Below are 56,619 nucleotides of genomic sequence, written 5' to 3' on the forward strand. Positions count from 1 at the left end.
CGCTTCGCCGATCAGCCGGTGTGGCGCGATCCGCAGAGCCACTATCTGCGCCGCCACGTCTCGCCGAAATCTGATCTGCCGCTGGATATGGTTCAGGTGGAGCTGCCTGCCGGCAGCGATATCCCGATGCCCGCCTCGGCTTATGCCTTTGCCCGCCAGCTTATCTGGGTGCAGCAGGGCGAGCTGGTGTTTCGCGAAGGCGAAGCCCGCCATCTGATGCGCGAGGGCGACTGCCTGGAGCTTGGCCCGCCGAACGAATGCCATTTTATCAATCAGAGCGACGCGCCCTGCGTCTATCTGATCGTGCGTCTGAATAACGTCGCCAGTTGACGTGTATGCACTACGCTTTCTGGATGCCCTGAAAACTAAGGAGAACATCATGACCCAACCATCGTCCCGTAATCGCCGCTGGGTGCTGGCCTCCCGTCCGCATGGTAAACCGGTGGCGGAGAATTTTCGCCTTGAGGAAGACGCCATCGCCGAGCCGGGAGAAGGCCAGGTACTGGTGCGCACGGTCTATCTGTCGCTCGACCCGTATATGCGCGGGCGCATGAGCGACGAGCCGTCCTATTCGCCGCCGGTGCAAATCGGCGAAGTCATGGTCGGCGGTACCGTTGGCGTGGTGGAAAAATCGAGCCACCCCGATTTCCATCCCGGCGACTGGGTGGTCGGCTATAGCGGCTGGCAGGATTACGCGATCTGCGATCCAAAACAGCTGACGCCGCTCGGCAAATCGCCTGAGCATCCGTCGTGGTTTCTCGGCGTGCTGGGCATGCCAGGATTTACCGCCTATATGGGCCTGCTGGATATCGGCGCGCCGAAAGCGGGCGAAACGCTGGTGGTCGCCGCTGCGACCGGCCCGGTGGGCGCAAGCGTCGGGCAGATCGGCAAAATCAAAGGCTGTCGCGTCGTCGGCGTGGCGGGCGGCGAAGAGAAATGCCGCTACGCGGTGGAGCATCTGGGCTTTGACGAGTGTATCGATCACCGCGCGCCGGATTTCGCTGAGAAACTCGCCGCTGCCTGCCCGCAGGGCATCGATGTTTACTATGAAAACGTCGGCGGTAAAGTTTTCGACGCCGTAATGCCGCTGCTCAATACCGGCGCGCGGGTGCCGCTGTGCGGTCTGGTCTCCGGCTATAACGCCACCGACCTGCCGCCTGGCCCGGATCGCCTGCCGCTGCTGATGGGCACGCTTCTGAAAAAACGCATCCGCATGCAGGGCTTTATCATCAACCAGGATTATGGTCACCGCATCGAAGAGTTCCAGCGCGAAATGGGCCAGTGGGTTTCCGAAGGGCGCATTCACTACCGCGAGCACATTGTGGATGGCCTTGAGAACGCGCCAGAGGCGTTTATCGGCCTGCTGGAAGGGAAAAACTTCGGCAAGCTCGTTATCCGCGTCGGCCAGGACGATGCATAAACCAGCTGAATAACAACTTGTTAACCACGGCGGCTGCCGATATGCTCGACCAAAGCCTGTTGTCGGGAGCCGCCTGTGCCGCTGTTAACCCTCTCTCATCTTAGCCTGCAAAGTCGCCAGGCAACCCTGTTGCGTGATGTCAGTCTGACCGTCGAACGCCGCGAAATGGTCGCGCTGGTCGGCGAATCCGGCTGCGGTAAAACGCTCACCTCGCTTGCCGTTACGGGCCTTTTGCCGCGCGGCGTCTGGCAGAGCGGCGGCGAGATCTGCTTTGACGATACCACGCCCATTCTCCCCGATGCGCCATACCCGGCGGGCCTGCGCGGCCGCCACATCGCCATGATTTTCCAGGAGCCGATGAGCAGCATGAACCCGGTGCTGAAAGTGGGCGAGCAGATAGCCGAAGTGCTGGTGCGCCATCGCGGGCTCGGCTGGAAAGCGGCCTCGCGCGAGGCGGTGGCGCTGCTGGGCCATGTCGGCATCGGCGAGCCGGAAAAGCGGGCGCGCCAGTATATTCACCAGCTCTCCGGCGGCATGCGCCAGCGCGTCATGATAGCGAGCGCCATTAGCGGCAAACCGGATCTGCTGATCGCCGATGAACCCACCACGGCACTGGACGTCACGCTCCAGGCCCAAATTCTCGGCCTGCTGAAAGATCTCCAGCAGGAGATGGGGATGGGCGTGCTGCTGGTGACGCACGATCTCAGCGTGGTGGCGCGCTATGCCGATCGCGCCTGCGTGATGAACGGCGGCGAAATTGTCGAACAGGGGCCGGTGGAGCCGCTCTTTACCTCGCCTCAGGCTGACTGGACGCGACGGCTGATTGCGGCTTCAACACCGCAGGAGCCGCCGGCGCGTGTGGTGGCGCGCGATGAAACGCCGCTGTTACAGGTGACGGGCATCGTGAAAAGCTTTGCGCGCCGCGCGCGGCTGCCGTTTATGCCGGCGGAGCGCCAGCAGGTGCTGCACCCGACCACCTTTAGCGTGGCGCGCGGCGAAATCGTCGGGCTTATCGGCGAATCCGGCTCCGGCAAAACCACGCTCGGGCGCGCCGCTATCGGGCTTATCGAGGCAGACAGCGGGGCTATCTTCTTTGACGGCATCGAGATGGCGCAGGCGAGCCGCGCGGAACAGAAACGCGTGCGCCGCCGCGCGCAGATGATTTTTCAGGATCCTTACGCGAGCCTCGATCCGCGCATGAGCATCGGCGATCAGCTCGCCGAGCCGCTGCGGGTGCACGGGCTGCGCCACGGCCCGGCGGTTGCCGAACGGGTGAGCGAACTGATGACGCTGGTGGGGCTGAAGCCGGAATGGGCGCAGCGGCGTCCGGCGGCGTTCTCCGGCGGACAGCGCCAGCGAATCGCCATCGCCCGCGCGCTGGCGCTGGAGCCGGAACTGCTGGTGGCGGATGAAGCGGTGGCGGCGCTCGATTTGCCGGTGAGAGGCCAGATCCTGCGCCTGCTGGCGGAACTTCGCGACAAGCTTGGGCTGTCGGTGCTGTTTATCAGCCACGATCTCCAGGCCGTACGCCAGCTCTGCGATCGCGTTTTAGTGCTCTACCTCGGGAATGTGGTGGAAGAGGGACCGACGCGCCAGGTGCTGCAAACGCCTGCCCATGCGTATACCCGGCGGCTTATCGACAGCGCGCCGGATATTCATCAGGCGCTGCGCCTGCGCGAAAGCGCTTAAGAAAGGCCAAAGAGCGGTAGCGCGGCGCCGGCGTTCTCCTGCTCCGCGCGCTGCAAAACGCGGGCGGCGAGCGCGATATCAAACACGTTCAGCCCGAACGACGAAAAGTAAACGCAGTCGTCCGGCATCGGGCGCCACGCGCCGGTTAAGAGCGCGGCGAGATCCGCCGCCCAGCCGTCATCGGCAAATTCGCCCGCGCGGTACATCTGGAAGAGGCTTTTGGCGCTGGTGTGGCGAAACTCCCCCCAGGCGTCCACCACCACCTGCGTGGCGCGTTGTATCGCCGCGAAACTCACTTCGTGATAGCCAATCTGCATGATAAGCCGCCCCGGACGGAACCATTCCGGGCCGAGAAAGGGCTGCTGCGCGCCGGTGCAGGTGATAACGGCATCCCACGGCTGTTTCTGCGCCTCACGCAGATCGCGGTAGATGTCACACGGAAACGGCGGCGTCGCAGTGGGCATCTCCTCCAGCCGCGCGGGCGTGCGGTTCCATAACCCCAAACATGAGAGCGCCGGAAAGTGCGCGCGTAGCATCTCCACATGCGCGCGCGCCTGTACGCCCGCGCCCAGCAGCAGCACGCGTTTTACCTCGCGCGGCGCGGCGTGGCGCAGGGCGAGCGCCGAGACCGCGGCAGTGCGCACCGCCGTCAGTCCGCCGCTCTCCAGCAGCCCCACCGGCACGCCGCTGTCGGCGCGGTTAATGAGGGTCACCGTGAGCGCCATCGGAAGCGCGTCCTGCGGCTGCGGGCGGTGCGCCGTCCATTTCACGCCGGTGGCGTTAAACCGCCCGCCGACGCGCGCGGGCAGGGCGTAAACCTTACCCGGCGCGGTATCGAGCGGAACGTGCGTTTCGGCGGGCATGACGGCGTCGCCGCTGGCCATCAGCAGCGTAGCGTCGGTGACATCACTGAGTGCGGCGTGCGGGTCAAGCCCGCCGAGCGCCGCCACCTGCTGGCCGGTGAGAAATCGCATGGTTATCTCCTGAAACCGTCAGAATGAGAGCAGCCAGTCGCGCAGCGACCGGGTATAGCGCGACAGCCCGCGCAGGGTGACAAACTCGTTCACGCCGTGCGCGTTGCCGCCATAGCCGAGCCCGCCGATAAGAAACGCGGGCGCGACGGGCGCAAAGGCGTAAGCTGGCGCGCAGCCAGGCGCCCAGGGCCAGATCTGCGGGCGCGCCTGCTGCTGGTGATAGCTATTGATAAGTTCCATTACGCCTGCGTCGTCAGCCGAAAAGCGCCTGCCGGGGTAGCTGTCATCCACGACCAACTCCACGCCTGTTATCTCCTGATGAGAGAGCGACGCGCGCATAGCGTCCAGCAAGATCTCGGGTGAGCTGCCCGGCGGCGTGCGCAGCGCGAATTCGGCGCAGGCGAGCGGGGGAATAATGCCGCGGCCCGGCAGCGGCGTGGTGCGGATTTCGCTTAAGTTCAGCACCGCGCTGCCAAGTAAAAACGCCAGCGCCTCGCGGGTGTCGCCTGAAATCGTCAGCCGCTGGCTTTTGCGCATCGTCAGTTCATCGGCAATGCTGAACTGCGGGGCCAGCTCGTCCAGGATACTCAGCGCGGCGTCATCCAACGGCAGCGTTTCCAGCACGCCGTTGCGCCCGGCGGGCGCGATGGCGGCGAGCGCCTGCACCAGCCGCCACGCGGGGTTGGCTATCCACGCCGCGTTGCTCGCATGAATGGCGGCCTGCGGGCCGCCCCAGTCGCCGCCCGCGACACGCAGACGCCCTGCGGTCATGCCGGTAAAGCCGAGATAGAGCCGCGGCGCGCCGCCGCCATATTCGCACAGCGACGGGAACAGCACGGCGAGCGCGGGCGAGACCGGGCACGGCGTGCGGGCGAGATAGCGTCGGAGCGTGCCGCTGCCGCACTCTTCTTCGCCCTCGAGCAGGATCTCCAGATTGGTGGCCAGCCTGCCGCTCTCCCACAGATCGCGCACCACGGTGAGCATGCCGGCGAGCGGGCCTTTGTTGTTTTCCGCGCCGCGCGAAATAAACACGTCGCCCTTCTCGGCCCAGCGGCGAATGCCGCCGGTGAACGGGTCGACCTGCCAGCCCTCGGCATCGGCGGGCATGACGTCATACATGTTGTAGAGCACCAGCGTGTCGGGCGCGCCGATGTCCACGCGGACATGCACCAGCGGCGGGCTGTCGGCGGGCTGCTGCGCCACCGGCAGGATCACCCTGGCGTCCAGTTCGTCGATTAGCCAGGCTTCGAGCCAGGCGGCGAGAGAGCGCTGCTCATCCGGCTCATCCGCCACGCTTTGCCAGGCGGTAAGAGAAGAGAGCAGCTCCAGGGTCGCATCCAGGCTGGCATGCGGCTGAACGGTCATAAACGTATCCTTGGGTTCAGTACCAGGTAAAGCAAATCAATCAGCAGGTTCACCACCACGAACGTCAGCGCGGCGAGCAGCACCACGCCCTGCACCAGCGGAAAATCGCGGTTCTGAATAGCCTGCACCGCCAGGCGGCCGATGCCCGGCCAGGCGAAGATAATCTCGGTGACCAGCGCGCCGCCAAGCAGCGCGGCCAGCGAAATCCCCTGTACGGTCACTACAGGGATCAGCGCGTTGCGAAGCCCGTGACGCACCAGCACCCGCCAGGCGCTGAGGCCTTTGGCGCGCGCGGTGCGGATGTAATCCTGATCCAGTACGTCAATCAGGCTCGCGCGCACCAGACGCGCCATCGCGCTCATGTAGTAAGCGCCCAGGCAGACCGCGGGCATAATGAGCTGTAACGGCTCGCCGTAGCCGCCGGAGGGCAGCAGGCGCAGTTGCAGGCTGAAGAACAATATCATCAGCAGTCCCAGCCAGAACACCGGCACCGCCTGACCGCTGAAGGCCACCAGACGCGCCAGCAAGTCCCAGATAGTGTCGCGCCACAGCGCGCTCACCAGCCCGAGCGCCAGACCCGCGAGGGTGCTCCAGGCGAGCGCCGTCAGCGCCAGCAGCGCGGTGGCGGGCAGACGCTCGGCAATCAGCGTTGAGACCGGCTGGCCAAAGCGCAGGGAGTCGCCCAGATCGCCGCGCAGCAGGTGGCCCGCGTAGTCGGCGTATTGCGTCAGCAGCGGCCTGTCAAAGCCCATCGCGTGGCGGAAATCGGCAATCTCCTGCGCGGTGGCGCCGGGCGGCATCATGACCGCCGCCGGATCGCCCGTCAGGTGCAGGCTGAAGAATATCAGCAGCGAGACGCCGAACATGACCAGCAGCGCCTGGAAAAAGCGGGAAATCAGATAGCGCGCCATTATTCGACCCTCGCCTGCGTGGTGCGCAGCCAGTAGTCGCCGAGCAGGTTACAGCCCACCACCAGCATCGCGATGGCGCAGCCGGGCCAGACCACCAGCCACGGCGCGAGCAGCATATAGGCGCGGCCTTCGCCGATAAGATTGCCAAGCGTCGGCGTCGGCGGCTGGATGCCCATGCCGAGAAAGCCGACGGAGGCTTCCAGCACAATGAGGCGCGGGATATCGAGCGTCAGCAGCACCAGCAGCGGTGTCGCGAGCGCCGGTAAAATATGGCGCAGCATGATGCGCAGGTGCGAAAAGCCCATGGTTTTCGCGGCGTCGATATACTCCAGTTCGCGAATTTCCAGCGTCCGGGCACGCGCCACGCGGGCGTATATCGCCCAGCTGGTCACGCCCATAATCACAATAATGTTGGTAAGCGAGGTGCCGAACAGCGCCATCACCAGCAGGATCAGCAGAATAAACGGCACCGCCAGCTGAATGTCGATAAGCCGCATGATGAGCGCGTCGACCCAGCCGCCGAAGTAACCGGCCACCATGCCCATCAGCGTGCCCATCGTGGCGGCGATGAGCGCGGCGATAATCACCACGAACAGCGAAAGGCGGGCGCCCGCGAGAATACGCGCGAGCACGTCGCGGCCCAGCTGATCGGCGCCCAGCCAGTGCTGCGGGCCGGGAGCCTGAAAGACCGCGGCGAGATCGCTTTGCAGCGGATCGGGTAACGGAAGCCAGGGAGAGAGAAGCGCGGCCAGGATGAGTACAGCCAACAGCGCGCCGCCGAGAAGGCCGTCCCCCGGCAGGGGACGGCGGCGTGAACGGGATGCGTAACGGCCAGGGAAGATCATTTCATCCTCATATCGAACAACGACACGCGGGCGTCTTCACGGCCTGTAAACGTGACGTTGTCACTGGAAGCGTAAATCGCGTCCTCCCGGTAGAGCGGGATGAGCGGCTGTTCTGCGGCGACGCGATCCTGGATCAGCTCCAGCAATGCTTTGCGCTTCGTGGCATCCACCGTGGCGCGGCTCTCGTTTAAGAGCTTATCAAGCGCCGGGTCGCTCACCGTTGAGTACGGCTCGCCTGCGTGCAGCACCGGGTAGAGCGCGGCGTCGGCGTCCAGCGTCTGGGTGGAGCCCCAGCCCAGCATATAGAGCGGGGCCTGTTTGCCGGACGCCACCTGCTGGGTGTAGACCGACCACTCCGGCACCTCGAGCTGCGCCTTCACGCCGATGGCGGCGAGATCGGCCACTATCGCCTGGCCTACGTCAGCGCTGGCGATATAACGGCGCGGCGCCTGGAATTTCACGGTGAAGCCCTGCGGGTAGCCCGCCTCTTTCAGCAGCGCTTTGGCTTTTTCGCGGTTCTGTTTCGGCGCGGCGATGGCTTTATAGCCGTAATCTTTCGGGCCCGCCAGCGTGCCGGTCGGCGTGCCGAAACCGTGCAGCAGCGACTGCGTATAGGCGTCGCGGTTCAGCGCCAGCGACAGCGCCTGACGCACGCGCGCGTCGTTCAGCGGCGGCTCGCTGTTTTTAATGCCGAGGTAAATCGTCAGCCCGCCGCCTTTCACCTGCTCAAGCTTCACGCCGGGTTTGCTTTTCACCAGCGGGGCGAGATCCGCCGGCACGCCTTCCACCAGCTGCGCTTCGCCGGTCAGCAGCGCGGTGATGCGCGCGGTCGCTTCCGGGATCGGGCGCCAGATGACTTCGTCAATGGACGGCTTGCCGCGCCAGTAGTTGGGGTTGGCCTCCATCACAACACGTTCATCGGGAATGAAAGTTTTGACGATATAAGCGCCACTTCCGACAGGTTTTCGTGCAAATTCCGCAGCACCGACTTTACTTACATAACCAGGCGGCACGATATAAGCCGGATAACGACTCATGCGGGTGGGCAGGAGCGGATCGGGGCCATTGGTGTGAATACGCACCTGATAGTCGCCGGTGACCTCGACCGATTTAATCGTTCGGATATAAGAGATGGTGGGGGCGTGGTTGGCCGGGTCGAGGATGCGGTCGATGGAAAACTTGACTGCCGCGGCATTGACTGGCTCGCCGTTGGTAAATTTGACATCCTTACGCAGATCGAACTGCCATGTGGTGTCGTTGATGGCTTCCCAGTGGGTGGCGAGGCCGGGTTTCAGTTGCATCTGCGCGTCGCGCAGCACCAGCGTATCGAATACGTTATCCACCAGGGTCGCGGCTTCTTTCAGAAAGCCGGGATCCATGGCGGTAGCGGAAGTGGGCTGCGCAATGGTCAGCGTACTGGCCTGACTGAGCGGAGCGAGTAAAGAAAGCGCCACAGAAAGTGAGAGAAGCTTACGGGACAGTCGTTTCATTAGGTCAATACCTTAATGGTTGTCGTACTGGTCAGTGAACGTTTTGGTTATTTTAGGTTTTCCTGACCATAAAAACCGTGTTATCAAAGATATAGAATATATCCTCTGGTCAGGATGACGAGACGTCAGTTAAGCGCCTGCTAATACAAAGTAAATTTTTTACGACAGGAAATAAACATGTTGGATCTGGAAAAAGCGCAACGCCTGAGTTTAACCATGCAAGTGGAAGTGAGATTGAAAAACGCCCTTATCGTTGGCAGCCTGCGTCCGGGCGCTCGTCTGGTCACGAAGGAGATCGCCGATCAACTGGGGATCAGCATCACGCCGGTACGCGAAGCGCTGCTGCGTCTGGTCTCTTCCGGCGCGCTCAACGCCACCCCGGCGCAGGCGTTTCTGGTGCCGGAAATCAGCGAGGCGCGCTACGACGAAGTGACGAAGATCCGCAAAAATCTTGAAGGGATGGCGGCGGAAGCGGCGGCGCAGAATATCACCCCGGCGCGTATGGCCCATCTGCGTGAGCTGTGCGACGCGTTTCGCGAAGCCAAAATGTCCGGCAATGTTGAGCAGGCGTTGCAGGCCAACCGCGCGTTTCGTTTTCAGCTCTACAGCTGGGCCGATATGCCGACCGCTGATTGAACAGCTCTGGATGCGTATCGGCCCGTGCTTTAACTATCTCTACCCACAGTCGGAAGATTTTGTGCGCGGACATCATAATTATGATGATTTGCTGGAAGCGCTTGAGGCGGGCGATGGCGAAGCGGCCGCACGCGCGATACATAAAGCGATTAACGACGGCGCGCTTATCCTGAAAAAACAGTATTTCGGCTAATCCGCACACCGGCAAAACATTGCCGGAATGCGTATTTCCCTTTTCGTCTCCCCGGCGCTTTACTGACAGGGCAGCACAACGCCTGCGCACCGCCGAGGAGGCGATCATCATGCACATCTCCGTACGTCGTCATGCGTCGCGCTCACGTATCCGCCGCATACTCCGCGCCTGGCTCACGCCGCAGCCGCCCGAGACGCGCGCGCTGATGCTGGAATCCTTTATCCCTTACGGACATCTCTATGGTCTTGATTTCGGCAATATCGATCCGGGCCTGCACCGCACGCGCTAACCGGTACCGTCGCGGTATCCGGCTGCGTTACTGGAATGAGCTGTGCACGCTGCAGATGGCCTTTGTCACGACAGCTTCCCGCGAGGCTGTCGGGTAAAAGGCCATTTTTATTGCGTGTGAGTTTATGCCAGACGCTTACGCGACGCCGCTATCTTGCGTCAGACGCCCATGATGGCGCGCCAGGCGATAAACGCGCACAGCGCAGAGGCAATGAGATCGGTAAAAAACCACAGGTCGTCGTAATTTTCCTGATTAGCGCTGCCGTGTAACCAGCGCGCGAACGCGTTAGCCGTATCCAGGCTGATAAAGCGTACGCGTCAATCACACGCGCAAAGACGCCGAAAAGCGCCACAAACAGCAGCGTCTTAGCTGCGCGTCGGGCAAGCGTCGCCATATAAATTTTGTAGTTGCTTAACAACGCCATAATGCTCCCTGGTTAGCGTTATTGATGGAAGAGAAAGGATAACGGTTACCCGTCGATGACGGCGTTACAGAAAACGCCATGAAGCCCAATCATGAGCGAATCAGAATCTCTCCGGTATAACATTCCTGGCGTTTCCCCCGAAATTCTTAAGCGTCGCCGAGCGGCCTATTTTTATTGCCGCTTTTTTCCACATTTTGCTAAAAATATCGGCGGCTTAGCCGATAACCTCCTGTGGCTTTTTAGCGAGGCCCGATTATCGTAAAACAGGAGGCAGGATGGCTGTACTGGTAACTCGATTACGCAACGTTCGCATAACCCGCAAGCTCGCCGCCGGATTTGGCGTGGTGCTGCTGCTGGTGGCGCTGGCGACAGCGCTTTCCGTGGCGCGTTTTATGGCCATCCGCGACGTTTCCGTCAAAAGCAATCTTATCTACGACATCAATATCGACGTCTTTCAGGCCAAAATTAACCGGCTTAAATATTTCTATACCGGCGATGACGACGCCCGCGCGCTGATGAGTCGCTATGTCGACGAGGCGCTCGCGAAAACGCATGAGGCCAGCGCCCTCGGCTGGTCACCCAACGAACGCGCGATCGTCGCCGATATCCAGCGTTATCTGGCAAGTTTCCAGAGCAGCGTGACCACCATGAGCGACGCCACGACAACGCTCAGCCAGCTTCGCAGCCAGCTCGACGCCCTGGCAGGCCAGGATGAAACCGCGCGCTATACCCAGCTTATCCGCACGCCGGTGGCCGACCCTGAGCTCTCCTATGCGATTTACGATCTCCTGTTCGCCATCAGTAATCTGCGGGATTACGCTTACGCGCTGCGCTTTACCGGCACAGAGCAGGCAAGCGAGGCGCTCCAGCGCCGTTTCAGCGCGGTGGAAGGGCAGTATCAGGCGCTCGTAAGCCGTCTTTCGCCGGAACTCCTGCCGCCGTTCGCGGGCCTCTGGCAGGATACGGTGCGCTACCAGACGCTCAGTCGCGACTATTACGCCGCCCGGGAATCGCTGAAGGGCGCGGAAAACGCGGTGAAAACGGCAGGCGATCGGAGTAGCGGCGCAATTAAACAGATGGTGGCGCTTACCAAAGCGCAGAGTGACGAACTGGCGTCAGGCTCCTCAACGCTTGCCCTGATCCTGGGAGCCTTTGCGATTCTGCTCGGCGTTATCGTCGCGTGGGCCATCAGCCGCCAGATAATTCGCCCGCTGAAGCTGAACCTGGCGTTCGCCGAACGTATCGCTGATGGCGATTTAACCGCGCAGATTGATATCGATCGCCATGACGAGTTCGGCAAACTCACCGGCGCGATGGCGCGCGTGAACGAGAGACTCCGCAGCATGACCGGCGAGCTGCGCGCGAGCGTCGGGCGTCTCACCCATACGGCGGACGAAATTGCCTCCGGCAACAGCGCGCTGTCGGCGCGGACCGAACAGCAGACCACGGCGGTGGTGCAGACGGCCGCCAGCATGGAGCAGCTTACCGCGACCGTGAAAAACAATGCCGATAACGCCCGCCACGCCAGCCAGATCGCCGCGCAGGCATCAAAAACCGCCGGGCGCGGCGGCGACGTGGTACGCGATGTCGTGCAGACCATGCAGGAGATTTCCGCCAGTTCGCGCAAAATCGCCGACATTACTGAGGTCATTAACAGCATTTCCTTCCAGACCAATATCCTGGCGCTCAACGCGGCGGTGGAAGCGGCGCGCGCCGGAGAGCATGGCCGCGGCTTCGCGGTGGTGGCGTCTGAAGTGCGCAGTCTCTCCCAGCGCAGCGCGCAGGCGGCGAAAGATATCGCGCTACTGATCGATGAGTCGGTCAACCGCATTAAAACCGGGAGCACGCTGGCGACCCGCGCCGGTGAGACGATGGATGACGTGGTGAGTTCGGTCACCCGCGTGAACGATATTATGGAAGAGATCTCCTCGGCCTCCCAGGAGCAGAGCCGCGGCATTGAACAAATCGCCCGCGCGGTCGGCGAGCTGGACGCTACCACGCAGCAGAACGCCGCGCTGGTCAGCGCGTCTTCCACCGCCGCAAGCGATCTTGGCGCCGAGGCGGCCCGTCTGCGCCAGCTGGCCGGGGCGTTTCGCCTGAAGGCGCAGGCCGCCGCGCCGCGCCCGCAAGCGGTGCCCCTCCGTCCGGCGGCGCCTGTTCCGGCAGCGCCGCGTAAACCCGCGACGGACGAGGGCTGGACGACTTTCTGACGTTTCGTCTTCGCCTTATCGCACTTTCTTCTCTCGCGCCCGGCTTGCCGGGCGCCCACTTTTCCCGCGCTGTACTAAGCTTTCGTTACCCTTAACGCAAATCAGGATAACGACATGACAAAAAACGCCTTTGTTGCTGTCGTGACCGGCGGCAGTTCAGGAGTCGGGCGCGCGACGGCCAGTTACTTTGCGGCCTCTGGCTATGATGTGGCGATCATTGCCCGTGGAGAGCAGGGCGTGGCGGAGGCCACGGAAGAGTTAAAGCGTTACGGCGGACGGGTGCTTGGCATCTGCGCCGACGTGGCGGATCCGCAGCAGGTCAGTAATGCGGCGCAACGCATAGAGGAAGAGCTGGGGCCAATGTCGGTCTGGGTCAACTGCGCTATGACGACCGTGCTCGCGCCGGTAGAGGACATCAGTTTTGACGAGTTCCGCCGCGTCACGGAAGTGACCTATCTCGGCGCGGTGAACGGCACCCGCAGCGCGCTGCGCTATATGCAGTTGCGCGACAGCGGCACCATCATTCAGGTGGGCTCAGCGCTCGCCTGGCGCTCGATTCCGTTGCAGTCGGCCTATTGCGGCGCGAAGGCGGCGATCCGCGCGTTTACCGATTCCCTGCGCTGCGAACTGCTGCATCAGAAAAGCGGTGTGCGGGTCTCAATGGTGCAACTGCCCGCCATTAACACCACGCAGTTCAACTGGGCGCGCAATAAGTTTCATCACCGGATGCAGCCCATTGAGCCTATCTACCAGCCGGAAGTGGCCGCCAAAGCGATTTATGACGCGGCCGTGGCGCGCCGTCCGCCGCGCGAAGTGTGGCTGGGTAAAAACACGGTGATGTCGATAGTCGGCAACATGTTCTTCCCTGGTCTGCTGGACCGCTATGTGACGAAAACCTGGGAAGGGCAACTGACCGACGAGGCCGAACCGACGCAGCGACCCGATTATCTGTTTCAGCCGCTGGAAAACGGCCATCAGGCGCACGGACGCTTCGACAGCCACGCGAAGAGCAAGGCGGTGGCCGTCGATTCCCGCGTGATGGGCGTGGCGGCGGTGGCGGTGGCCGGGCTGTTGTTAAAAAGCCTGTTCCGCCGCCGGTAACTTACCGTACCCGCAGCCAGCGGTAGCCGTAACCGTTGATGCGAAGCGCGCAGGCGACTGGCGGATAATTATCATCCGCCAGTATCTCGCAGGCGTCTTCCAGATCCAGCTCGCCTAAATCCACCGTCACCGCCTCATGGCTCAGGTTCGTCAGCATCAGCGTGGCGACGTTGTGGTTCTGATAGCGCACCGCAAACACGCTCTTTTCCCGCACCGTGAACGGGTGGAAATGCTGATAGCAGATCTCCGGCAGGGTGCGCCAGACCGCGATAATCTGGCGGATACGGTGCAGCAGCGAGCCGTCGCGCGACTCCTGTTCTTCCACGTTAATCGCCTGATAGCGAAACGGGCCGTCAGTGATGAGCGGCTCCACAAAGCGCGCCGGATCGCAGGCGGAAAACCCGGCGCCCGGCCCGGCGTGCCACTGCATCGGCGTGCGCACCGATTCGCGCTCCGGCTGTGAAAGCAGATCCCCCATGCCGATCTCCGCGCCATAACGCACCACCGGCGTGCCGGGCAGCGAAAAGAGCAGGGCATGCGCCATCGCCTGCTGACGTTCGTTGCCGTCGAGCATCGGCGCCAGGCGGCGGCGGATGCCGCGCCCGTAAATCCGCATGTCGGGATCGGGGGCGTATTTCTTCATCACAAAGTCATAATCTTCCGGCTCCAGATCTTCCAGGTCCAGCTCGTCATGGTTGCGCAGCCAGAAGCAGTAGCCGCCGTTAGCAGGCGGCATCGGCAGTTCGTTAAGCGCTTTCACCAGCGGCGCGGCCTCTTCGCGGGCCAGCGCCAGAATCGTATTTTTATTGATCCAGAAGTTAAGCAGCGTAGTCAGGCGTTCGCCGCCGCCGAAGAAATCTTCAAATTCCGAGACGTTCACGTCCACTTCGCCGAGCAGGATCATATCCGGGTTGTCTTCCGTCAGCAGGTCGTAGAAGTGGTTAAACAGCCGGTAGCCACTCTCTTTATCGCCCGGCAGGCTGGCCTGTTCGACCATGTGCGAAGCGGCATCGACGCGAAAGCCCGCCACGCCTTTCTCCGCCCAGAAGCGCAGCACGCGGTCGATGGCCTGAATGACATCGGGGTGGCGCAGGTTGAGATCCGGCTCATGATGGTAAAAGAGATGACGGTAGTAGCGCTGCGCCTGCTCATCCCGGCGCCAGATGTGCGGCTCGATTGTCGGAAACATCGGCGCGGGTTCATCCGGGCCTGGCGTGTCGCGCCACAGATAGTAATCGTGAAACGGGTTGTCGCGGCCTTTGCGCGCCTCCTGAAACCAGTCATGGGCATCTGAAGTGTGCTGCGCCACCAGTTCGATAATCACACGAATTCCGCGCTTTTCCGCCTCGGCTATCAGCCACTCAACGTCTTCCAGCGAGCCGATGCGCGGGTCCGGCTCGGTGTGGTTTTCCACGTCATAGCCGTTATCGCGGCGCGGCGAGAGATAAAACGGGGTCAGCCAGATGGCGGTTGCGCCAAGCGATTCAACATAGTCGAGCTTTTCGACAATGCCGCGCAGGTCTCCCCAGCCGTCAGCATTGCTGTCAAAAAAGCGGGTGGGATCTATCTGGTAAATGACGGCGTTCTGGTGCCACAGACGGCTCATAAGCGGATTCCTTTTGGCGGTTAAACGGAATTCGACGAATGTTAAGTATAGGCGCGACGGCACGGCCTGCATGGCGAACGATGTGTCTCTGTGTTGTAAAGCGCGCAGAGAGGTTTCATCAGAAATGCGAGCCGCGCCGAACAGTTTAACCGTCACTCAGCCTCCGGCTTCTGGCGTACGCGCAACGCTGATAAGGTGCTGCGCAGTGGAAAGCGTAAGCCGTGACTTAACGCTTATAAAAGCGTTGCGTATAGCGCAACACTGATTTACGATCTTCATCAGGAGCGAGGTGGCAGGGATGATCAGAAGCTTCAGGCATAAAGGCCTGCAACGCTATTTCGAAACGGGTTCCACCGCAGGCATTCATGCCCGCCATGCCAGAAAGATTTCTCTGCGGCTGGCGGTGCTGAATCAGGCGATAAGACCCGCTGACGTCGACTTACCGGGCTTTTTCCTGCATCCCCTGACGGGGGAGCGTCAAGGTATATGGGCTGTGACCGTCAGCGGAAACTGGCGCATCACGTTTGAGTTTCGGGATGGCGATGTCTTCATCGTCAACTATGAGGATTACCACTGATGGCAACGATGTTTAACCCACCACACCCAGGCAAGCTGGTGCAGGAGTCAATGGAAGCGCTCGGCCTCAGCGCCCGCGCGCTGGCCAAAGCGCTGGACGTCGCGCCGTCGACGGTGCAGCGACTGCTGGTCGGCAAATCTGACGTCTCCCCGGAAATGGCGCTGCGTCTCTCGGCGGTCCTTGGCAGCTCGCCGCATGTCTGGCTGGGCATGCAGAATGAATACGATCTCTTTCAGGCGCGCCAGTCTGTTGATTTCTCGCATCTGCAACGGTTGCAGAGGGCATAAAAAAACGGGCTGTGAAGCCCGTTTTTTTGTTGCGTCGCCGCTGAAAGCTCGCGAAAGCGTTACTCGAAGCGGTAGCTGACGCTCGCGCCGACGCCATAATTGCGGCCCGGCGCAGGCTCGTAGTAGCGGCCGTTGGATTCGTTAACGATGACCGATCCGACATACGATTTATCAAACAGGTTATCGACGCGGCCAAACACATCCAGCAGCCAGTCGCCGCGCTGGAATTTATAGCCGGTATTTAGGCCAACCGTTGTGTAAGACGGCGCTTTGTCGGTATTGGCGTCATTAGCCATGATGCTGCTCATATAGCGCACATCGCCGCCCGCGTACCAGCCGGTTTCCGGCTCGTAGCCGAACGAGGTGTAGAGCATATTGCGCGCGATGCCCGGCATCCGGTTGCCGTTACAGTCGCCGGCGCGGCAGACATTGGTGCGGTAGGTGGCGTCAAGGTATGTCCATGCCGCTTTCAGCTTCCACGCGTCGCCGAACTGCTGGTCAAGCGCCAGCTCGACGCCCTGACGGCGGGTTTTTCCGGCGTTTTTATAGCTGCTGCGCCCGCTGCCCACACTCTGATCCACCACAATTTCGTTGTCGGTATCGGTACGGAACAGCGCGGCGGTCAGCAGGCCATTGCCGATGCGCGTTTTGCTGCCGATCTCCACCGTATCGCTGGTTGACGGCTTAAGCGCGAAGTTAAGCCCGCTCTCACCGCCGGAGCGGTAAGAGAGCTCGTTGATGGTCGGCGTTTCAAACCCGCGTCCATAAGAGGCATAGACGTTCCAGGCGTCGGTCAGCGCATATTTCAGCGAGCCTGCCGGCAGCCACTTGTGATAATTGGCCTCGCCGCTGTCGTCGCCGTTGCCCGGCACCACGTAAAAATCGTTCGAGTCGAACCAGATGTTGCTGTAGCGCACGCCCGCGTCGAGGCTCAGTTTATCGGTAAGCTGCCAGGTGGTTTGCAGATACGGATCGACGTTCCACATCAGATTGCGCTCGTTGCGGCGCAGGTTGCCTTTCTCGCCATACTGCGGCGCGCCGTTGACCAGGCGGTAGTTTTCAAAGCCTTTGCGGTCTTCGCTCATATTTTCGTAATCAAGGCCGAGCGTGAAGCTCACCGGCAGGCTGAGCAGCGCGTCGCGGTGCGTCCAGCGGCTGTCGATGCCCTGATAGTGGCGGGTGAGGTCGATAACGCCGCCGGGGTTGGTGGACGCCGCCTGGAAGCCCTGTTTGAACGACTGAAACTGCGTGGTTTCGCGCTCGCCCGCGTACGCCATTACGCTGATATCGTCATTCTCCGTCAGCGCGCGCTCGTAGCGCAGGCCCGCCTGGGTCTGCTTCGTGGTTTTACGAGTGTTGAATTCATCGCCGCGCGGCGACTGGCGCGGGTTTTCACGCCACTCCTCGCGGGTCAGGCCGCCCGGATCGTTGGCGTTGATATCCACACTATTAAAAAGCAGCGTCAGCTTGCTGGCCTCGTCAAGCCGCACGCCGAGCTTCGCGTTAGCGAGGTTTTTACGCGCGCCGCTGTGGTCGCGATAGCCGTGAGTCGTGAAGCGGGTGGTGGAAACCGTGTAATCGACATCGCCCGCCTGGGTGCCGTCGCCGGTCGCGCTGGACGCTTTCAGGCCGTAGCGCACGCTGCCGTAGCTGCCGTAAAAGGTGCCCGCTTCGATTTTCGGCGGCTGCTCGCCCGTTTCGGTTTGCACATTAATCACGCCGCCGGAGGCGTTGCCGTAGAGCGCCGAGAATGGCCCGCGCAGCACGTCGATGCTCTCAATGCTGTTGAGATCGAAATTCGAGGTGTAGCCCTGGCCATCCGGCATCGTCGCCGGAATGCCGTCGACATACATACGAATGCCGCGCACGCCGTAGGTGGAGCGGGAACCAAAGCCGCGCATCGAGAGCTGCAAATCCTGGGCGAAGTTCTGCCGGTTCTGAATTTGCAGGCCCGGCACGCTGCCCAGGTTTTCAGAGAGGTTTACCTGCGGCGCGGCGTGGCGCAGATCGTCGCCGTTGACGACGCTGACGGACGCGGGCGTATCAAGCTCGGAGATCCCGCCGGGCGCGGCGGTCACGATCATGGTTTGTTCACCAGTGGCGGCCTGGGCGTGCGAGAAGGCGACAGGCAGCAGAAAAGCGAAGGGCGCATAGACAGCGCGGGAGATTTTCATGCGGTTTACGAAGTCCCGGAAGTAACAAAATCAATAAAATCTGTGAGGTAATATTAAACGTTGTGTAAATTTTTGAAAAACTTAACGGCACGTTGCGTTAACTCTGGCAAGTGTAGCGGCCTCCTGTCATTTCGCGAGCCGTAAAAAGGCTTCCCTTCGCGAAAATAATGATTATTATTCTCATCCATAATAAAACGCCACGGCTCGATCGGGCAACGTTTTGCTTTTGGTTCCAGTGTGATGCAACCCATTCTGTTTGTTTAAAAGGGAGTTCTTATGCCGTTACGTCACCTCTCCATGCCGCGCGCGCTGCTTGGCGCGCTGTTTATCGCCGGTACGTTTGCGACGTTCACCACACAGGCGACCGATGAGCTGCTGCGCAAGCCGGTCGGCAAAGGCGCGTATGAAATGGCCTACAGCCCGGCGGAGCAGGCGCTGTTCGTCGCCACGTCCCAGAGCCGTAAGCTCGATAAAGGCGGCGTGATTTACCGCCTCGACCCGACGACGCTGGATGTCACCCAGGTGATTCATAACGATCTCAAACCCTTTGGCGCCGCGATTAACACCAAAACCAACACGCTGTGGTTCGGTAATACGGTGAATGGCGCGGTGACGGCGGTGGACGCGAAAACCGGCGACGTGAAAGGGCGTCTGGTGCTGGACGGGTGCGTGCGTTCAGAAAGCGTGAAGCCGTTGCAGCCGCGCGAGCTGGTGGTCGATGAAAACACCAATACCGTTTATATCGGCGGCATTGGTAACGAGAGCGAGATCTGGGTGGTGGATGGCGAGACGGTGAAACACCGCGCGAGCATTACGGGCCTTGGTAAATACAGCGCGGGGCTCGCGCTCGACGCCGCGGCGAAGCGTCTGTACACCACCAATGCCGATGGCGAGTTTATTACCATCGATACCGCGACCAATAAAATCCTGTCGCGCAAAAAGCTCGCCGACGACGATAAAGAGCACTTCTTTATTAACCTGAGTCTGGATACCGCTAACCATCGCGCGTTTGTGGCGGATTCAAAACAGCCGCAGCTGAGGGTGGTCGATACCCGCACCGGGGATCTGATAAAAACCGTAGAAGTGCCGAACGCGCTCGCGGTGCTGTTCAACCCGGCGCGCGACGAAGTCTATGTGACGCACCGCGAGGCGGGCAGCGTCAGCGTGATTGACGCCAAAGGTTACACTGTCACTAAAAGTATTAAAACGCCGGTACACCCGAACAGCCTGGCGCTCTCGCCGGACGGCAAAACGCTGTTTGTTACGGTGAAGCAGGCTTCCAGCCGCCAGCAGGAAGCCACCAGCCCGGATGACGTCATCCGCATCGCCCTGTAAAAAATGGCCCCGCCTGTGTGCGGGGCTTTTTTTAACGCTGCATGCCCCAGCGCCGCACGGTCGCTTTTTCCAGCGTGGCGAACACCAGACCTTCCACCAACAGCCCGATGATAATCACGGTCGCCAGCCCGGCGAAGACCCGGTCGGTAAACAGCTCGTTACGGTTCTGGAAAATATACCAGCCCAGCCCGCCGTCGCCGCTGGAGGCGCCAAACACCAGTTCGGCGGCGATAAGCGTGCGCCAGGCGAACGCCCAGCCAATTTTCAGCCCGGAGATAATCGACGGCAGCGCCGCCGGGATCAAGATGTTGAGCACCAGCCGCGGACCGCTCAGCCCGTAGTTTCGCCCGGCCATTCGCAGGGTTTCCGGCACGCTCTGAAACCCCGACCACGTATTGAGCGCAATCGGCCACATCACCGAGTGCACCAGCACGAAAATCAGGCTCCCCTGGCCGAGGCCGAACCAGAGCAGCGCCAGCGGCAGCAGAGCAATGGCGGGCAGCGGATTAAGCATCGCGGTCAGCGTGCTGAGCAGATCCCGCCCCAGCCGTGTGGAAATCGCCAGCGCGCTGAACACCAGCGCCAGCACGCTGCCAATGGCGTAGCCTTTTAACAGCGTGCCAAGCGAGTTAATGATTTTCGCCGGCAGCTCGCCGCTGTGCATATCTTCGCTGAAGGCGCGCAGCGTTTGCCAGAACCCCGGCAGCATCAGATCGTTATTCTGGATCCGCGCCACGCCTTCCCAGAGGGCGAGCAGCAAAATGACCAGCAGCATTTTGCGTACCCAGGTCTGGTTCCACAGCCGGGTGGTGAGCGGCAGCGGCGTGTCCAGCGGCAGCGCGCCGGGCAGCGCGGTTTCACGCTGATACTCGGGACGGACGGGGGGCAGCGGCGCCATAGCGGGTCTCCTTCGCCGGTTGGGTGGCATTAACGGGGAATAACAGGTCGTGAATGTGGCGAGCGGCCTGCGCAAACGCCGGGCTTGCAGCGTCATTCATGCCAAACTGGTGGCAGTTGATCTCGGCGCGCACCTGGCCCGGATGCGGCGAGAGCACCAGAATACGACTGCCGACCATCAGCGCTTCTTCTATGGAGTGGGTCACGAAGAGCAGCGTAAAGCCGGCGTCCTCCCAGAGTTCCAGCAGCTCTTCCTGCATATGGCGGCGCGTCAGGGCGTCCAGCGCCGCGAACGGCTCATCCATCAGCAGGATTTTCGGCTTCATCGCCAGCGCGCGGGCAATCGCCACGCGCTGTTTCATGCCGCCGGAGAGCATATGCGGCAGCGCGTCGGCAAAGGCGGCAAGCCCCACTTTATTCAGAAAGTGCAAGGCGCGCTCGCGCGCCTCGGCTTTGCTGGCCTGACGGCTCGCCACCAGCGGGAACATGACGTTCTCCAGCACCGTTTTCCAGGGCGGCAGCTGGTCAAATTCCTGAAACACCATCATGCGCTCCGGGCCAGGCTTCGTGACAACGTCACCTTCAAGGCGAATGGCACCGCTCACGGGCGTGAGAAAGCCGCCAATGGCTTTCAGCAGGCTCGATTTGCCGCAGCCCGACGGGCCAAGCAGGATGAACCGGTCGCCGGGCCAGACGTCAAAAGAGACCTCATGCGCCGCGCGAACGCGGCTGTCACGGGTGCGGTACTCCAGGCTCAGCGCGTCGAGACGCAGCAGCGGGCCGTCGGTCTGTGCATTCAGCATGACTGCCTCCGTTAAAATGGCGCGTCGCCTTCGATGGTGGTGCGGTAGAGTTTGCGGCGCAGGTGCGCCGGGCAGCCGGTCGCGAGATGAATCAGCGAACGGTTATCCCAGAACACCATATCGCCCGGTTGCCACTGGTGGCGGTAGATATGCTCCGGGCGCACGCTATGGGCCCAGAGCGCCTCCAGAATGTCGCGGCTCTCCGTCTCCGGCAGCCCTTCGATATGCGTGGTGAACCCTTCGCTGACAAACAGCGCCTTGCGCCCGGTTTCCGGGTGGGTGCGCACCACCGGATGCGACACCGCCTGCACCTCGGCCAGCTGCTGTTCCGTTAATTGCGGTCGCCAGTGGCTGCCGAATTTCGGGCGGCTGTAGGTGGCCGTGTAGGAGTGCACCGCTTTTCTGCCCTCAATAACGCGCTTCAGGTCGTCGGGGAGCGTTTCGTACGCCAGCTCCATATCGGCGAACAGCGTGTCGCCGCCTTCCTCCGGCAGCTCCTGCGCATAGAGCATGGAGCCGAGACTCGGCAGCGTTTTGTATGAAAGATCCGAGTGCCAGAATTTACCGGCGTCGCCAAGCCCAATCGGCTGACCGTTCTCAATAATGTTCGAGACGATGAGAATTTCCGGGTGGCCAGGCAACAGAAACTGCTTCAGCACATGGATTTGCAGCGGCCCGAAGCGGCGGCTGAAATCGATCTGCTGACGCGGCGTGATCTTCTGGTCGCGGAACACCACGACGTGATGGTCGAGATGCGCCTGATGGATGCGCGCAAAGTCGGCGTTATTCACGGGCTGGCGCAGATCCAGCCCGGTAATTTCCGCGCCGAGGCGCGCAAAGGGCGTAATGGTAAACGGCTGCGCGGCAACCGGCGCGGCGTTGAGCGTTGTGGTCATCGGTTTTTCCTTTATCGTCGCAGGTGAATTAACTGCCGGGGTTTTCCCAGGCTTCGTTAAAGAAATACTCTTTCCAGCTGTCGGCTTTATTTTTTAATACGCCAAGCTCATGCAGCTTTTCGGCATAAATAAAGGTGCGTTGCGGCGAGACGGTGAATTCAATTTCCGGGTCATTCACGATTTTTTCGACTAACGCTTGCGGCAGACGCGATTTTTCGGTGCGGATATAGGCCGCGGCCGCCGCTTTTTTATCGGCGTTAATAATTTTTGCCGCCTCGCTCAGGGCGCGGTAAAACGCGCGGTAGGTTTTCGGGTTGTCGTCGTGGAATTTCTGGGTGGTGTAGAGCACATTGAAAGTGGCCGGGCCGCCCAGCACGTCGTAGGAGCTCAGGATCTTATGCACGTTGCTGTGCTCCAGCGCCTGATACTGAAACGGCGGGCTTGAGAAGTGCGCGGTGATTTCAGACTTCCCGGCGATAAGCGCCGCGCTGGCGTCCGGGTGCGGCAGGCTCACGCTGAGTTTATCAAAGCGCTTATAGTCGCTGTTGCCATAAACCCGGGCGGTTTCGATTTGCAGCGTGCGGGACTGAAAGCCCACGCCAGCCGCCGGTACGGCGATGCGGTCTTTATCGGTGAGATCGCGAACGCTTTTGACAGCCGGATTATTACTCAGCAGATAATTGGGCATCGAGCCGAGCGACGCGATGGCCTTAACGTTCTGGCGGCCTTTGGTGCGATCCCAGAGCGTGAGGAGCGGCGGCACGCCCGCCGAGGCGACGTCCAGCGCGCCGGAGAGCAGCGCCTCGTTCATGGCGGTGGCGCCGGAGAGCGTGCGCCACTCCACCTTGATATCGAGCCCCTCTTTTTTGCCTTCTTTTTCGATAAGCTGCTGGTCGCGCACCACATCCAGCAGTAAATAACCGATGCCGAACTGCTGCGCGATACTGATATTGCCTTCAGCCTGCGCCAGTCCGGCAGCCGACATTAACGCCAGTCCCAGCCAGGCGCGCCCCGTGAGTTTTTTCATGACTATCCCGCTAATAATAAAAGTGAAGGGTGATATATCGTTCTGGCTTTTATCGTGCAGGGGCGGGATTAAAAATGAAAAGTGTTTATTGGAATAACTTAGCGCGAATAAATAAATGCTTTTTTTAGCGAAGCTTTGCCGGAAATAAAAAAAGCGGGCCGCAGCCCGCTCTGGTTATTTCGCCGGAATGACCTGCGTGACCAGCGTCGGCATCTCCCATGCGCCGCCCGACCGAATAAGCCGGCAATCGCCGGTGCCATAGTCGTCGCTCTGTACAAACGCCTTGCCGTCCCAGGTCCAGCTGGCGATGCCCATGCAGTCGCCGATGCCGCGCCCGCGCTGAACGGAGGTGATAACGCCTTTGTCGTAGTCACTGCCGATAAGCGTCACCAGCGTCGGCTTGCCCTTCAGCGCGTCGTCAATGACCCAGTAGCCGTTGCCTTCGTTATAGGCCGCGCGCCAGCAGGTCGCCGAGATCAGCGCTTTGCCGTCGCTTAACGGCGTGACGGTGACCGGCTCGTTACGCAGGGTTTCATCCGTGAGCCCGTCGCAGCTGTCGCCGTCGAGTTTAGTCGCTTCAAGACGCGGCAGCAGCGTGGCGAGCGCCGCGCCGGTGAGCGTGGTCGGCTGCGCATCGCTGACGGCGGCCGCGTGGATAACCGGGGCGGGGACCGGGGCCGGCACCGCGCTTTCCGGCTTATCGCCTTTTTTCATGATGGCGCCTGGCGTGCCGATACGGCCCTGCACGTCATCCATCTTCAGCAGCACGGCGCTGGCGCCCGCCGCGGAGAGCGCGAAGCGGCGATTGTCCGAGGTAAATACCACGCCGCCTTTGCCTTTCACGGCCTTAATCACGGCGGCGGTCTGCGCTTCATTAAGCTGCCAGGTTTCTTCTTTGCGGTTTTCCGTCAGCGTACCGAGATTTTTTCCGTCAATCTCCAGGCGCATCGGACCCTTTGAGGGTTTGACGTCATCATCCATATCGCCCAGGCGAATCATGGCGGTGATTGGTGCGTCCGGCCCGGCCTTGCGCGTCAGCAGCAGCGAGCCGCCGGTGCCTTCATCGGCCTCGTAGGCATCCACACGGCAGGTGCCGGTGTTATCGCAGACCATGCCCCAGTCTTTATGGTTGAAAGCGGGGCGCTGGGGCATCACGGCGGCGGCGCTCAGCGCCACACAGAGCGGCGCCAGGGCCAGCGCGCGCAGGGTTGCAGATTTCATAACGGTTCCTTGTAGACGTAGTGCAGCGTCATAGCGTGAAGCGCTACGGCGTTTCGGGCAAGCTACCAGTAATAGTACGCATAAAAAAAGGAGCCTTGCGGCTCCTTTTCACAACACACGCTTTAATCCTGATGCGGTTGCGGCGCAGTGCTGTGGATCTCCGCCACGCGTTTACGCACGCCAAACCAGCCCGCAATGAGCAGGAGCGCGAGAACCGGGATGGAGGCCACGGTAAAGGTGCCGTTCGGGTAGTCGAACGCCATCAGTACGACGACGGCGGCCAGGAACAGCAGCGTCAGCCAGGAGGTGAACGGCGCGCCCGGCAGCTTGAAGGAGACATCGTCCGCTTTGCCTTCTTTGATGGCTTTGCGCAGACGCATCTGGCAGACCACGATAAACGCCCATGAAGAGATGATGCCGATAGATGCAACGTTGAGGACAATCTCAAACACCTGCGACGGCACCAGATAGTTCAGGAACACGCCGACGATATAGACGCACACGGTCACCAGAATGCCCGCGAACGGCACCTGGGATTTGCTCATCTTCGACATAAACTTCGGCGCGGAGCCGCCCATCGACATGGAGCGCAGAATACGGCCGGTGGAATAGAGGCCGGAGTTCAGGCTGGAGAGCGCCGCGGTCAGCACCACCATGTTCATGATGTCGCCGATATAGGGCACGCCAAGCTTCGAGAAGAAGGTGACGAACGGGCTCTGGCCCGCCTGGTAGGCATTCCACGGCAGCAGCAGCACCAGCAGCACCACGGAGCCGACGTAGAACAGACCAATACGCCAGATAACGCTGTTAATCGCCTTCGGCACCATCGTCTGCGGGTCTTTACATTCGCCCGCGGCGGTGCCGACCAGCTCGATAGACGCAAAGGCGAAGACCACGCCCTGAACCAGCACCAGCGCAGGCAGCAGGCCATGCGGGAACAGGCCGCCGTTATCGGTGATCAGATGGAAGCCGGTGGCGTTGCCGTCCAGCGGTTTACCGGTGCCGAGAAACACCACGCCCACCACCAGGAACACTACAATGGCCAGCACTTTGATAAGCGCGAACCAGAACTCCATTTCGGCGAACCATTTCACGCCAATCAGGTTCATGGTGCCGACAATCGCCAGCGCGCCGAGCGCAAAAACCCATTGCGGCACATCGCCGAACGCGCCCCAGTAGTGCATATAGAGCGCCACTGCGGTGATATCGACAATACCGGTCATCGCCCAGTTAACGAAATACATCCAGCCCGCCACGTAGGAGGCTTTTTCGCCGAGAAACTCACGGGCGTAAGAGACAAAGCTGCCGCTCGACGGACGGTGGAGCACCAGTTCGCCCAGCGCGCGGAGGATGAAGAAAGAGAAGATGCCGCACACCAGATACACCACCGCCAGCGACGGCCCGGCCGCCTGGAGGCGCGCGCCCGCACCCAAAAACAGACCGGTGCCGATAGCGCCGCCGATGGCGATCATCTGCACCTGACGATTGCCCATCGCTTTGTGATAACCCTCTTCATGAGAGTTCAACCAGCGTCGTTTCGCGGCGCGATGCTCAGCCGCGTTTTGCTTCGTTGTTTTCATTGGTTTTCCTGTAGTCCTGTCTGAACCTGAACGAGCCAAAATAACCGACCGCCGTATACCAACCAAACGTTTGCCTGCGCTGGTTTTTTGTACGGCAAATGTTCGTCTTTCCTGTGATTATGTTGTGCGGATAAGACAAAACATGGCGCAGCATCCTAACCGCAAATAGTTGACTTCGCAAAGCCTACCAGTAAGGGTGTGAGCCAGAACGGATTAGCCCGTAATAGTCTCAGGGTTGTTGTATGCGCGGTAACCCAAATCCGGCGAGAGAACGCCCTCTGGCATGGCGATTTTTCCCATAAAATACGGATAATGGCGTTTTGTGTGCGGTGAATGAGGCGAGGAGAGCCGATGAAAAGCCAGGTCAGTGCGTTGTTAATCATGTTATTTCTTGCGGGCCATGCGCAGGCCGCGCCCGTCGCGCCGCCGGATGCGGTGGTCAAGCCGCTAATGGCGCGCTACCAGATCCCGGGGATGGCGGTGGCGGTTTCGGTCAATGGCGAAACGCATTTTTGGCATTACGGCGTGGCGTCAAAAGCGACGCGTAAGCCAGTGGATGAAAAAACGCTTTTCGAAATCGGCTCGCTCAGTAAGACCTTTACCGCCACGCTCGCGAGCAAGGCGCAACAGGATGGCAAACTCGATTTCAGCGCGCCCGCCCGCCAGTATCTGCCGGCGCTCAAGGGCAGCGCGTTCGACCACGTTACGCTGCTGAATCTCGCCACGCACACGTCGGGAACGCCGCTGTTTGTGCCGGATGCGGTGAAAAACACCGCGCAGCTGATGGACTGGTATCGCGCCTGGCAACCTGCGCAGCCGGTGGGGACTGAGCGCGTCTACTCGAATCTCGGGATCGGCCTGCTCGGGATGATTACCGCGAAGGCGCTGGATAAGCCGTTCAGCGAGGCGATGGAGCAGGGGCTGCTCACGGATTTCGGCATGACGCACACCTTTATCAACGTGCCGGAAGCAGCTATGGGCGACTACGCGCAGGGCTACAACAAAGACGACAAACCGGTGCGGGTGACGCCCGGCCCGCTGGATGCTGAAGCCTACGGGCTGAAATCCGGCAGCGCCGATCTGCTGCGTTATCTGCAAATTCAGCTTGGCGAGCAGGAGGTCGCGCCGGGCTGGCGTCAGGCGATTAACGCCACGCACAACGGTTATTACCGCAGCGGAGAATTCACGCAGGGATTGATGTGGGAATATTATCCGTGGCCGTCGCCGCTCTCGCGCCTCGTTGAAGGCAACAGCAGCCAGCGCATCATGAAGGGGCTTACGGCCACCGCAATCATGCCGCCGCAGTCCGCGCCGCAGGCGGCGTGGTATAACAAAACCGGCTCGACCAACGGCTTTTCCACTTATGCGGTGTTTATTCCTGAAAAGCGTATTGCGCTGATTATGCTCGCCAACAAGTGGTTCCCGAATGACGACCGCGTCAGAGCGGCGTATGCGATTATTCAGGCGCTTGATAAGTAGTGGCGCATAAAAAAGGCCGCCCGTGGGCGGCCTTGTTGTGAATTATCGCGCTCAGAGCTGCGTGATCACCACATCCTGGTCCAGGCGGGATTTCGGCAGTTTGGCGTTGAAATCCGCATCGCTGCGATAACCGATGGTCGCCACCACCACGCTGCGCAGGCCTTTTTCCTTCAGCCCCAGCAGCTCGTCCATTTTCTCCGGGTGGAAACCTTCGATAGGCGTCGCGTCAAGACCCATCGCGGCCGCGCCCAGCAGCAGGAAACCAAGCGCCAGATAGGCCTGGCGGGTCATCCATTCGCGCTGCTGCTCCGGCGTTTCGCTGTTCAGGCCCACAAAAAAGCGGCGGCCTTTATCGTTACCGGCGCGCGCTTCTTCACTGTCGTAACGGCCATCCTGCTGCTCTTTTTCCAGCAGCTGCAGCAGGTGCGCTTCGTTCAGCTCTTCTTTAATGGTGAAGACCACGGTCATGGCGGCGTTCTTCGCCTTCACCTGGTTGGCGTCCATCAGGGCCGGCAGGATCTGCGCCTTGCCTTCCTCGGTAGTGACGGCAAAGAAGTGCCACGGCTGGGAGTTAACGGAAGAGGGGCTGAAGCGCAGCAGATCCAGCAGTTCCTGCTGCTGTTCGGCAGTCAGCTTGCGGCTGCTGTCATAGGCTTTGCTGGTATGGCGAGTGCGAATGATTTCATTAAGGTTCATAAACGTTTCCCGGTTGAATGCCGCGCCGTGAGTGACAGTCGCGGGCAGGTTACACCATTGTTATCTTCATTAAGGGAAAGGATAGTAGCCTAAACCCGACGGCAGAAAAACCTGCGGCCACGGGCGAGGCAGCTTGACGGCAAAAAATGCCAAAAGGTGTGACAACGTCACAAATTAAGCGTGCCGCCTTCGTTAAAAAAGGTGATTAACCCGGCGGCTTTGGGGCATGATGAAAGGCCGTTCACGTTTAAGGAACCGTTATGCCGCATATCGATGTGAAATTCTTCCCGCGCGATCTGAGCGACGCGCAACAGCAGGCGCTGGCCGACGAACTGACTCAGGTAATTGTTAAGCATCTGCAAAGCAAAGAGAGTTCCGTTTCCGTGGCGCTCAACGAAGTGCAGCCGGAGCAGTGGAAAAGCAAGGTATGGGATACGGAGATTGGGCCGCAGCTCGACACGCTGGCGCGCAAACCGGGCTATGAGATGTAAGCCATAAAAAAACCCTGCCTGAGCAGGGTTTTCTTTTTAAGGCCGGTTATTTTTTCTCAACCGGCTTTTTCGACTGACGTTCAACCGGGGGCACAGATGCGCCCATTTCCGCGCCGGTCACCGGGTTGATGCCCGGATCGGACTGCAGACGCTGTGCCATAGTCAGTACGCTCGCCTGCTGTTCCGGCGAAAGCTGGATATCAATCATACCGTCGCCTCCATTAACTGCCGGCTGCGGATCGGCGACGTACTCGAAGTTTTCGTCGCTGTTCCAGCTGCCGCGCAGGTCGTCACCTTTGGACATGTTGTAGTAAACATTCGTGTACTGTTCCACCGGCGGCAGTTTGCCCGGCGGGAAGTTATTACGAATAGAGTAGAGCGCTTTCTCAAACGAAAGCATATGCGCGACTTCGCGGGTCATCAGGAAGCCCAGCGCGTCTTTCACGCCCGGATCGTCCGTCAGGTTGATCAGTCGCTCATAGATAATCTTGGCGCGCGCTTCCGCGGCGATGTTCGAGCGCAGATCCGCCGTGACTTCGCCGATCGTATCGATATACGCGGCAGTCCAGGGTACGCCTGCGGAGTTAGTCAGCGGCGGCCCGCCTCCGTAGAGGACCTGGGTCAGGTGGCTGTCGTTACCTGCGCCGGTAATGGAGCGATAAATTTCGCCTTCGGCTTCGGTGGCTTCGGCCAGGTCACCCTTAGCGCCTTTGTTGAGCATCCCCACAAGGGAACCGATAATTTCCAGATGGCTCAGTTCTTCTGTGGCGATGTCCATCAGCATTTCTTTACGTGCCGGATCTTCATCTCCCAGACCCTGGGTGAAGTAGCGGGTGGCGGCGGCGAGTTCGCCCTGCGGACCCCCAAATTGTTCCAGCAACAGATTTGCCAGCCCCGGGTTCGGTGCCGCGACGCGGACCGTATATTGCAATTGTTTTACATGTCGGAACATCAGGTTCTCCTGTTTTACACGACAACACTCAATTTGTGCCTGCCAGAAAAGAGGCAGGCAAATTAATCAAGAATTTATTTTTTCGCTTCGACGCCAGGTGCGGCTGCGCGATTAAGGAATTGCTGAGTAACATCCGGTAAATGGTTCAGGCACCATTCCGCCATCGCAATTTCCTGTTCAAGGATTTGTTTAAATACCACCACACCCTGTTCATCGCCGACGGCTTTTGCCGCAGCAATCAATGATGTGTAGCAGGCGATTTCGAACTGTTCGAAAACATAACCGCTGATAGCGCCTTTTACGACCTCATCAGAGGAGAACATGCCGCCTACCGCCTGGCCCATCGCCGTCATTTTGCTCATGGTGTCTTTTACGACAGAGGTCGAAACGTTATTTCTTTCAATAACAGAATTAATCAGTTGCTGCTGGTGGCGCGTCTCTTCCAGATGCTGCTCAAGACGTGATTTGAGGTCAGGATAGTGCTCAATACGGGAGGCCATTGACTCCAGCATCTGTTCCGCTTGTTTCTCCATCGCATGAGCGTCACGCAGCCAGTCATGATAATTTTCTTCGTATGTCGTCATAAATCACCTCTTCCGAAATATACAGTTACCTGTAAAGAAATATTTATGCGTCCTCTACAGAATTTATAAATTTGATACGCACTAAAAAGCGTAGCAGATATTTCAAAAAGGGAGCGGTAATCCGGGATATTCTATTTTTTGAGAGTAATCCTAAGTTAAATTAACTGGATAATAATTATTCACTTGCGTTGAAAATATGTACGAAACGCGAGTGATTGTATAACTTCAATAAACATATAATTGCATTTGAATTTTATTTTTACATTGCATTTACATAAAAGAAAATAACATCGCATGGCTGCTTTAAGCGAAACGGTAAATAGGTGCTCCGGGTGGCGGCGATAAATGTGGAATCCCGTGGCAGAGGAGTTCGGGTTCTCGCTGATTCGATTGAGATTCAATTACCTGAACACGCCATGCCACGTCGCTTTACCGGAAAGCAGCTATCATCAGACAGGCTAAGGACGCAGATTAAGGAACACCTCATGGCATTCAGACGACAGGATTACTTCTCCCGTATCGGCTATACCGGCGAGACGCGCCCGACGCTCGAGACGCTCGGCGCGTTGCACCGGCATCACACCGCCGCCATTCCCTTTGAAAATCTCGATGTGCTGTTAGGGCGCGAGATCCTGCTTGATGACGACGCGATTTTCATCAAGCTGGTGGAGGCGGGCCGGGGCGGCTACTGCTTTGAGCAGAATGCGCTGTTCGCCAGGGCGCTGGCGGAGTGCGGATTCGCCGTAGAGGCGCTTGCCGCGCGGGTATTAATTGCTCACCCCGACGACATGCCGCCGCGTACCCACCGGCTGGTGCAGGTGATGATTGACGACACGCCGTGGATTGCTGACGTCGGCTTTGGCGGCGCGACGCTCAGCGCGCCGATCCCGCTCTCACATGGCGCGGAGATAACCGGCCCCGAAGGACGATTTCGTATTGAGAGCCGGCAGAGTGAATTTCTGCTGATGAAAGAGGAGGGTGACGACTGGCATGCGCTCTACCGCTTTGACCAGGCGCGTCAGTATCCGGCAGATTACCTGATGGCCAACCACTTCATCGCCCACTGGCCTGATTCCCATTTCCGCCATCATTTGCTGGCGGCGCTGCATCCGCCAGGAGAGAAACCGTTAAAACTGCTGAACCAGCATCTGACCATCAATGGCGATCGCCAGACGCTGGCGGATGACGGCGCGGTGTATGACTGCCTGCAACGCGATTTCGGCATGCGCTTTGATCATCCGGTACACGGCGTTACCCGCGAGGCGTTCTGCGCGATGATGGCGCAGTTGCGCCGCGATAACCCTGAGGACTGATGCCAGTCACGCTGGCCAGGCTAATCAACACCGTGGTGGATTTTCCGAAAGCAGAATAATCCGCAGACGGCGGGGGAGGGGAGCGGCAATAACAATTTCAACAGGTTAGCGCTCCGCTCTACCAAACCCACCCTAACCGGCGCCGCCCGGCGCCTGGCAAAAGTCGCCGATGCGCAGTATAAGAAGTAAACACCGCTGATACGCGTAACCGGAGACAATAATGACCATGAAAGTGCTGGGCTATGCCGCGCAGAGCCCCGAAGCGCCGCTGGCGCCTTTTGAATTTACCCGCCGCGCGCCGCGCCCCGACGATGTCGTCCTTGAAATCCTCTATTGCGGGGTCTGCCATTCCGATCTCCATCAGGCGCGTGACGACTGGGGCTTCAGCCAGTATCCCATAGTGCCGGGTCATGAAATTATTGGCCGCGTTACGGCCGTCGGCAGCGACGTGAAAAAATTCAAACCCGGCGATCTTGCGGGCATCGGCTGTATGGTCGATTCGTGTCGCAGTTGTCCTCCCTGTCGCGAAGGGCTTGAACAATACTGTCTCGAAGGCTGCATCCAGACCTATAACGGCATTGATCGTCACGACGGCGAACTGACGTTTGGCGGCTATTCACAAATTATTCTCGCCTCGCAGGATTTTGTACTGCGTCTCCCGGAAGGATTAGATCTCAAAGGCGCCGCGCCGCTGCTCTGCGCCGGGATAACCACCTGGTCGCCGTTGCGCCACTGGAATGTCGGCAAAGGCAGCCGTGTCGCCGTGGTTGGTCTTGGCGGTCTCGGGCATATGGCTATCAAGCTTGCCCATGCGCTCGGTGCGGATGTCACGCTGTTCACCCGCTCACCGGGTAAAGAAGAGGACGCCCGCCGCCTCGGCGCGCATCATGTGGTGCTCTCTGAAGAACAAAGCCAGATGCAGCAGGTCGCCGGGCATTTCGATTTGATAATAGACACCGTGCCTTACGCGCATGACATCAACCCGTATCTGTCCACGCTTAAAATCGACGGCACGCTGGTTTTTGTCGGCCTGCTCGGGGAAGTGCAGCCTGCGGTCAATACGGTGCCGATGATTATGGGGCGGCGTAGCGTGGCGGGCTCCTGCATTGGCGGTATCGCCGAGACGCAGGAGATGCTCGACTTCTGCGCGAAGCACAATATCGCTGCCGATGTGGAAGTGATCAACATTCAGGAAATCAATGAAGCGTGGGAGAGGATGCTGAAGAGCGACGTGAAATATCGCTTTGTCATTGATATGGCGTCGCTCCAGCAGGGCGCGCGTCTGGCGCCGGTCACGGCCGCGTAACGCGCTCGGTTTACATGCAGAAAGCAACAGCGGGCCTGAGGGCCCGCTTTTTTATTACGCCTGTTTCGGCTGGCCGTTCGACGCCGTCAGGCCGCCATCCACCGGCAGATTCACGCCAGTGATATAACGCGCGTCGTCGCTCGCGAGAAACGCAATCGCATCGGCGATATCTTCCGGCTCGCCCGCACGCTTCATCGGGATACGCTCATAGAATTTTTGCAGCAGCGCGTCATCCTGCTTTGTATCTTCCGTCAGGTCGGTAAAGGTAAAGCCCGGACAGATGGCATTTACGCGCACGCCGTCAGCGCCGTAATCCATCGCCAGCGATCGGGTAAAGTTCGTGACCGCGCCTTTCGCCGCGTTATAGACGCTCATGCCCCAGTCGCCGCCAAGCCCCGAGACGGACGAAATATTAATGACGTTGCCTTTGGTCTTCAGCAGGCCCGGCATAAACGCATGCAGACAATAGAAGACGCCGTTGAGATCGGTGCCCATCAGCGTTTCCCAGTCCTCAAGCGTAATCTCATGAATTTTGCCCTGCACAATCACGCCGGCGTTGTTCACAACTACGTCAACGCGACCAAACTCATCGGTGACGCGCTGTGCAAGCGCCTGTACCTGCGCGGCGTCAGAAACGTCGCAGGGCGCGACCAGATGTTTACCTTGCGCAAGCGTCGCCGCCACTTTATCGAGTTTCTCTTTGGTGCGGCCAACCAGCACGACGCTTGCGCCTTCACGGGCAAACCGGCGCGCCGCCGCGGCGCCAATCCCTGATCCCGCACCCGTCACGACCACGACTTTTTCTTGAAAACGGTTCATACATCCTCCTTTCCAGTGTCTGGCACAATGCTGTGCTTAATCATCAAGTCCTTGTTAACTCTGGCATTCATTGCGCGCTTAGCAAGTCGGGACGGCGAGAATATACGTAACTGCCTGTTTTCGCTTAAATAAAAAGTCATGAAAAAATGTGACGTAACCCAAACTTTCGCGCCGCAAATTAAGAAGGGGGCAGGTTGTGGCACTTTAACTTTGCTTATCAAAAGGTTACTCATTTATCATAGAGATATTATTGTGCGGCTCCGCTTGCCTGTGGATAACATGTGCAAAGTGAACAAAAAATATCCTGAGCGGCGATCCCGTTCGATCCTGCGGGTTGCGGAGATATCAACCCTGTCACTTTTAAGGATCGTTGCAGATTAAGTTGATCTTAATTTCAATCCCGGCCTTTTTAAGCTGGCGTTAATTTCCATACCCGTAAACCGGGAGGAGGAGAGCAATGAGCGTTTCCCGTGAGTATGTAACTTTCCTGCTGGACCAGCTGGCGCCCCTCGGTGAGGTGCAGACCCGCCGCATGTTTGGCTGCGTGGCGCTGTTCCAGGCGGGGCGGATGTTTGCGCTGGTGGACGGCGACGCGCAGCTTTATATCAAAGCCGACGATCAGAACCGCGAACGGTTTATCGCTGAAGGCTTTCCGCCTTTTACCTATATCACCACCCGGCGCAGCGGTGGCCAGCAGGAAGTGACGCTCGGTTATTACCGCATCGCGGAGGAGCTGGTGGAGGATAACCAGGCGTTTGTACGCTGGGCGCACGAAGGGCTTGCCGCCGCCATGCGCGCGCCGGTAAAAAAGCCACGTAAAACATCGCGTAAAAGTGGGAAAATGGCTTAATCGAACGATAAACGACTATTTTAGTTACAACATACTAATAACGATCCAATGAATATCCTGTGAGGTCAGCGCCGTAAAAAGTCTGGCAGTATGAAAAAGACGGAGAAAATCAGGGCGGCGCGTGGAAAACAGCCATAAAAAAAGCCAGGCGGGCTGGCTTTACCAAGGGAAAGAAGGGCGTTTAAATCTCGCTGCCGGGGCGGGCAAAGGCCTCGCCGATGGCGTAGAAATGCCCGCCTGCCACATGGTGGAGGCTGCGCAGTTCCGGCGGCGCCGTCTCGAAATGCCAGCGTCCATCGTGAAAGACGCGCGTATCCGCCCAGGCGGCGGTCACCTGGCCGATAAACAGATCGTATTGTTGTTGATTATGCGGCTCGGGAATCAATTCGCAGGCGAGCCACGCGGAACAGCCCGCAACCAGCGGCGCCTCGACGCCCTCCATCCTGAACAATTCCGCACCGGCGAGTTTCAGTTTTTCCGGCTCGTTATGCAGGCTCAGCGTGCCTAACTCATACGTCATTTCACGCTGCGCGACGGTCGGCACCTGCAACACAAAAGTGCCGCTGCGCTCCAGCAGGTCGCGGGTGCGGGCGATTTTATCGATAACCACCGTCACTTTCGGCGGCATAAAATCCAGCCCGCAGGCCCAGGCGGCGGCCATTACGTTTTCCACGCCGTCATGACGGGCGGAAACCAGCACCGTCGGCCCATGATTGATTAACCGGTACGCTTTTTCCAGCGGGACCGGCGCTATAAAAGAGTGGCTGTCATTCATATGCATTACCCTGTGTTGACGTAAGCGGGCAGGGTAACACACCCGCCCGCGAACGATTTTGCGCTACGTGTCGCGCATGCCGAGCGCGAGAGACTGCGCCGGATCGAACAGCGACAGGCTCTCAATCTGATTGAGCAGAATGACCTTGCGGTAGGCCAGCGCTGATTTCTCCCCGGCCTGAAGGGTAATGTCATGGCTGTCATACCAGGCGCTGTAGTTATGCTCGACGCGCAAATCCAGCGTTTCGCGATCGCGATAGCCGCTCAGCATGGGTATTAACACCAGATTGCTGATATCGCTGCGGGTGCTGTCGAAGGTCGCGCTGTGGATCATCCCGATATAAACGCGCTGGGATTTCATGGTAATCCAGATGAGCTCGCCCTCTTCCATACACTCATAGAGCAGCCCTTCGATGCCGTTCGCGCGTGACAGCGTGCGGTAGAGCGAGCGGCGGCCGCTGTTATCAAGCTTCGCCGTCGGCGACCAGTTCGCGCGGTAGAGACAAAACAGAATGGCGAAGCCCAGCATCAGCACTACCGGCGCCTGGATGCCGAGAAAGCTCCAGTTCATAAACGCCATCTGGTAGTGATAGTCGTCGCTGCCGGACCACGCCGGAAACGCGTTCAGCAGGCTTGAGACGCCAAGCAGCGCCAGCCACAGCAGGCCGGTGGCGATAATGCCCTGCAACACGAAAATACAGCCGTAAAGCGCGACCAGGAAATAGACATCCCACCCGGAGGTGCGCATAAATTTAAAACGGGTGGAGAGATCGCGGCTGGTATACCAGTAGCCGCAGACCATCAGCACCATAAATATCGCCGTTCCCATCTTAAGCCCTCTTCAGCATTTCAACGTGACGGGCGAAATCTTCCTGAACGGCAAGACACTCCACATTAACCGAGGCGTTGCCATCCTCATCGATGATAATGCGTTCTCCTTCGTCAATCGCATCCTGGATATGCGCCGGATGAACGGCATGAACCAGCTTTTCCGGGCTGGTAAAAAGCGAGCGAAATATTCTTAGCATGTAAAACCTCCCGGCCAACAGTATAGAAAGCCTGGTGAAGGCAGGGAGAAAGAAAGGGGTTTTACGGGTTTATCTGATGAATAAAGCCCGCCTGCGGGGCGGGCTGTGGATTATTTGAGCGTGTTCAGGCCATCCAGCAGCGCCTTATGCAGCCGCTCGGGCGCCTGGATTTGCGGCGCATGACCGAGATCGTCAAAGGTGACGAGCGTCGCGTGGGGAATGGCGCGCGCCGCCGCCTTACCCAGCGCCGGATAGTCGCCAAGCGTCTTCTGCACCCCTGCCGGCGCGGCGTCTTTGCCTGGCGCGGTCGTGTCTTTATTGCCAATCAGCAGCAGCGTCGGCATTTTCAGCAGCCCGAATTCATACACCACCGGCTGGGTATAGATCATGTCGTAGAGCAGCGCGGAGTTCCACGCCACCTTCTCTTTGCCCGCGCCCTGATACATCCCGGCCAGCATCGTGACCCAGCGGTCATACTCCGGTTTCCACTGTCCGGCGTAATAGGTGTTCTGTTCATACTTGCGGATACTTTGCGCGCTGGTTTTTAGCTCGCGCTGATACCACGCGTCCACCGACTGCGCCGGCACGCCTTTCGCTTTCCAGTCTTCCAGGCCAATCGGGTTAATCATCACCAGCTGTTCTGTTTCATCCGGGTACATCAGCGCGTAGCGCGTCGCCAGCATCCCGCCGGTGGAGTGACCAATAACGGTCGCCTTTTTCACGCCGAGTTTTTCCAGCAGCGCGTGGGTATTCTGCGCCAGCTGCTGAAAGCTGTACTGGTAGCGCTCGGGTTTGGTGGATTTGCAAAAGCCAATCTGATCCGGCGCGATAACGCGATACCCGGCGTCGCGCAGCGTGCGAAGCGTCGTATCCCAGGTGCCGGCGCAGAAATTTTTGCCGTGCATCAGCACCACGGTGCGGCCGTTGGGTTTATCCGGTTTAACGTCGATATACGCCATCTGCATCGGCTGGCGCTGGGATTCAAAACTAAAGCGCGCCACCGGCCAGCCGTAATCGAAGCCTTCAAGTTCCGGGCCGTAAGCGGGCGTTTCGGCGAGCGCAGGCGCTGCGAGGGCGTAGAGCAGCGCCGCGCTGGATAAGCGTAATGACACAGGCGGTTCTCCTTAACGGTTTCATCAGCAAACGTTGTTGACTATAGCCAACGACCGCGCCGCGCCGGGGAAACGGGCCTGTAAAAAAATGCAAAGGGCGTACAGAGGCAAAAAGCCGGGACGAACCCGGCATGGTTGAAGAGAATAGAATGTCTTAATGCGGGCTGGCCGTCGGACGCACCACGATTTCGCTCACGTCGACGTTATCGGGCTGTTCGATGGCGTAGGCGATGGCGCGCGCAATGGCATCGGCGGGCAGCGCGATGCGGCGGAAATCGTCCATCGCCACACGGGCGGTTTCATCCGTGATATGCGTCGCCAGTTCCGATTCCACGACGCCGGGGCTGATTAACGTCACGCGGATCGTTTCATTTTCCTGGCGCAGCCCGTCGGTTATCGCGCGCACCGCGTATTTGGTGGCGCAGTACACGGCGGCGGTCGGGGAGACACGATACGCGCCGATAGAGGCGATATTAATAATTTGCCCGCGATTGCGCGCCTGCATCACCGGCAACACGGCGGCGATGCCGTGCAGCACGCCGCGCACGTTGACATCGAGCATCTGATTCCACTCGTCCACTTTCAGCGAGGCCAGCGGCGAGAGCGGCATCACGCCCGCGTTATTAATGAAGGCGTCAACCTGGCCATATTTATCCAGCGCCGTCTGCACAAAGGCTTCCATGCTGTCGAGTTTCGTCACGTCCAGCGCCGCGTAATCTATCTGCGCGCCGTTAAAGCGCAGTTCCTCGCACAGCGCCGCGAGACGGTCGGTGCGGCGCGCGCCAATCAGTAAACGGTAGCCCTGGGCGGCCAGCAGGCGCGCCGTCGCTTCGCCGATCCCGCTGCTGGCGCCAGTGAGCAGGATAACTTTGCGTTCTTCGGTCATCGTCATGGTGCTTACTCCTTCACAAGAAGGCCCGGCGGGCTGCCGGTGCCGTATGCATAAAGCCTACGCCCGCAGCACTCGTCTCAATAGCGCCATTCCTCTCGCTGTATTGCCTGATCCTATTACCCCTGGTGAAGCTTTGCGCGCAACGTGCCACAATCATTGCAGGAAAATATGACGGAGCGCCGCAATGACCATACCGATGCCGCCAGTACAGCGTGAAACCATTCAACTGCTGGAACAGCTGGCCCCGCAGGAGGGCTACACCCGCTCACAACTCGATGCCGTGCGCTTTATGCGCTCCAACCGCGCGCTGCCACGCACACCAGTACTCTATGAGCCGTGTATCGTGATTGTCTGCCAGGGCTGCAAGCGCGGTTATCTCGCCGATAAGATCTACACCTATAACGCCAGTCATTATCTGGTGCTCTCGGTGCCGCTGCCGTTCTCAACCGAAACCGACGCCACGCCGCAGGAGCCGCTGCTGGCCGTGGCGGTGCGGCTGGAGATGACGGTTATCGCCGAACTGGTGCTGGCGCTCGACGGCGAACGGGGGGCGGGCGCCTCGCCGCCGGAAGGCATCCTCTCGACGCCGCTCGACGCGCCGCTTGCCGATACCACGCTGCGGCTGCTGCGCGCCCTGAGCGACCCGCAGGAGGCGCATATTCTCGGCCCGGCCATTGTCAAAGAGCTTTACTACCGCGTACTGATTGGCGAGCAGGGCGGCGCGATCCGCGCGGCGTTGGCAAGCTTCGGCAAATTCAGCCGTATCTCCCGCGTCTTGCAACGCATTCACGCCGACTACGCCGGGCGGCTCGATGTCGCGACGCTCGCCGCCGAAGCCGGCATGAGCGCGCCCGCCTTTCACGCGCACTTCAAAGCGGTGACCCGCAATTCGCCGGTGCAGTACATCAAAGCGGTGCGGCTGCACCAGGCGCGGCTAATGATGATCCGTGACAATCTGAGCGCCGCCACCGCCGCGTTGCGCGTCGGCTATGAAAGCCCGTCGCAGTTTAACCGGGAGTTTCGCCGTCTGTTTGGCCGCACGCCGGGGGCGGAAACCCGTGAAATGAAACAGTCGTTCGCGCTGCTGCCGCCCACGCAGTTTGAGGCGATGACGGCGAATCATTAACGGTCCGGGAATTATTTACGCCTATATTTTCAGGTGCGGATTTACAGCGTAAATATGTCATTTAATGCAGACAATAAACGGAGAATATATTTAGCGTGCCGGTTTAAATGACGCGAAATGCATTAATTACCCGCGTTACCGGTTTCATTCTTTTTGCTTTCTTTTATTCCACGGCGCCCTGTGACGCGCCTCTCGCTTTGCGCGCAGGCCGCGCCGAATGGGAATATTCCCACTTGGCGGCCACGCTATTGCCGATATTATGATGATATCTTCACCAGCCGATACCGATTATTTCACGCGTATGCTTTCCTTTTTCGTCTGAAAACAGGAGACGCGCTGGCGCGCCATTACGGGAATATCACCATGCGATTAACCAGATTTTGTCATGCGGACATTCTGATGGATAACGTCAAGGGGCGTCGTCATGGTTAACCGTATTACCGCGACATCGCCGGGCGCGCCCGGCTCGCTGTTATTCTGGGCGCTGAAGGGCGAAGAAAAACTCTCGTCGCCGTTTCGCTTTAACGTCGATCTGCTGAGCGACGATTTCACGCTGGATCGTCAGCAACTGCTCGGCCAGCCGATGACCGTCACGATCCCGACCCAGACGCTGAACCCACGCTACCTGACCGGCAATATCACCGCCGTCGCGGTGCGCAGCGAGGAGATCGACAGCAAGCGTTACGCCGTTTACCAGCTGACCCTGGAGCCTGATCTCTGGCCGATGACGCGCGATCGCAATTTCCGTATCTTCCAGCAGCAGCGCGTGCCCGATATCGTCAAAACGCTCTTTTCTGAGCACAACGTCAAATTCGAAGACCAGCTTACCCGCAGCTACCGGCAGTGGGATTACTGCGTGCAGTACGCCGAAAGCAGCTTCGATTTCATCAGCCGCCTGCTGGAGCTTGAGGGCATCAGCTATCTGTTTCGCCATGACAAAGACGGCCACACTCTGGTGCTGATGGATGACTACACCCGCGCTGAACCGTTTCCCGGTTACGAAGTTATCGCCTGGCACGCCACCAGCGGCGGCGGCGTGGTAAAAGAAGAGGGCGTGAGCCAGCTCACCGCAAGCCATGTGGTGACGCCCGGCCTCTACAGCACCGACGACTACGATTTTCGCAAGCCGCACGCGTGGATGTTGCAGACGATGCAAAACCCGGTGTCGCCAAGCCCCGGCAAAATCGATGTGTACGACTGGCCGGGCCGCTTTGTGGAGCATGGCGACGGCGAAGCCTACGCCCGCATTCGCCAGCAGGCCTGGCAGGCGCAGCAGCAGCAAACGCGCGGCTCCGGCACCGCCAGCGGCATCGCGCCGGGGCACACCTTCCGGCTTAGCAAAGCGCCGCATGTGGCGGATAACGCCGACTGGCTGGTTGTCGGCGCAGAGTATGAATTCGAAGAAAACCCCTATACCTCCGGCGGGCTGGGCGAAGGCCGCCAGCGGATCGATTTCACGGTGATCCCGGCGCAAACGCCGTTTCGTCCGGCGCTCGTCACGCCGTGGCCGCGCACCTACGGCCCGCAAACCGCCCGCGTGGTGGGGCCGAAGGGCGAATCAATCTGGACGGATCGCTATGGCCGCGTGAAGGTGAAATTCCACTGGGATCGCTTCAGCCAGGGCGACGAAAACAGCTCCTGCTGGGTGCGGGTCTCCAGCGCCTGGGCGGGCCAGGGGTTTGGCGGCATTCAGATCCCGCGCGTGGGCGATGAAGTGGTGGTCGATTTCATCAACGGCGAGCCGGACCGGCCAATTATCATCGGACGCGTCTATAACGAGGCGCGGATGCCGCCGTGGGAGCTGCCCGCCGCCGCCACGCAGATGGGCTTTATGAGCCGATCCAAAGACGGATCGCCCGATAACGCCAACGCCCTGCGCTTTGAGGATAAACCGGGCCAGGAGCAGTTCTGGCTGCATGCCGAGCGCAATATGGATACCGAAGTGGAGCAGGATGAAACGCACTCGGTCGGCAGCAACCGCACCAAAACCGTCGGTAAAGACGAAACCAGCCATATCAAGCAAAACCGGACTCGCACCGTGGACGGCAACGAAACGGTGACGGTGGGCCAGAACCGCACCAAAACCATTCAGGGCAGTGAAACCACGACGGTCAACCAGCACCGCACCGAAACCGTCAAAGGCAATGAAACCCTGAGCGTCGAACAGAACCGCGATGAAACCATCACCGGCAACCACACGGCGACGGTGAAAAGCAACCAGACCGGCATCGTCGACGGCAATCAGACGCTGACGGTGAATCAGGATCGCACGCGCACCGTCAACGGCAATGAAAAAGTGCAGGTGCAGCAGAACCGCACCGTCGCGGTGACGGGCAACCAGACGCTGAACGTCACCGGCAACCGCGATGTCACGGTGAACAACAATGAAAACCGCGTGGTGAGCCAGAAACAGGTGGTGTCCATCGGCGCCGGGCGCACGCTCACCATCACCGGCGGCGATACGCGCTTTACCGAGGGGAGCGTCGCCGACAGCGCCACCACCACGTTCCAGATAAACGTCGGCGAGAGCGGCATTCTTATCAGCAACGGCAGCATAGAGATAACCGCCGGCGGCGCCAGCATCACCATTAATGCCGCAGGCGTCATGGTCAACGGCAAGAAAATCGAGCTTAACGCCTGACAGGTGCCACGATGAGCGCAAAAAATCCGACCGAACACGCCATCAGTAAACTGGAGCTTAGCTGGCTCGATCAAACGGACGATCCGGCGATTAAACTGATCGTCTGGCGCGTGCCGGCGAGCGGTGAAAGCCTGCTGAACGCGTTTTTCGCCCTGCAACAGCACCCGGAAGGGCGAAGCGTGCCGGATCTCTTTGTGACGCTTGTTACCCCTTTTGATACCGGCTATGGCTACAGCCAGGCGCTGGCATGCGACTTTCTTGAAAGCGTGGAAGCGACGCCGGACGCGCGGCCCTGGGAGGGCGAGCGCTTTCTGCCCTGTTACCACACTGCGGCGCTCTGTACGCTGCTGGAAGATTTCGCGCGTGCGCATCAGGACGATTTTCGCCATGCGATCGTGATCCTTAAACCCTCCGCGGTGAGCGATATCGCCGCGTTCAACCGCTGGCTGACGCAGTGGCTTGCCGCGCCGGCGCAGCGCGTACGCCTGCTGCTTACCGACACCACTGAACAGCCGCTCTGGCAGCCTCTCGTTAACGCGCACGCACAGCAGGTGCGGCTACTGACCGATGAACCGGACGCCATGCAGGTGATGCAGCAGACCGCCCGCCAGCAGACCGATCCGGACAGCGATCGGTTGCTGTTCCGGCGTTATCTCGCCGACGCCATGTTGCTGCTCGACAGAGGCAGCGCCGCGCAGGTGGCGGGCCGGGCCTCGCTTGCCATGCCCATCGCGCAGCGTCGCGGCTGGGCCGATCAGGAGGCCGTGCTGCATCACCTGATAGCGGGCGCCTGGCTGAAAGAGAAAAACACCCCGCAGGCCGTCGCCCATTATCAGCAGGCGCAAAGCGCCGCGACACGCGTCGCCGATGGCCCGGTGCGCGGCCAGCTCGCCGTGCAGGGCGCGTTTGGCGAGGCGGGCGCGTGGTTTGCGGATAAAAACTACGCCGAGGCGGCGAAACATTACCGCCGCGCCGCCACGCTGGCGCGGGGGATCCCGCACCCGCTCTTTGAGCTGGAAGGCTGTCGGATGGCCGGGTTTGCGCTCTGGCAGGCGGGGCACCGCACCGTGGCGATGGACGATTACGCCGCGGCTCTGCGCGCCGCGCAGGCGATTGCGCCTGAGGAGCGCGCGCAGACCACGCTGCCGCTGGTTTTCGGCGATCTGCTGCGTATGCACGATAAGCGCCGCAGCGAGGCGTTGGAAGCCGCCGCCACGCGTTACCAGCAGACGTGTCAGCAGTTAATTCTTGAGGCGGAAGCGGCCGTAGCGCTTCACGCAGCACCTGGCGCGGAGGCGGTAAAAGCGGCGGACAGCCGCCTGCAACTGCGTCTCGAAGCCGCGTTTCTGGCGCTGCGCCAGCAGCGTGAAGCGCTGATAGAACAGGGCGACGACAGCGTCCTCCAGACGGTTCGCCTCGCCCGCGCCATGCTTCACCCTCACTGGAACGGCCTGCCGGATGTTGCGCACCCGTTCGACGCCCCGCCGGGCGAGTGGCAATCCCTTCCCGCCTGGAGCGCCAGCGCGCCCGCGGCCCCGTTATCTGAACCTGCAGGAAGCGCCAACGCATGAGACAACGCCACGATCGTTCAAAAAACCACAGCCATTTCGCCACTAAAGCGGGCATCATCGTCGTCGTGACGCTGCTCGCGATACTGTTTATAAGCCTCTCTGACAGCGAGCTTGCGACAGAGATCCGCACCTTCCTGCGCGCGCTGCTTCGCGCCCTGTTCTGACGAGCATCCGATGCACTCCGGCGCCCACTTCGACCCGCAGCTCGGCCTGGATATTCATCTGTATCCGTGGCCGCTGCCGACGCCGCATATCGGCCTGGTATTCGACGTGTTCGACTATCTGCCGTTTATCGGCACGACGGTGCATGTGAACGGCATTCGCCGCGCCAGCGCCGGAACGGGCGGCATCGTGATTCATATTCCGACCGGCGGGGCGTGGGTGCCGCCGCTGCGTATGCCGGGCGGCCCGCAGCTCGATGACGAGCTTTTTATGGGCAGTAAAACCGTGGCGGTGGACGGCGAGCCGTTCTCGCGCATCGGCATGCCGGTACTGAGCTGCAATATTGTCGGCATGATGCCGCCGTTCCGGCCAAAGCGCGCCGCCAAGCCGAAACTGCCGTCGCTGACGCTGCCGCTCACGTTCAATCTGGCGCTGCCGAATAATGTCATTGTCGGCGGGCCGCCGACCGTTAACCTGATGGCGCTGCTGATGCGCGCGGGCTTAAGCGGGCTCGGCAAAGGGCTTAAAAAGCTGAAGGCCACGCCACAGTGGCGGCTCTTTATGCGTCGCTTCGCGAAGTTTCGACAGAAACTCTTTCGCAATATGGAGCCGGGGTTTCTTAAATGCCGTGTACTGCGCGCCGAGCCGGTGGATATTCGCGACGGCAGCGTACATCTGGAGCATCGCGATTTCCTGCTGCCGGGGCGGCTGCCGCTCGACTGGGGGCGCTTTTACTCCTCGGCTGATATCGACCAGCAAGGGCTGTGCGGCTTCGGCTGGCTGACGCCCGCCGATACCACGCTTGAGGTGCTGCGCGAGGAAGGCGTGGCGCTGCTGACCCAGCCGGAAGGCGTGACGCTGTTCGCCGGTCTGCCTGCGGTGCCGGGGCGCGAGCACGCGGTGTTCGGCCTGCCGGACGGCAGCCGTCTCTGGTATGAGGAGCAGGGCGGCGAGCGCGGCTGGCACGTCGAACAGGAGGGCGCGCTTATCTGGCGTTTCGCCGGGCGCGACGGTCTGCTCAAGGTGACAGCCATCGCCGATCGCAACCACAACCGCTGGCAGTTTGAGCGCGACGGCGGGCTATTAACGCGCCTGTGCGAATACAGCGCTGACGGCGCCACGGGCCGCGAGATCCTCGTGACCTGCCAGCACGGCAGGCTTCAGGCGATGCAGCTGCGCATCGCCCTGGGCGGCGAGGTCACGCCGCTCACCCGCTATGAGTATGACGACACAGGCCAGCTTTGCGCGGAGATCGACGCCCTGTCTCACCCCAGGCGTTTTCATTACCGGCAACGGCGGATGGTCAGCCATGTCGATCGCAACGGGCAGGGGTTTCATTATGCCTATGACGACGCCTGGCGCGTGGTGCACGCGTGGGGCGACGGCGGCGTCTGGGATTATCATTTCGAGTATCACACGCTATTAAATGAAGTGGCGGTCACCGATTCGCTCGGCCATGTGTCGCGCATTACCTTTGATGAGAACGGCCTGCCGGTGTCGGAGACAGACCCTCTCGGCGGCAACACCGTGTTCCGCTATGACGATGTTGGCCGCACGGTGGAGGTGACAGAGCCGGACGGCAGCCAGTACCGCTGGGAGTATGACGAGCAGGGGCGCATGACGGCGGAGCATTTACCCGGCGGCGGCGTGGTGCGCACCACCTTCAATGACGATGGCCAGCCGCTGTGCGTCACGGATGAAAGCGGGGCGCAGTGGGTCTCTTCGTATGACGCGGCGGGCAACCTCACCGAAGGGCGCGACCCGACCGGCGTCTGTGCGCATTACGTTTACGATGCGCTCGGGCAGCTGCGCGAAGCCGATGTGCCGGGCCGCGGGCTTACGCGCTACGACTATGACCATTACGGCTTTCTTGCGCTCATTCAGGAGGCCGGCGCGGGCGAGACCCGGCTGCGCCATTCGCCGCGCGGCAATCCTCTCGATAAACGCGACGCCAGCGGCGGCGTGACCCGCTATTTCTGGGACAGGAAAGACCGGCTTGTCGCGATGCAGACGTCAGGCGGTCAGGAGATCCGCGTCGAATACAACCGTGAAGATGAGCCGGTGCGTTATACCGATGAAGCGGGCCGGGAAACGCGCTTTGACTATAACGCCACGGGGATGGTCACCGCCTGCCGCACGCCGGACGGCGCGCAGACGGGCTATGAATACGATCCTGAAGACCGCCTGCTCGCCGTTATCAACCAGAACGGCGAACGCTGGACGCTGTCGCGCGACGCGCTGGGCCGCGTGGAGACGGAAACCGACTACTGGGGACAGGCAACCCGCTACCAGTGGGATAAAGGCGACCGGCTGATAAGCCGCCTTGATCCGCTGGGGCGCGAGGTGCGTTACGGTTACGACGCCGCGGGCCGCGTGCGGGAACGACGCACGGGCGACACCTTAACCGCCCGCTACCATTATGACGACGGCGGCCGTCTGACGCTGTGCGAAAACCCGTGGCGGCGGCTCGCCTGGCGTTATGATCGCGCAGGCCGCGTGTTGTGCGAGGATCAGGATGGTTTCCAGCTCCGCTATGGCTACACCGCACGCGGCCTGCCGGATTATCGGGAGAGCGACGCCGGGCACCGTGTGGGTTATGCGTGGAACGAAAACGACCGGCTCATTCGGGTGCAGCTCAACGGCGACGCGCCCGTTGAGCTGCGTTATGACGAGACGGGCAGGCTCGCGAGCGAACAGCTTTCACCGGCCATCCGGCGCGCGATGCAATATGACGCGCAGGGCAGGCTGACGGCGCAGGAAGTGACCCTGGGCGATCTGCCGCTGTTCGCGAGCGGTTTCGCCTACGATCGCGCCGGTAATATGACGCTGCGCCAGGACAGCCAGTGGGGCGATGACCGTTATCACTACGATCCGGTCGGGCGTCTCATCGCACATACCGAACCCGACAACCGGCTGCGCAAGTTTGTGCAGGATGCCGCAGGCAATCATCTGCACACACGCATTCAGGCGGCGGATGATTCACCGGGCGGCTGGTTTCGGGAAGGCGTTCACGAGGGCGTACGCTACGTCTTTGACCGCGCAGGCGAACTGCGCCAGCGCCGTAATCTGCAAACCGGCGAGGCGAAAGAGGATTTCCTGTGGGATGAGAACCGCCAGCTTATCGCGGTGCGCAAGGGCGAGCGTCAGGTGCGCTACGGCTATGACGCGCTCGGGCGGCGCGTGTTCAAAGAGACGCCGGAAGAGACGCGCTGGTTTTACTGGCAGGGCGACGCGCTGGCTGGCGAAACGGTTACGCGCACGGCCGCGCCGCTCGCTCCCTTAAGCCTTTTCGACACCGGCGGGCGCATCAAACGCGAGCAGGCGCAGGCAACGCTTTTTCATCAGATGCGTGAATATGTCTATTACCCCGGCACCTTCCGCCCGCTGGCGCTTCTGACTCAGGAGGGGGGCGTGCGCGAAAGCTGGCACTATCACTGCGATCCGAACGGCGCGCCGGTGCGCCTGACGTCGGTTGAGGGGGAGATAGTCTGGTCAGAACGCGCCGGCGCATGGGGTGAAAAAGGCCCGGTATACGCCAGCCGCATCGATAACCCGCTGCGCTTCCAGGGCCAGTATTTCGACCCCGAAACGGGTTTACATTACAACCGCTATCGCTACTATGATCCGGTCATCGCGGCCTATATCAGCCAGGACCCGATAGGGATGCTGGGCGGGGTTAATAATTATGCGTATGTGCTGGATCCGTCAGGATGGATTGATCCGTTAGGCCTTAAAGCATGTAGTGACACAAAAAAACTTCTTCAACATGCTGATGAAGCCAGAAAATTTATTAACTCTCAGCCTCACAGAAATATGACTCTTCGTCAGCTAAACTCTATCCAACGTTCTCTGAACAGAGCAATTAATGCAGAAAAATTAGGCAATATGGCTGAAGCGTTGAAACACCTTAGCATAGCGATTACCAAGGAAAGTATGTATGTAGGACAAAGAATGGATGCTGAATTTAAAGCCAGAGTTAAAGCAGATCCAGGCCTTAGCCATTTGCAAGTCGCAGGGCGAAGTGGACCTGATGTGATCAGGCCCTCAGATGGACAATGGTGGGATTTGACAACAAGGGCTGATTGGCTCAGAGGCACTCATCAGGCTCGTGCTATTAAAGATTCAAGATATAGTGGTACTGGAATAGGTCTTTTTTGGGATTAACATTATGACAACTCGTATCGGTAAAATCTGGCCTGCAAAAACACAAATCGAAAATGAATCATTTGAGGGAGAAGATTACACTGGCGTAGATCTAAATTCACCCATTTTTAAAAGTGTAACGTTCCGTAATTGTCGTTTTGAAAAAACAAAATTCTCTGATGGCAGATTATACCATTGTAACTTTGAGAACTGCGTTTTTATAGGTGTGGATTTACGCAATGTGACTATTGGGGCTGGCGGTGGTGTTTATACGAATTGTACATTTACTAAGTGCGATTTCCGCAAAGGATATTTTTATCAGCCAGTAATGACTGGTTGTTTTTTTGATGAATGTAAATTCAAAGGCGCTGATTTTAAAGCCAGTTGCTTTGAGGACTGTAAATTTAAAGGCAAACTCGAAGATGTCATCTTTCACGGTAAATACGTGAGTGATTTAACTGAGGGTGCCGGCATCAACACTATGAAAAACATAGATTTTTCACTATCCACATGGAAAGAGATTTGCTTTGATGACTGTGATCTTTCATCTTGCACACCGCCGGCGGGTAAAACATTCGATGAATTGCTTTCTCCCTCTCCATATCATAGTGATAAAAATTATCTATGCTCAGACATTGTGGAGTAACAACAGGCGTAACAGGGAGTATAGGGCATCAAAGAAGTGCAAACATTGCGTAATGATAAATCAATGCCTTCCGCGGGTGCGCTTCGCTTACCCGCGCTACGCCGCATATGTGGCATATTTTTCTGTAGGGTGGGTAAGCCTGCGCACCCACCATTGATTAAACCCGCGGGTGCGCTTCGCTTATCCGCGCTACAAATACATATCAGATTTAATATCCCATGCCGCATTTACTCACGCCGCCTTCACCACGCCTTTCAATAACGCGTAATCATACAACCGGTCGCGGGCGATGTTTTTCATTTTCACTTCGCACATAATGTCGAAATCGGTGAAAGAGAGCGCCCAGTCGTTCAGCGTGCTGTTGAAATAATAGTCTGAATGCGCGCGTAGTTTAGTTTTGGGAATGCCGAGCTGTGATTGTTCAGGGTATCCCTGTTCCGGGATCAGCCCTTCCTGAGAGATGGAATAATGCAGAACCGGGCGCACGCCGCGCCATGACGCTTTTATTTGTTCAATGCGCGGATCGTCCGGCATAATAAACGCGTTCTCTTTCACCCAGTGGTGGTGAATATCCAGCACAATCGGGCAGAGCGCTTGCGCCTGTAACACATCGTCCAGCGAACAGGAGATCTCATCGTTCTCCACCGTCAACATCCGCTGCGCCTGCGGGCTCAACCGGCCAAACGCTTCGCGAAAACCCTCGAAACCGCGCTTGCCGTTCATATGAATATTAATTTTGAAATCCTGAAACTGCTGGCCGTAACCCATCATTACCGCGCAGAGGGCGTGATATTCCACATCCTCGATAGCCCGATCGACAACATCAGGATTATCTGACGCTAAAACGGAATACTGTCCGGGATGAAAGGAGAGGCGGATATCATGCGCGCGGGCAAACTCGCCGCAGCGGGTAAATAACGGCGCCAGGTCCGTTAAAAATTCTCCATAGACAGGGCCTGCCTCCGGCACGGTATAGAGCGGCAGGAGATCGCTGCCGATACGCATCATCCTTAACGCCGCAGGTAACTGCGCAAGCTGCTCCAGCGTCAGATACAGGTTGTTGAGATTCGTCTGCGCGAGCTGCGATAACAGCGTCAGACGCGGCTCATGGCCGAGACTTAAAAAGCGGGTGCGGGTTGTCGATTTAAAGGGAAATTCCTGTTTGAGCCCTGAATCTAAAAATTTACACGCGAAACCTAATTTCATGCACCCTCCGGTTGTCAGTGATTTCAGTGTAGCAGGCTGTAAAGCGGGCGTTTTGTTGGGTTGTGGAGCGTAAGTTTAAGCAGAACCGTTATACTGTCCGTTTGCCGCGACCAAGCCGCGCTTTCACTGACGTATCAGAATCAACTTATGAAATTACTCTCCTGGCGCATTATTCTTCCTGTTATCGCCTGCGCCGCGATGGCGTACTGGTGGCTTACGCCGCATTTCAGCGATGAAGACAAGGCGTATTACGCCTCGGTTTTCTGCACGATCCAGACAGAAAAGCCCGATAACTGGGCCGCGAGCATGGAAAACGTAATTGAAGGCAGCAACAACGACTACGCGCTGCAACGCCAGCACTACTCCGCTGCGCTTGCCCAAAAAGTCATCAGCACCTGGCAGGGGCTGGATAACACGACGCGCGACGCGCTCGCGAGCGCGCCGCAAACCTGCGGCGAACAACTTGCTCGCCTGATGCGCTGATCATGCGCCAGCGGGCGGCTACACTCAGTGGAGGATATTTACTTCGCTGAGGTCGCCTTGCTGTCCGGACATAAATTTCTCGCCCTGAGCGGGTTTTCGCTCATAGCCGCCGCCTACGGGCTGGCGCGTTTCTCCTGGGGATTACAGTTACCTGACGTTATCCGGGATATTCCCATGTCGCCGACGCGGGTCGGCGCGCTTTCGGCGGCGTCGTTCGCGGCCTATGGCGTGGCGAGTGTGGCGTCGTCGTTTTGTACGGCGCGCACCGGGCCGCGGCTGCCTGCGCTGCTCGCCGGGCTCTTCGCGATTATCGGGTTGATTGTGCTTTCACAAGCGTCCGGGCCGCTCTGGCTCGCCGTGGGGGTCGTGTTTGCCGGGATGAGTTCCGGGCTGGTCTCGCCGCCGATGGCTGAAGCGGTGAACCGCGATGTGACACCGGCGCAGCGCCCTGGCGTCAACACAGTGATCAATGCCGGAACGGGCGGGGGCATCATTTTATCCGCCCTGGCCGTACTGCTGATGCCGGGCCACTGGCGTGAGATCTGGCTGCTCTTCGCCGCGCTCGCCGTCATCCCAACGCTCATGACGTGGCGCGCCATGCCCGCCGCGCCGGCGGGCGAGCGTGCGTCGCTTAAATCCCAGCTTGCAGCGCTCCGGCGGCCCGCGCTGCGCCCGCCGCTGATTATCGCGCTGCTCAGCGGCGTGGTGAGCGCGGCGTACTGGTCCTTCGGGCCGCTGATGTTTCAGTCGCAGGCGGGGATGGAAGGCCGCGACGTCACGCTGCTCTGGCTTGTCACCGGCGTGGCGGGATGCTTTGGCGTATTAACGGGCGTGCTGATTGGGCGCGTCGGGATCAATAACGCCCACCGTTTAATGCAGCTTCTTACGCTAGCCGCGTTCGGACTGCTGGCGCTGTCGGCCTCCTGTCCCTGGCTGTGCTGGGGCGTGGCGGCGCTCTATGGTTTTGCCTATATCACGCTCTCCGGCGTCCTGCTGGTCAGCGGTGTCGCGGCGACGGGGGAGTTTCCGGCGGCAGGCCTCGGCGCGGTGTTTCTGCTGCTCGCTATTGGTCAGATGGCGGGGTCCGCGCTTTTTGGCGTGCTGCTGGATACCTTAAGCGCCGTTCCCGCGCTCGGTATTTTCGGGGCGCTGGCCATACTCGCGCTCTGTTTACCGGCGGAACAAACGCCAGCGCGTCACCCGGATATATGCTCAAGAAAGCAGGCGGCACGCCGATAAACATCTTATAAAGCCGCGCCTTAATGGCGTGAGCGTAAGCGCAATACCTCGGGAGCTTACGCCTGGCTTGCGGTTCTGCCGGCGGAGCGCCGGAAGAGTATATCCAGGAATGTTTTAGTGCCGGTCGAACAAGCAGCGCACCGCTGTAATGGACGTCGAAAAAACGAAACCGGAGGTTGAAATGTATTCCTTCATAGCGCGTCAGCCTATCTTTGATGCGTCGCTGAACACGGTGGCTTACGAGTTACTCTACCGGGACGGGCTGACCAACGCCTTTCCGCCCGTCACCGCCGAGTTCGCCACCAGCCAGCTGCTTGCCGATCATTTTCTGGTGACGCCGTTACAGCGTTTGTCCGGGAAACATACGTCGTTTATCAATTTCCCGTATGAAATGATCGTCAACGGGCTGGCGCAATCGCTGCCGCGCCAGAATGTCGTGATAGAGATTCTTGAGAACAGCGTGCCGGATAACGCGCTGTTTACCACCGTGCGGGAGATGTATGAGCAGGGCTACTGCTTCGCGCTGGATGATTTTACGCTGGAGAGCGAGTGGAGCCGTTTTTTGCCCTACATCAGCGTCATTAAGTTCGATATTCAGTCCACAAGCCTTGAGCAGATCAAAGCGTTTCTGAAAGCGCATCCGAATCTGCGCTGCAAGCTGCTCGCCGAAAAAGTCGAACGGCGCGAAGAGCTTGACCAGTATCTGCAGCTCGGCTTTCACCTGTTCCAGGGCTATTTCTACAGCAAGCCGGAACTTATCAAGACCAAAAAGCTTCCTGAACAAAAAGTCTTTATCCTGGAGCTTATCCGTGAGGTCAACGCGGCGCGCCCGGATATGGCGAAGATCGAAAAGCTGATCAGCCGCGATGTGGCCATCACCTATAAGCTGATGCGCTACGTCAATAACATCAAATATCAGCATAACTTTCACGCTAACGCTGAATCGTTGCCGTTTCGCAGCATTTTCGCGTTTCTTGGGCTCTATGAGCTGAAAAGGTTCATCACGATCCTCGCCGTGACGCACATCAGCGATCCGTCGGTGAGCGAGCTTTATAACGTCAGCCTGGTGTACGGGCGCTTCTGTGAGCTGGCGGCGCACCGTATCGGCGGCGTAAGTGAGGACGACGCGTTTATCGCCGGGCTGTTCTCGCGTCTTGATGCGATTATGGATATCCCGATGGATACGCTGCTGGAGCAAATCTACGTCTCGAAGGAAGTTAAAAAAGCGCTGCTTAACCGCGAGGGCGTACCGGGGGCGCTGGTGCGGCTGTGCGAGGAGTTTGAGCGCGCCGACTGGCCGGAAGTGGTGAATGTGGCGCAGGAGCTGAACCTTAGCGAGCGGGATATCATCGATATGACCCATGAGGCGGTGAAATGGGGCGACACCATTATCTGATTTTTTCCGCGGGCGGCCCGGATGACGCCGCCTGCGCGCCATCAGGCTAAAACACGGTTTCGATTATTCCGTCATTCTCTCGCATCTTGACTACGCTTTTACAGGCACGCTGACGTGCGGCGCCTGGGCGCTGCCGTCGCTGGTTCTGGATGACTTCAGGAGACGGATATGCACCCCCACACGACCGCACGATCCCCGGCAGCAGCCGTGGCGCTTTATGAACTGCTCAATCCCATTCCTTTAGGCTTCTTCACGGCCGCCTGGATTTTCGACATCCTGTACATGAAAAGTTACGTGCAGATGTGGACCGATGCCGCCAGCTGGCTTATCGCCATCGGCCTCGTTATCGCCATTATTCCGCGCCTGATTAGCCTCGGGCAGATCTGGCCGGGCCGCCGCCATCTGCATGGCCCGGCGCAGCGGCTGCACTTCTGGCTGAATCTGCTGGCGATTGTGCTGGCCATTTTCAACGCCTTTATCCATAGCCGTGATGCCTATGCCGTGGTGCCTGCGGGCGTCATTCTCTCAACGCTGGTCGTGGCGCTGCTGCTGCTGGCGAATGTTCAACTCGCGTTACGCCAACGCGCTGCTTAAGGAGAAGCCCGCATGAACAATATTCATCGTCTCGCGCTGGCCGTCTCGCTGGGCGCTCTGCTTAGCGGCTGTGATAACAGCGCCACACTCGATCCGCAAAAACAGGTCGGGCCAAACCCGGAACTCCCGGAGGCGAAAAACTTCCTGCTGCCGCCGATGCAGGTGCCGGAAGGCGTCGCCTGGAAAGAGGGCGAAAAGCCGAAGGTGGCGCAGGGGCTGAAGATTGAGAAAATCGCCGACGGGCTGATGCATCCGCGCCAGGTCTATGTGCTGCCCAATAACGATATTCTGGTGGCGGAATCCAACGGCACGCCGAAACCGACCACGCGCCCGAAACAGCTCATCATGGGCGTGGTGCAAAAGGCGTCGGGCAAGGGCGGGCCGGGCGGCAACCGCATAACGCTTTTGCGTAACGTGAACGGCAAATGGGAAAAGCATAACTTTATTGAAAATCTCAATGCGCCTTTTGGCATTCAGCTCACGGGCAATACGCTGTGGGTGGCGAACGCCGACAGCCTGATGAAATTCCCGTATCAGGAAGGGCAAACGGAGATCCGCACGCCGGGCGAAGAGGTGACTGAACTGCCGGGCGGGCCGATCAACCATCACTGGACTAAAGCGCTGCTGGCGAGCCCGGATGGCAGCAAGCTCTACGTGGGCGTCGGCTCCAACAGCAACATCACGGAAAACGGCATCGGCGCGGAGTATCGCCGCGCGGCGGTGCTGGAAGTGGACGCCGCGACCGGCGCCAGCCGTATCTACGCGAGCGGCCTGCGCAACCCGACCGGCCTTCAGTGGGAGCCTGAGAGCGGCAAGCTATGGGCGATTGTTAACGAGCGCGACGAAATCGGCTCCGATCTGGTGCCCGATTATATGACGTCGGTACAGGAGAAGGGCTTCTACGGCTGGCCGTACAGCTATTTCGGCAATCACGTCGATAAACGCGCCGAGCCGCAGCGCCCGGATCTGGTGGCGAAAACTATTAAGCCTGACTACGCCCTCGGCTCGCACGTCGCGCCGCTTGGCCTGCATTTTTATACCGGCGATAACATGCCGCAGTATCGCGGCGGGGCGTTCGTGAGCGAGCACGGCAGCTGGAACCGCTCGCCGCTCAATGGCTATCAGGTGGTGTGGGTGAAATTTGCAAACGGCAAACCGGTCGGGATGCCGCAGCCGGTCGTCACCGGTTTCCTGACGGACGATCAGAAGCAGGTGCGCGGGCTGCCGGTCGGCGTGACGCAGGATAACTCCGGCGCGCTGCTGATTGCCGACGACGCCGGTAACGCCATCTGGCGCGTGAGCGCAGCGCAGTAAAACCAGGCCGCCGCGCGCGGCCTTTTTCACATCCGGAGAGGGCGTGAAAGCGCCTGCTATACTTTTATTTCATTCATCAGCAAGGAGTTAACGATGCCGGAATCCACCCAACGCGACGGGATGCCCTATTTTCTGTTTCTCTGCGACGGCCGCGTGCTGGCGCAAAACATTGACGGCCGGATTATCGATCTCGGCGAAGCCACGAAAGAGAACGGCACGTTCGGCTGGCGGCTTGACGGCAACGATGAGCATGGCGAAGGGCTGAAAAATGCCGACGCGGTACTTGATGATATCGCCGCACATCTGGAGTTTCTCTTTATCGACGGGCAATTTACCAGCCTGCCTGATGTCTCTGACGACTACGCAGGCAGGTTAGACGACACGCCCGCGAAAGAGATCGTACTCAATGAATTAAGCGATAAAGGCGGCGACGATAACCCGCCGGCGGCGTAAAACGCGTCCAGCGAGGCCACAGAAGTTCTGTGGCCCTCAGGCTTATCCGCGGTTACTGGCGAGATCCGGAGGCGTATTATGATTCAGCGTCACGACCGAGCTGATATTATCCGGCAGGCGGCGCGCCTCTAAATAAACGGTTTGCCAGTAAGGATTATCCAAAGAGGAGCGGGTGACGCCTTTACTGGTTGAGGCGTGAATAAATTCGCCGTCAGAGTCATAAAAACCAACATGCAGCGCGCCTTTAATACGGAAGAACACCAGATCGCCCGGTCGCAGTTTATTTTTATCCACGCCTTTGCCCATCTGAATTAATTCCCGCGTGGTAACGCGCGCCATTGGCAGATTAAATCTGTCGTGCAGCGTGCGCCAGACAAAACCGGAGCAGTCGATCCCGTCGCGCTCCGTGCCGCCCCAGTGATACGGCGTGTCCTGCCAGGTGTTCATCTGGTCGTGAAGGGCGGCGATAACGGGGATCAGATCCGGCCGTTGATGGCTTGCAGAGGTATCAGGGAGCGGGGCGATGGCTTTCGGTTTTGGGGCCTTGTGGGCGCATCCTGTCAGGTAAACACAGAACAAAAGGGCGAATAAAGGTTTGGCGCGGAAATCCATATCGACTCACTGACAAAGGATAATTTCGGTTAGGTGCCGGGATTTTTACTAAAAATGCGTCTCATCTCCAGCGCTTTCTTATCCTTTACAATTACTGACACTCAGAGGAAATATTATTCTGCCAGAGATGCATTTTGGCGCAGATATTAATGAACAGAAACAACTCAATGTGAGAGAAGGGCTTTACATCGAGCCATAAATATTATTTACGGCACCGTGCAATAACGTGGCGTAATTATCCCCCGAAAGAATTAACGCTTTTATTGATAGCCAATGGTGGGTGCGCTCCGCTTACCCACCCTACGGAAGTAACAAGCCCGTAGCACGGATAAGCGGGGGCACCCGCGGGTTTAGCCAGGTATGGATGATGAATAAAGCCCGTGGCGTGGATAAGCGGAGCGCACCCGCGGGAGGCAATTATTCGTGTAACGTTCCCGCATCGCTGTTGTCATTCTGCCGCAGCGTCTCCAGCAGGCGCGCTTTGCGCTGTTCGAGTTCGCTTATCTGTTCTTCGATATCTTTCAGGCGCTGATACTGAACGGCCTGCGTTTCCGGGCAGAATGACGCGCCTTCGACCAGCAACATGCAATCGGGAAAGCTGCGGATCTCGGCCACGCTAAAACCGGTCGCGATCAGCCGCTGGATCTGGCGCACCTGGGTGATGGCCTCTTTGTCGAAATAGCGGTAGCCGTTACAGGCGCGAACGGCCGCCAGTAAGCCGTTGTTATGATAATGCCGGATAGCGCGTGCGCTCACGCCCGTCGCTCTGGCGAGCTCGCCAATAGTC

At 59.5% G+C, this 56,619-nt stretch carries 51 protein-coding genes and 1 pseudogene (2 of these 52 only partly in view); 27 read left to right on the forward strand and 25 right to left on the reverse strand.

Annotated elements, in window-relative coordinates; translation table 11 throughout:
* The 3 genes from AFK65_RS09770 to AFK65_RS21000 all read left to right on the forward strand — a co-directional run.
* Positions 1-330, forward strand: the 3' portion of a protein-coding gene (locus AFK65_RS09770; protein ID WP_007697725.1) for a helix-turn-helix domain-containing protein. It extends 246 nt beyond the left edge of the window; only the last 330 of its 576 coding nucleotides appear in the window; the start codon falls outside the window, past its left edge; the stop codon is at positions 328-330.
* A 49-nt stretch (positions 331-379) separates the two neighbouring features.
* On the forward strand, positions 380-1,420 hold the full coding sequence (locus tag AFK65_RS09775; protein ID WP_038857232.1) for an NADP-dependent oxidoreductase: 1,041 nt from the start codon (positions 380-382) through the stop codon (positions 1,418-1,420).
* A gap of 75 nt (positions 1,421-1,495) precedes the next feature.
* A complete protein-coding gene (locus AFK65_RS21000) occupies positions 1,496-3,109 on the forward strand; it encodes a dipeptide ABC transporter ATP-binding protein (RefSeq protein WP_071602517.1) in 1,614 nt (537 codons plus the stop codon).
* Here the strand turns inward: AFK65_RS21000 and AFK65_RS09785 are convergent.
* Genes AFK65_RS09785 through AFK65_RS09805 form a run of 5 tightly spaced genes read right to left on the reverse strand, consistent with a single transcriptional unit; the run spans position 3,106 to position 8,694 of the window.
* Entirely contained in the window at positions 3,106-4,083 is a 978-nt protein-coding gene (locus tag AFK65_RS09785) for an ornithine cyclodeaminase family protein (protein ID WP_038857231.1), read from the reverse strand. The genes AFK65_RS21000 and AFK65_RS09785 overlap by 4 nt on opposite strands.
* 18 nt (positions 4,084-4,101) lie before the next feature.
* Positions 4,102-5,448 (reverse strand): M20 family metallopeptidase, encoded by a 1,347-nt coding sequence (locus tag AFK65_RS09790; RefSeq protein WP_038857230.1) that lies wholly within the window; start codon positions 5,446-5,448, stop codon positions 4,102-4,104.
* Entirely contained in the window at positions 5,445-6,359 is a 915-nt protein-coding gene (locus tag AFK65_RS09795; RefSeq protein ID WP_007697746.1) for an ABC transporter permease, read from the reverse strand. Before AFK65_RS09795 ends, AFK65_RS09790 begins: the two co-directional genes overlap by 4 nt.
* Positions 6,359-7,204, reverse strand: coding sequence for an ABC transporter permease (locus AFK65_RS09800; RefSeq protein ID WP_038857228.1), 846 nt, complete (start codon positions 7,202-7,204; stop codon positions 6,359-6,361). Before AFK65_RS09800 ends, AFK65_RS09795 begins: the two co-directional genes overlap by 1 nt.
* Positions 7,201-8,694, reverse strand: a complete 1,494-nt coding sequence (locus AFK65_RS09805) for an ABC transporter substrate-binding protein (RefSeq protein ID WP_038857226.1) — start codon at positions 8,692-8,694, stop codon at positions 7,201-7,203. The genes AFK65_RS09800 and AFK65_RS09805 overlap by 4 nt, the downstream gene beginning before the upstream one ends.
* A 216-nt stretch (positions 8,695-8,910) precedes the next feature.
* Here AFK65_RS09805 and AFK65_RS09810 point away from each other — a divergent pair.
* From AFK65_RS09810 to AFK65_RS09825, 4 genes and pseudogenes are all read left to right on the forward strand, one after another.
* Positions 8,911-9,523: pseudogene (locus AFK65_RS09810) on the forward strand (GntR family transcriptional regulator).
* Positions 9,524-9,632: 109 nt separating this feature from the next.
* Complete coding sequence (locus AFK65_RS09815) at positions 9,633-9,812, forward strand: hypothetical protein (protein ID WP_007697756.1); 180 nt, start codon at positions 9,633-9,635, stop codon at positions 9,810-9,812.
* A 699-nt stretch (positions 9,813-10,511) separates the two neighbouring features.
* Positions 10,512-12,446, forward strand: a complete 1,935-nt coding sequence (locus tag AFK65_RS09820; RefSeq protein ID WP_038857225.1) for a methyl-accepting chemotaxis protein — start codon at positions 10,512-10,514, stop codon at positions 12,444-12,446.
* 114 nt (positions 12,447-12,560) lie between these two features.
* Positions 12,561-13,547 (forward strand): SDR family oxidoreductase, encoded by a 987-nt coding sequence (locus AFK65_RS09825; protein ID WP_038857222.1) that lies wholly within the window; start codon positions 12,561-12,563, stop codon positions 13,545-13,547.
* A 1-nt stretch (position 13,548) separates the two neighbouring features.
* Here AFK65_RS09825 and AFK65_RS09830 read toward each other — a convergent pair whose 3' ends face one another.
* Positions 13,549-15,153 carry an alpha-amylase family protein gene (locus tag AFK65_RS09830; protein ID WP_007697768.1) on the reverse strand — a complete coding sequence of 535 codons (1,605 nt, stop codon included), beginning with the start codon at positions 15,151-15,153 and terminating at the stop codon, positions 13,549-13,551.
* Between the two features lie 298 nt (positions 15,154-15,451).
* On the opposite strand from AFK65_RS09830, the gene AFK65_RS09835 reads away from it, so the two are divergent.
* Positions 15,452-15,730 (forward strand): type II toxin-antitoxin system RelE/ParE family toxin, encoded by a 279-nt coding sequence (locus AFK65_RS09835; protein ID WP_032805395.1) that lies wholly within the window; start codon positions 15,452-15,454, stop codon positions 15,728-15,730.
* Positions 15,730-16,017, forward strand: a complete 288-nt coding sequence (locus AFK65_RS09840; RefSeq protein ID WP_038857220.1) for a HigA family addiction module antitoxin — start codon at positions 15,730-15,732, stop codon at positions 16,015-16,017. The genes AFK65_RS09835 and AFK65_RS09840 overlap by 1 nt, the downstream gene beginning before the upstream one ends.
* A gap of 59 nt (positions 16,018-16,076) precedes the next feature.
* On the opposite strand, the gene pqqU is transcribed toward AFK65_RS09840, so the two are convergent.
* Entirely contained in the window at positions 16,077-18,191 is a 2,115-nt protein-coding gene (pqqU, locus tag AFK65_RS09845; protein ID WP_038857219.1) for a TonB-dependent receptor PqqU, read from the reverse strand.
* A 276-nt stretch (positions 18,192-18,467) separates the two neighbouring features.
* On the opposite strand from pqqU, the gene yncE reads away from it, so the two are divergent.
* Entirely contained in the window at positions 18,468-19,526 is a 1,059-nt protein-coding gene (gene yncE, locus AFK65_RS09850; RefSeq protein ID WP_038857217.1) for a 7-bladed beta-propeller protein YncE, read from the forward strand.
* A 31-nt stretch (positions 19,527-19,557) separates the two neighbouring features.
* Here the strand turns inward: yncE and AFK65_RS09855 are convergent, their stop codons facing one another.
* From AFK65_RS09855 to ansP, 6 genes are all read right to left on the reverse strand, one after another.
* A complete protein-coding gene (locus AFK65_RS09855; RefSeq protein ID WP_007697789.1) occupies positions 19,558-20,424 on the reverse strand; it encodes an ABC transporter permease in 867 nt (288 codons plus the stop codon).
* Complete coding sequence (locus AFK65_RS09860) at positions 20,384-21,226, reverse strand: ABC transporter ATP-binding protein (protein ID WP_038857215.1); 843 nt, start codon at positions 21,224-21,226, stop codon at positions 20,384-20,386. Before AFK65_RS09860 ends, AFK65_RS09855 begins: the two co-directional genes overlap by 41 nt.
* Before the next feature lie 11 nt (positions 21,227-21,237).
* Positions 21,238-22,122, reverse strand: coding sequence for a TauD/TfdA dioxygenase family protein (locus AFK65_RS09865; RefSeq protein WP_038857214.1), 885 nt, complete (start codon positions 22,120-22,122; stop codon positions 21,238-21,240).
* 28 nt (positions 22,123-22,150) lie between these two features.
* Positions 22,151-23,149, reverse strand: a complete 999-nt coding sequence (locus AFK65_RS09870; RefSeq protein ID WP_038857211.1) for an ABC transporter substrate-binding protein — start codon at positions 23,147-23,149, stop codon at positions 22,151-22,153.
* A gap of 174 nt (positions 23,150-23,323) precedes the next feature.
* On the reverse strand, positions 23,324-24,370 hold the full coding sequence (locus AFK65_RS09875) for a DUF1176 domain-containing protein (protein ID WP_007697795.1): 1,047 nt from the start codon (positions 24,368-24,370) through the stop codon (positions 23,324-23,326).
* A gap of 122 nt (positions 24,371-24,492) precedes the next feature.
* Positions 24,493-25,950, reverse strand: a complete 1,458-nt coding sequence (ansP, locus tag AFK65_RS09880) for an L-asparagine permease (protein ID WP_038857210.1) — start codon at positions 25,948-25,950, stop codon at positions 24,493-24,495.
* Positions 25,951-26,301: 351 nt separating this feature from the next.
* Between ansP and ampC the strand changes: the two genes are divergently transcribed.
* On the forward strand, positions 26,302-27,429 hold the full coding sequence (gene ampC, locus AFK65_RS09885; protein WP_007697802.1) for a class C beta-lactamase: 1,128 nt from the start codon (positions 26,302-26,304) through the stop codon (positions 27,427-27,429).
* 51 nt (positions 27,430-27,480) lie between these two features.
* On the opposite strand, the gene nfsB is transcribed toward ampC, so the two are convergent.
* Entirely contained in the window at positions 27,481-28,125 is a 645-nt protein-coding gene (gene nfsB / locus AFK65_RS09890; protein ID WP_007697803.1) for an oxygen-insensitive NAD(P)H nitroreductase, read from the reverse strand.
* Positions 28,126-28,385: 260 nt separating this feature from the next.
* On the opposite strand from nfsB, the gene pptA reads away from it, so the two are divergent.
* Positions 28,386-28,616: a tautomerase PptA gene (gene pptA / locus AFK65_RS09895; protein ID WP_007697807.1), complete on the forward strand. Its 231-nt coding sequence runs from the start codon at positions 28,386-28,388 to the stop codon at positions 28,614-28,616.
* 46 nt (positions 28,617-28,662) lie between these two features.
* On the opposite strand, the gene AFK65_RS09900 is transcribed toward pptA, so the two are convergent.
* Complete coding sequence (locus tag AFK65_RS09900; RefSeq protein WP_007697810.1) at positions 28,663-29,568, reverse strand: manganese catalase family protein; 906 nt, start codon at positions 29,566-29,568, stop codon at positions 28,663-28,665.
* A gap of 74 nt (positions 29,569-29,642) precedes the next feature.
* The gene (locus AFK65_RS09905) at positions 29,643-30,152 is read right to left on the reverse strand and encodes a ferritin-like domain-containing protein (protein ID WP_007697813.1); all 510 of its coding nucleotides are present in this window, start codon (positions 30,150-30,152) and stop codon (positions 29,643-29,645) included.
* Positions 30,153-30,637: 485 nt separating this feature from the next.
* On the opposite strand from AFK65_RS09905, the gene AFK65_RS09910 reads away from it, so the two are divergent.
* Together AFK65_RS09910 and AFK65_RS09915 are read left to right on the forward strand one after the other, a co-directional pair.
* Positions 30,638-31,465: an arylamine N-acetyltransferase family protein gene (locus AFK65_RS09910; RefSeq protein WP_007697815.1), complete on the forward strand. Its 828-nt coding sequence runs from the start codon at positions 30,638-30,640 to the stop codon at positions 31,463-31,465.
* Between the two features lie 220 nt (positions 31,466-31,685).
* The gene (locus tag AFK65_RS09915; protein WP_007697818.1) at positions 31,686-32,771 is read left to right on the forward strand and encodes an NAD(P)-dependent alcohol dehydrogenase; all 1,086 of its coding nucleotides are present in this window, start codon (positions 31,686-31,688) and stop codon (positions 32,769-32,771) included.
* A gap of 54 nt (positions 32,772-32,825) precedes the next feature.
* Here the strand turns inward: AFK65_RS09915 and AFK65_RS09920 are convergent, their stop codons facing one another.
* Complete coding sequence (locus AFK65_RS09920) at positions 32,826-33,590, reverse strand: SDR family NAD(P)-dependent oxidoreductase (RefSeq protein ID WP_038857207.1); 765 nt, start codon at positions 33,588-33,590, stop codon at positions 32,826-32,828.
* A 457-nt stretch (positions 33,591-34,047) separates the two neighbouring features.
* Here AFK65_RS09920 and AFK65_RS09930 point away from each other — a divergent pair, with 457 nt between their 5' ends.
* On the forward strand, positions 34,048-34,440 hold the full coding sequence (locus AFK65_RS09930; protein ID WP_007697823.1) for a TfoX/Sxy family protein: 393 nt from the start codon (positions 34,048-34,050) through the stop codon (positions 34,438-34,440).
* Between the two features lie 181 nt (positions 34,441-34,621).
* On the opposite strand, the gene AFK65_RS09935 is transcribed toward AFK65_RS09930, so the two are convergent.
* The 5 genes from AFK65_RS09935 to AFK65_RS09955 all read right to left on the reverse strand — a co-directional run bounded on the left by AFK65_RS09935 (position 34,622) and on the right by AFK65_RS09955 (position 38,246).
* Positions 34,622-35,215: a flavin reductase family protein gene (locus tag AFK65_RS09935; protein WP_007697829.1), complete on the reverse strand. Its 594-nt coding sequence runs from the start codon at positions 35,213-35,215 to the stop codon at positions 34,622-34,624.
* 63 nt (positions 35,216-35,278) lie between these two features.
* Positions 35,279-36,043, reverse strand: a complete 765-nt coding sequence (locus tag AFK65_RS09940; RefSeq protein WP_007697836.1) for a hypothetical protein — start codon at positions 36,041-36,043, stop codon at positions 35,279-35,281.
* 1 nt (position 36,044) lies between these two features.
* Positions 36,045-36,242 carry a hypothetical protein gene (locus AFK65_RS09945; RefSeq protein ID WP_004384946.1) on the reverse strand — a complete coding sequence of 66 codons (198 nt, stop codon included), beginning with the start codon at positions 36,240-36,242 and terminating at the stop codon, positions 36,045-36,047.
* A gap of 110 nt (positions 36,243-36,352) precedes the next feature.
* Positions 36,353-37,354 (reverse strand): alpha/beta fold hydrolase, encoded by a 1,002-nt coding sequence (locus AFK65_RS09950; RefSeq protein WP_007697840.1) that lies wholly within the window; start codon positions 37,352-37,354, stop codon positions 36,353-36,355.
* Between the two features lie 154 nt (positions 37,355-37,508).
* A complete protein-coding gene (locus tag AFK65_RS09955) occupies positions 37,509-38,246 on the reverse strand; it encodes an SDR family oxidoreductase (RefSeq protein WP_007697843.1) in 738 nt (245 codons plus the stop codon).
* Between the two features lie 184 nt (positions 38,247-38,430).
* Between AFK65_RS09955 and AFK65_RS09960 the strand changes: the two genes are divergently transcribed.
* From AFK65_RS09960 to AFK65_RS21015, 6 genes are all read left to right on the forward strand, one after another.
* Positions 38,431-39,372, forward strand: a complete 942-nt coding sequence (locus AFK65_RS09960; RefSeq protein ID WP_038857205.1) for an AraC family transcriptional regulator — start codon at positions 38,431-38,433, stop codon at positions 39,370-39,372.
* A 424-nt stretch (positions 39,373-39,796) separates the two neighbouring features.
* Entirely contained in the window at positions 39,797-42,013 is a 2,217-nt protein-coding gene (locus tag AFK65_RS09965) for a type VI secretion system Vgr family protein (protein ID WP_038857202.1), read from the forward strand.
* A gap of 11 nt (positions 42,014-42,024) precedes the next feature.
* Positions 42,025-43,584: a hypothetical protein gene (locus AFK65_RS09970; RefSeq protein WP_038857200.1), complete on the forward strand. Its 1,560-nt coding sequence runs from the start codon at positions 42,025-42,027 to the stop codon at positions 43,582-43,584.
* Positions 43,581-43,748: a hypothetical protein gene (locus AFK65_RS22115; RefSeq protein WP_007697877.1), complete on the forward strand. Its 168-nt coding sequence runs from the start codon at positions 43,581-43,583 to the stop codon at positions 43,746-43,748. Before AFK65_RS09970 ends, AFK65_RS22115 begins: the two co-directional genes overlap by 4 nt.
* A gap of 10 nt (positions 43,749-43,758) precedes the next feature.
* Positions 43,759-47,910 carry an RHS repeat-associated core domain-containing protein gene (locus AFK65_RS09975; protein ID WP_236612728.1) on the forward strand — a complete coding sequence of 1,384 codons (4,152 nt, stop codon included), beginning with the start codon at positions 43,759-43,761 and terminating at the stop codon, positions 47,908-47,910.
* 4 nt (positions 47,911-47,914) lie between these two features.
* Positions 47,915-48,535 carry a pentapeptide repeat-containing protein gene (locus AFK65_RS21015; RefSeq protein WP_071602515.1) on the forward strand — a complete coding sequence of 207 codons (621 nt, stop codon included), beginning with the start codon at positions 47,915-47,917 and terminating at the stop codon, positions 48,533-48,535.
* Between the two features lie 231 nt (positions 48,536-48,766).
* Here AFK65_RS21015 and AFK65_RS09980 read toward each other — a convergent pair whose 3' ends face one another.
* Positions 48,767-49,741 (reverse strand): apurinic/apyrimidinic endonuclease family protein, encoded by a 975-nt coding sequence (locus tag AFK65_RS09980; protein ID WP_007697879.1) that lies wholly within the window; start codon positions 49,739-49,741, stop codon positions 48,767-48,769.
* Between the two features lie 147 nt (positions 49,742-49,888).
* On the opposite strand from AFK65_RS09980, the gene AFK65_RS09985 reads away from it, so the two are divergent.
* From AFK65_RS09985 to AFK65_RS10010, 6 genes are all read left to right on the forward strand, one after another.
* Positions 49,889-50,224: a hypothetical protein gene (locus AFK65_RS09985; RefSeq protein WP_038857198.1), complete on the forward strand. Its 336-nt coding sequence runs from the start codon at positions 49,889-49,891 to the stop codon at positions 50,222-50,224.
* A 27-nt stretch (positions 50,225-50,251) separates the two neighbouring features.
* Positions 50,252-51,463: an MFS transporter gene (locus tag AFK65_RS09990; RefSeq protein ID WP_038857196.1), complete on the forward strand. Its 1,212-nt coding sequence runs from the start codon at positions 50,252-50,254 to the stop codon at positions 51,461-51,463.
* A gap of 181 nt (positions 51,464-51,644) precedes the next feature.
* Entirely contained in the window at positions 51,645-52,859 is a 1,215-nt protein-coding gene (locus AFK65_RS09995) for an EAL and HDOD domain-containing protein (protein ID WP_007697884.1), read from the forward strand.
* Positions 52,860-53,027: 168 nt separating this feature from the next.
* Entirely contained in the window at positions 53,028-53,453 is a 426-nt protein-coding gene (locus AFK65_RS10000) for a DUF2231 domain-containing protein (RefSeq protein ID WP_032804630.1), read from the forward strand.
* Positions 53,454-53,465: 12 nt separating this feature from the next.
* Entirely contained in the window at positions 53,466-54,767 is a 1,302-nt protein-coding gene (locus AFK65_RS10005) for a PQQ-dependent sugar dehydrogenase (RefSeq protein ID WP_038857193.1), read from the forward strand.
* 93 nt (positions 54,768-54,860) lie between these two features.
* Positions 54,861-55,220 (forward strand): hypothetical protein, encoded by a 360-nt coding sequence (locus tag AFK65_RS10010; protein ID WP_032805410.1) that lies wholly within the window; start codon positions 54,861-54,863, stop codon positions 55,218-55,220.
* A gap of 42 nt (positions 55,221-55,262) precedes the next feature.
* Here AFK65_RS10010 and AFK65_RS10015 read toward each other — a convergent pair whose 3' ends face one another.
* On the reverse strand, positions 55,263-55,832 hold the full coding sequence (locus AFK65_RS10015; RefSeq protein ID WP_007697894.1) for a C40 family peptidase: 570 nt from the start codon (positions 55,830-55,832) through the stop codon (positions 55,263-55,265).
* Positions 55,833-56,249: 417 nt separating this feature from the next.
* On the reverse strand, positions 56,250-56,619 hold the 3' portion of the coding sequence (locus tag AFK65_RS10020; RefSeq protein ID WP_038857190.1) for a MerR family transcriptional regulator. It continues 8 nt past the right edge of the window; 370 of the gene's 378 nt are visible here — the last part of the coding sequence; its start codon lies beyond the right edge, outside the window; its stop codon occupies positions 56,250-56,252.

Source organism: Cronobacter universalis NCTC 9529 (assembly GCF_001277175.1).
GTDB lineage: Bacteria > Pseudomonadota > Gammaproteobacteria > Enterobacterales > Enterobacteriaceae > Cronobacter > Cronobacter universalis.

What these genes read in the sequence shown, in the direction of transcription:
- AFK65_RS10010 (WP_032805410.1), top strand. Translation starts at nt 54,861, where the DNA reads ATGCCGGAATCCACCCAACGCGACGGGATGCCCTATTTTCTGTTTCTC.
- AFK65_RS09985 (WP_038857198.1), top strand. Translation starts at nt 49,889, where the DNA reads ATGAAATTACTCTCCTGGCGCATTATTCTTCCTGTTATCGCCTGCGCC.
- AFK65_RS09785 (WP_038857231.1), bottom strand. Translation starts at nt 4,083, where the DNA reads ATGCGATTTCTCACCGGCCAGCAGGTGGCGGCGCTCGGCGGGCTTGAC.
- AFK65_RS09830 (WP_007697768.1), bottom strand. Translation starts at nt 15,153, where the DNA reads ATGAGCCGTCTGTGGCACCAGAACGCCGTCATTTACCAGATAGATCCC.
- AFK65_RS09960 (WP_038857205.1), top strand. Translation starts at nt 38,431, where the DNA reads ATGACCATACCGATGCCGCCAGTACAGCGTGAAACCATTCAACTGCTG.
- AFK65_RS21015 (WP_071602515.1), top strand. Translation starts at nt 47,915, where the DNA reads ATGACAACTCGTATCGGTAAAATCTGGCCTGCAAAAACACAAATCGAA.
- AFK65_RS09875 (WP_007697795.1), bottom strand. Translation starts at nt 24,370, where the DNA reads ATGAAATCTGCAACCCTGCGCGCGCTGGCCCTGGCGCCGCTCTGTGTG.
- AFK65_RS09835 (WP_032805395.1), top strand. Translation starts at nt 15,452, where the DNA reads ATGATCAGAAGCTTCAGGCATAAAGGCCTGCAACGCTATTTCGAAACG.
- AFK65_RS09975 (WP_236612728.1), top strand. Translation starts at nt 43,759, where the DNA reads ATGCACTCCGGCGCCCACTTCGACCCGCAGCTCGGCCTGGATATTCAT.
- AFK65_RS09865 (WP_038857214.1), bottom strand. Translation starts at nt 22,122, where the DNA reads ATGACCACAACGCTCAACGCCGCGCCGGTTGCCGCGCAGCCGTTTACC.
- AFK65_RS09790 (WP_038857230.1), bottom strand. Translation starts at nt 5,448, where the DNA reads ATGACCGTTCAGCCGCATGCCAGCCTGGATGCGACCCTGGAGCTGCTC.
- AFK65_RS09840 (WP_038857220.1), top strand. Translation starts at nt 15,730, where the DNA reads ATGGCAACGATGTTTAACCCACCACACCCAGGCAAGCTGGTGCAGGAG.
- AFK65_RS09910 (WP_007697815.1), top strand. Translation starts at nt 30,638, where the DNA reads ATGGCATTCAGACGACAGGATTACTTCTCCCGTATCGGCTATACCGGC.
- AFK65_RS09800 (WP_038857228.1), bottom strand. Translation starts at nt 7,204, where the DNA reads ATGATCTTCCCTGGCCGTTACGCATCCCGTTCACGCCGCCGTCCCCTG.
- AFK65_RS09965 (WP_038857202.1), top strand. Translation starts at nt 39,797, where the DNA reads ATGGTTAACCGTATTACCGCGACATCGCCGGGCGCGCCCGGCTCGCTG.
- pqqU (WP_038857219.1), bottom strand. Translation starts at nt 18,191, where the DNA reads ATGAAAATCTCCCGCGCTGTCTATGCGCCCTTCGCTTTTCTGCTGCCT.
- AFK65_RS10005 (WP_038857193.1), top strand. Translation starts at nt 53,466, where the DNA reads ATGAACAATATTCATCGTCTCGCGCTGGCCGTCTCGCTGGGCGCTCTG.
- AFK65_RS09795 (WP_007697746.1), bottom strand. Translation starts at nt 6,359, where the DNA reads ATGGCGCGCTATCTGATTTCCCGCTTTTTCCAGGCGCTGCTGGTCATG.
- AFK65_RS09980 (WP_007697879.1), bottom strand. Translation starts at nt 49,741, where the DNA reads ATGAAATTAGGTTTCGCGTGTAAATTTTTAGATTCAGGGCTCAAACAG.
- AFK65_RS09905 (WP_007697813.1), bottom strand. Translation starts at nt 30,152, where the DNA reads ATGACGACATACGAAGAAAATTATCATGACTGGCTGCGTGACGCTCAT.
- ampC (WP_007697802.1), top strand. Translation starts at nt 26,302, where the DNA reads ATGAAAAGCCAGGTCAGTGCGTTGTTAATCATGTTATTTCTTGCGGGC.
- AFK65_RS09940 (WP_007697836.1), bottom strand. Translation starts at nt 36,043, where the DNA reads ATGGGAACGGCGATATTTATGGTGCTGATGGTCTGCGGCTACTGGTAT.
- AFK65_RS09855 (WP_007697789.1), bottom strand. Translation starts at nt 20,424, where the DNA reads ATGGCGCCGCTGCCCCCCGTCCGTCCCGAGTATCAGCGTGAAACCGCG.
- AFK65_RS09915 (WP_007697818.1), top strand. Translation starts at nt 31,686, where the DNA reads ATGACCATGAAAGTGCTGGGCTATGCCGCGCAGAGCCCCGAAGCGCCG.
- AFK65_RS09955 (WP_007697843.1), bottom strand. Translation starts at nt 38,246, where the DNA reads ATGACGATGACCGAAGAACGCAAAGTTATCCTGCTCACTGGCGCCAGC.
- AFK65_RS09995 (WP_007697884.1), top strand. Translation starts at nt 51,645, where the DNA reads ATGTATTCCTTCATAGCGCGTCAGCCTATCTTTGATGCGTCGCTGAAC.
- pptA (WP_007697807.1), top strand. Translation starts at nt 28,386, where the DNA reads ATGCCGCATATCGATGTGAAATTCTTCCCGCGCGATCTGAGCGACGCG.
- AFK65_RS09945 (WP_004384946.1), bottom strand. Translation starts at nt 36,242, where the DNA reads ATGCTAAGAATATTTCGCTCGCTTTTTACCAGCCCGGAAAAGCTGGTT.
- AFK65_RS09775 (WP_038857232.1), top strand. Translation starts at nt 380, where the DNA reads ATGACCCAACCATCGTCCCGTAATCGCCGCTGGGTGCTGGCCTCCCGT.
- AFK65_RS09870 (WP_038857211.1), bottom strand. Translation starts at nt 23,149, where the DNA reads ATGAAAAAACTCACGGGGCGCGCCTGGCTGGGACTGGCGTTAATGTCG.
- AFK65_RS09930 (WP_007697823.1), top strand. Translation starts at nt 34,048, where the DNA reads ATGAGCGTTTCCCGTGAGTATGTAACTTTCCTGCTGGACCAGCTGGCG.
- AFK65_RS09860 (WP_038857215.1), bottom strand. Translation starts at nt 21,226, where the DNA reads ATGCTGAATGCACAGACCGACGGCCCGCTGCTGCGTCTCGACGCGCTG.
- AFK65_RS09815 (WP_007697756.1), top strand. Translation starts at nt 9,633, where the DNA reads ATGCACATCTCCGTACGTCGTCATGCGTCGCGCTCACGTATCCGCCGC.
- AFK65_RS09900 (WP_007697810.1), bottom strand. Translation starts at nt 29,568, where the DNA reads ATGTTCCGACATGTAAAACAATTGCAATATACGGTCCGCGTCGCGGCA.
- ansP (WP_038857210.1), bottom strand. Translation starts at nt 25,950, where the DNA reads ATGAAAACAACGAAGCAAAACGCGGCTGAGCATCGCGCCGCGAAACGA.
- AFK65_RS09920 (WP_038857207.1), bottom strand. Translation starts at nt 33,590, where the DNA reads ATGAACCGTTTTCAAGAAAAAGTCGTGGTCGTGACGGGTGCGGGATCA.
- AFK65_RS09935 (WP_007697829.1), bottom strand. Translation starts at nt 35,215, where the DNA reads ATGAATGACAGCCACTCTTTTATAGCGCCGGTCCCGCTGGAAAAAGCG.
- yncE (WP_038857217.1), top strand. Translation starts at nt 18,468, where the DNA reads ATGCCGTTACGTCACCTCTCCATGCCGCGCGCGCTGCTTGGCGCGCTG.
- AFK65_RS10000 (WP_032804630.1), top strand. Translation starts at nt 53,028, where the DNA reads ATGCACCCCCACACGACCGCACGATCCCCGGCAGCAGCCGTGGCGCTT.
- AFK65_RS22115 (WP_007697877.1), top strand. Translation starts at nt 43,581, where the DNA reads ATGAGACAACGCCACGATCGTTCAAAAAACCACAGCCATTTCGCCACT.
- AFK65_RS09825 (WP_038857222.1), top strand. Translation starts at nt 12,561, where the DNA reads ATGACAAAAAACGCCTTTGTTGCTGTCGTGACCGGCGGCAGTTCAGGA.
- AFK65_RS09820 (WP_038857225.1), top strand. Translation starts at nt 10,512, where the DNA reads ATGGCTGTACTGGTAACTCGATTACGCAACGTTCGCATAACCCGCAAG.
- AFK65_RS09805 (WP_038857226.1), bottom strand. Translation starts at nt 8,694, where the DNA reads ATGAAACGACTGTCCCGTAAGCTTCTCTCACTTTCTGTGGCGCTTTCT.
- nfsB (WP_007697803.1), bottom strand. Translation starts at nt 28,125, where the DNA reads ATGAACCTTAATGAAATCATTCGCACTCGCCATACCAGCAAAGCCTAT.
- AFK65_RS10015 (WP_007697894.1), bottom strand. Translation starts at nt 55,832, where the DNA reads ATGGATTTCCGCGCCAAACCTTTATTCGCCCTTTTGTTCTGTGTTTAC.
- AFK65_RS09970 (WP_038857200.1), top strand. Translation starts at nt 42,025, where the DNA reads ATGAGCGCAAAAAATCCGACCGAACACGCCATCAGTAAACTGGAGCTT.